40 protein-coding genes and 3 pseudogenes are annotated in these 40,424 nt (G+C 61.2%); 26 read left to right on the top strand and 17 right to left on the bottom strand.

The features are described 5' to 3' along the window. Positions 1–350: 350 nt before the first annotated feature. Complete coding sequence (locus EXZ48_RS30760; protein WP_024270388.1) at positions 351–1,382, bottom strand: IS110 family transposase; 1,032 nt, start codon at positions 1,380–1,382, stop codon at positions 351–353. A gap of 248 nt (positions 1,383–1,630) precedes the next feature. Between EXZ48_RS30760 and EXZ48_RS30755 the strand changes: the two genes are divergently transcribed. The 3 genes from EXZ48_RS30755 to EXZ48_RS30745 all read left to right on the top strand — a co-directional run bounded on the left by EXZ48_RS30755 (position 1,631) and on the right by EXZ48_RS30745 (position 6,787). After that, a complete protein-coding gene (locus tag EXZ48_RS30755) occupies positions 1,631–2,347 on the top strand; it encodes a L,D-transpeptidase (protein ID WP_245290367.1) in 717 nt (238 codons plus the stop codon). A gap of 171 nt (positions 2,348–2,518) precedes the next feature. Further along, complete coding sequence (locus EXZ48_RS30750; protein ID WP_024270386.1) at positions 2,519–3,637, top strand: efflux RND transporter periplasmic adaptor subunit; 1,119 nt, start codon at positions 2,519–2,521, stop codon at positions 3,635–3,637. A gap of 3 nt (positions 3,638–3,640) precedes the next feature. Continuing rightward, positions 3,641–6,787, top strand: coding sequence for an efflux RND transporter permease subunit (locus EXZ48_RS30745; RefSeq protein WP_024270385.1), 3,147 nt, complete (start codon positions 3,641–3,643; stop codon positions 6,785–6,787). Between the two features lie 142 nt (positions 6,788–6,929). Here EXZ48_RS30745 and EXZ48_RS30740 read toward each other — a convergent pair whose 3' ends face one another. Both EXZ48_RS30740 and EXZ48_RS35625 read right to left on the bottom strand, forming a co-directional pair. Next, a complete protein-coding gene (locus EXZ48_RS30740) occupies positions 6,930–7,187 on the bottom strand; it encodes an APC family permease (protein WP_023513200.1) in 258 nt (85 codons plus the stop codon). Between the two features lie 386 nt (positions 7,188–7,573). Continuing rightward, entirely contained in the window at positions 7,574–7,735 is a 162-nt protein-coding gene (locus EXZ48_RS35625) for a hypothetical protein (RefSeq protein ID WP_245290366.1), read from the bottom strand. Between EXZ48_RS35625 and EXZ48_RS35620 the strand changes: the two genes are divergently transcribed. Beyond that, positions 7,724–7,894: a hypothetical protein gene (locus EXZ48_RS35620; protein ID WP_023513201.1), complete on the top strand. Its 171-nt coding sequence runs from the start codon at positions 7,724–7,726 to the stop codon at positions 7,892–7,894. The two genes, EXZ48_RS35625 and EXZ48_RS35620, sit on opposite strands and share 12 nt — an antisense overlap. A gap of 15 nt (positions 7,895–7,909) precedes the next feature. Here the strand turns inward: EXZ48_RS35620 and EXZ48_RS30730 are convergent, their stop codons facing one another. The 4 genes from EXZ48_RS30730 to EXZ48_RS35615 form a co-directional block, all read right to left on the bottom strand. Further along, on the bottom strand, positions 7,910–9,268 hold the full coding sequence (locus tag EXZ48_RS30730) for an MBL fold metallo-hydrolase RNA specificity domain-containing protein (protein ID WP_024270384.1): 1,359 nt from the start codon (positions 9,266–9,268) through the stop codon (positions 7,910–7,912). Between the two features lie 40 nt (positions 9,269–9,308). Continuing rightward, the gene (locus EXZ48_RS30725) at positions 9,309–11,675 is read right to left on the bottom strand and encodes a phosphoketolase (protein WP_023515966.1); all 2,367 of its coding nucleotides are present in this window, start codon (positions 11,673–11,675) and stop codon (positions 9,309–9,311) included. A gap of 72 nt (positions 11,676–11,747) precedes the next feature. Beyond that, complete coding sequence (locus EXZ48_RS30720) at positions 11,748–12,074, bottom strand: hypothetical protein (RefSeq protein WP_024270383.1); 327 nt, start codon at positions 12,072–12,074, stop codon at positions 11,748–11,750. Between the two features lie 124 nt (positions 12,075–12,198). Continuing rightward, positions 12,199–12,351, bottom strand: coding sequence for a hypothetical protein (locus EXZ48_RS35615; RefSeq protein ID WP_245290365.1), 153 nt, complete (start codon positions 12,349–12,351; stop codon positions 12,199–12,201). Here EXZ48_RS35615 and EXZ48_RS30715 point away from each other — a divergent pair. The 3 genes and pseudogenes from EXZ48_RS30715 to EXZ48_RS35605 all read left to right on the top strand — a co-directional run. Continuing rightward, positions 12,346–12,846 (top strand): annotated as a pseudogene (locus tag EXZ48_RS30715) (phosphate acyltransferase); the annotation flags it as partial. The gene EXZ48_RS35615 and the pseudogene EXZ48_RS30715 overlap by 6 nt on opposite strands. Positions 12,847–12,870: 24 nt before the next feature. Beyond that, positions 12,871–13,263, top strand: a pseudogene (locus EXZ48_RS35610) (hypothetical protein); the annotation flags it as partial. A 73-nt stretch (positions 13,264–13,336) separates the two neighbouring features. Next, positions 13,337–14,095 (top strand): cation transporting ATPase C-terminal domain-containing protein, encoded by a 759-nt coding sequence (locus EXZ48_RS35605; protein WP_024270381.1) that lies wholly within the window; start codon positions 13,337–13,339, stop codon positions 14,093–14,095. Here EXZ48_RS35605 and EXZ48_RS30700 read toward each other — a convergent pair. Continuing rightward, on the bottom strand, positions 14,041–15,882 hold the full coding sequence (locus EXZ48_RS30700; protein ID WP_023511839.1) for a heavy metal translocating P-type ATPase: 1,842 nt from the start codon (positions 15,880–15,882) through the stop codon (positions 14,041–14,043). The two genes, EXZ48_RS35605 and EXZ48_RS30700, sit on opposite strands and share 55 nt — an antisense overlap. A gap of 59 nt (positions 15,883–15,941) precedes the next feature. Here EXZ48_RS30700 and EXZ48_RS30695 point away from each other — a divergent pair, with 59 nt between their 5' ends. Next, positions 15,942–17,291 (top strand): DUF4010 domain-containing protein, encoded by a 1,350-nt coding sequence (locus EXZ48_RS30695; protein ID WP_245462406.1) that lies wholly within the window; start codon positions 15,942–15,944, stop codon positions 17,289–17,291. Between the two features lie 44 nt (positions 17,292–17,335). Here the strand turns inward: EXZ48_RS30695 and EXZ48_RS30690 are convergent, their stop codons facing one another. The 3 genes from EXZ48_RS30690 to EXZ48_RS30680 form a co-directional block, all read right to left on the bottom strand. After that, complete coding sequence (locus EXZ48_RS30690) at positions 17,336–17,836, bottom strand: cytochrome b (RefSeq protein WP_024270379.1); 501 nt, start codon at positions 17,834–17,836, stop codon at positions 17,336–17,338. 47 nt (positions 17,837–17,883) lie between these two features. Next, a complete protein-coding gene (locus EXZ48_RS30685; RefSeq protein WP_023517604.1) occupies positions 17,884–18,309 on the bottom strand; it encodes a sulfocyanin-like copper-binding protein in 426 nt (141 codons plus the stop codon). A 134-nt stretch (positions 18,310–18,443) separates the two neighbouring features. After that, the gene (locus EXZ48_RS30680) at positions 18,444–19,274 is read right to left on the bottom strand and encodes a universal stress protein (protein WP_024270378.1); all 831 of its coding nucleotides are present in this window, start codon (positions 19,272–19,274) and stop codon (positions 18,444–18,446) included. Between the two features lie 182 nt (positions 19,275–19,456). On the opposite strand from EXZ48_RS30680, the gene EXZ48_RS30675 reads away from it, so the two are divergent. Then, positions 19,457–20,281 (top strand): universal stress protein, encoded by an 825-nt coding sequence (locus tag EXZ48_RS30675; RefSeq protein ID WP_024270377.1) that lies wholly within the window; start codon positions 19,457–19,459, stop codon positions 20,279–20,281. 137 nt (positions 20,282–20,418) lie between these two features. Here the strand turns inward: EXZ48_RS30675 and EXZ48_RS30670 are convergent, their stop codons facing one another. Continuing rightward, complete coding sequence (locus EXZ48_RS30670) at positions 20,419–20,802, bottom strand: helix-turn-helix transcriptional regulator (protein WP_245290364.1); 384 nt, start codon at positions 20,800–20,802, stop codon at positions 20,419–20,421. A 29-nt stretch (positions 20,803–20,831) separates the two neighbouring features. Beyond that, positions 20,832–21,470: a peroxiredoxin gene (locus tag EXZ48_RS30665; protein ID WP_023516262.1), complete on the bottom strand. Its 639-nt coding sequence runs from the start codon at positions 21,468–21,470 to the stop codon at positions 20,832–20,834. A gap of 129 nt (positions 21,471–21,599) precedes the next feature. Here EXZ48_RS30665 and EXZ48_RS30660 point away from each other — a divergent pair, with 129 nt between their 5' ends. The 5 genes and pseudogenes from EXZ48_RS30660 to EXZ48_RS30640 form a co-directional block, all read left to right on the top strand. Then, positions 21,600–22,538 (top strand): MBL fold metallo-hydrolase, encoded by a 939-nt coding sequence (locus EXZ48_RS30660; RefSeq protein WP_023515538.1) that lies wholly within the window; start codon positions 21,600–21,602, stop codon positions 22,536–22,538. A 4-nt stretch (positions 22,539–22,542) separates the two neighbouring features. After that, positions 22,543–22,974 carry a YeeE/YedE family protein gene (locus EXZ48_RS30655; protein WP_023515537.1) on the top strand — a complete coding sequence of 144 codons (432 nt, stop codon included), beginning with the start codon at positions 22,543–22,545 and terminating at the stop codon, positions 22,972–22,974. Further along, positions 22,974–23,408, top strand: coding sequence for a DUF6691 family protein (locus tag EXZ48_RS30650; RefSeq protein ID WP_023515536.1), 435 nt, complete (start codon positions 22,974–22,976; stop codon positions 23,406–23,408). The genes EXZ48_RS30655 and EXZ48_RS30650 overlap by 1 nt, the downstream gene beginning before the upstream one ends. 81 nt (positions 23,409–23,489) lie before the next feature. Beyond that, complete coding sequence (locus tag EXZ48_RS30645; protein ID WP_023515535.1) at positions 23,490–24,278, top strand: sulfite exporter TauE/SafE family protein; 789 nt, start codon at positions 23,490–23,492, stop codon at positions 24,276–24,278. 146 nt (positions 24,279–24,424) lie between these two features. Further along, positions 24,425–24,815: pseudogene (locus EXZ48_RS30640) on the top strand (chloride channel protein); the annotation flags it as partial. A gap of 57 nt (positions 24,816–24,872) precedes the next feature. Here EXZ48_RS30640 and EXZ48_RS30635 read toward each other — a convergent pair. From EXZ48_RS30635 to EXZ48_RS30625, 3 genes are all read right to left on the bottom strand, one after another. Next, positions 24,873–25,568, bottom strand: a complete 696-nt coding sequence (locus tag EXZ48_RS30635) for a VIT family protein (protein ID WP_023515911.1) — start codon at positions 25,566–25,568, stop codon at positions 24,873–24,875. A 96-nt stretch (positions 25,569–25,664) separates the two neighbouring features. Further along, a complete protein-coding gene (locus EXZ48_RS30630) occupies positions 25,665–26,219 on the bottom strand; it encodes a cytochrome b/b6 domain-containing protein (protein WP_037406509.1) in 555 nt (184 codons plus the stop codon). Next, positions 26,216–26,494: a PepSY domain-containing protein gene (locus tag EXZ48_RS30625; protein ID WP_023515909.1), complete on the bottom strand. Its 279-nt coding sequence runs from the start codon at positions 26,492–26,494 to the stop codon at positions 26,216–26,218. The genes EXZ48_RS30630 and EXZ48_RS30625 overlap by 4 nt, the downstream gene beginning before the upstream one ends. 129 nt (positions 26,495–26,623) lie before the next feature. On the opposite strand from EXZ48_RS30625, the gene EXZ48_RS30620 reads away from it, so the two are divergent. The 5 genes from EXZ48_RS30620 to EXZ48_RS30600 all read left to right on the top strand — a co-directional run bounded on the left by EXZ48_RS30620 (position 26,624) and on the right by EXZ48_RS30600 (position 30,799). Further along, complete coding sequence (locus tag EXZ48_RS30620; protein ID WP_023515908.1) at positions 26,624–26,956, top strand: PepSY domain-containing protein; 333 nt, start codon at positions 26,624–26,626, stop codon at positions 26,954–26,956. After that, complete coding sequence (locus tag EXZ48_RS30615; RefSeq protein WP_037406526.1) at positions 26,956–27,615, top strand: response regulator transcription factor; 660 nt, start codon at positions 26,956–26,958, stop codon at positions 27,613–27,615. Before EXZ48_RS30620 ends, EXZ48_RS30615 begins: the two co-directional genes overlap by 1 nt. Beyond that, positions 27,612–28,976: a HAMP domain-containing sensor histidine kinase gene (locus tag EXZ48_RS30610; protein ID WP_023515906.1), complete on the top strand. Its 1,365-nt coding sequence runs from the start codon at positions 27,612–27,614 to the stop codon at positions 28,974–28,976. The genes EXZ48_RS30615 and EXZ48_RS30610 overlap by 4 nt, the downstream gene beginning before the upstream one ends. A 425-nt stretch (positions 28,977–29,401) precedes the next feature. Next, positions 29,402–29,533: a CGNR zinc finger domain-containing protein gene (locus EXZ48_RS35845; RefSeq protein ID WP_130520755.1), complete on the top strand. Its 132-nt coding sequence runs from the start codon at positions 29,402–29,404 to the stop codon at positions 29,531–29,533. A gap of 3 nt (positions 29,534–29,536) precedes the next feature. Continuing rightward, positions 29,537–30,799 carry a glycosyltransferase gene (locus EXZ48_RS30600; protein ID WP_130520753.1) on the top strand — a complete coding sequence of 421 codons (1,263 nt, stop codon included), beginning with the start codon at positions 29,537–29,539 and terminating at the stop codon, positions 30,797–30,799. Between the two features lie 128 nt (positions 30,800–30,927). Here EXZ48_RS30600 and EXZ48_RS30595 read toward each other — a convergent pair whose 3' ends face one another. Then, on the bottom strand, positions 30,928–32,688 hold the full coding sequence (locus EXZ48_RS30595) for a penicillin-binding protein 2 (protein ID WP_037408253.1): 1,761 nt from the start codon (positions 32,686–32,688) through the stop codon (positions 30,928–30,930). A gap of 1,049 nt (positions 32,689–33,737) precedes the next feature. On the opposite strand from EXZ48_RS30595, the gene EXZ48_RS30590 reads away from it, so the two are divergent. The 7 genes from EXZ48_RS30590 (at position 33,738) to EXZ48_RS30560 (ending at position 40,300) form a co-directional block, all read left to right on the top strand. Further along, entirely contained in the window at positions 33,738–34,532 is a 795-nt protein-coding gene (locus EXZ48_RS30590; RefSeq protein ID WP_130520751.1) for a DeoR/GlpR family DNA-binding transcription regulator, read from the top strand. A 35-nt stretch (positions 34,533–34,567) separates the two neighbouring features. After that, the gene (locus EXZ48_RS30585) at positions 34,568–35,632 is read left to right on the top strand and encodes an ABC transporter ATP-binding protein (protein ID WP_023513591.1); all 1,065 of its coding nucleotides are present in this window, start codon (positions 34,568–34,570) and stop codon (positions 35,630–35,632) included. A gap of 14 nt (positions 35,633–35,646) precedes the next feature. Beyond that, complete coding sequence (locus tag EXZ48_RS30580; RefSeq protein WP_023513592.1) at positions 35,647–36,945, top strand: ABC transporter substrate-binding protein; 1,299 nt, start codon at positions 35,647–35,649, stop codon at positions 36,943–36,945. Positions 36,946–37,019: 74 nt separating this feature from the next. Then, positions 37,020–37,895: a carbohydrate ABC transporter permease gene (locus EXZ48_RS30575; protein WP_130520749.1), complete on the top strand. Its 876-nt coding sequence runs from the start codon at positions 37,020–37,022 to the stop codon at positions 37,893–37,895. Then, positions 37,892–38,713, top strand: a complete 822-nt coding sequence (locus EXZ48_RS30570; protein ID WP_023513594.1) for a carbohydrate ABC transporter permease — start codon at positions 37,892–37,894, stop codon at positions 38,711–38,713. Before EXZ48_RS30575 ends, EXZ48_RS30570 begins: the two co-directional genes overlap by 4 nt. Before the next feature lie 24 nt (positions 38,714–38,737). Further along, positions 38,738–39,520, top strand: coding sequence for a metallophosphoesterase (locus EXZ48_RS30565; RefSeq protein ID WP_130520747.1), 783 nt, complete (start codon positions 38,738–38,740; stop codon positions 39,518–39,520). A gap of 12 nt (positions 39,521–39,532) precedes the next feature. Continuing rightward, positions 39,533–40,300, top strand: coding sequence for an inositol monophosphatase family protein (locus EXZ48_RS30560; RefSeq protein ID WP_023513596.1), 768 nt, complete (start codon positions 39,533–39,535; stop codon positions 40,298–40,300). The last annotated feature ends 124 nt before the right edge of the window (positions 40,301–40,424 follow it).

Here is a 40,424-nt window from a genome sequence, read left to right as displayed (position 1 = left end):
TTCGAGCGGAACCGCTATAGCGTGCCTGCATCGTTTGCGAACCGGCCTGTCAGCTTGCGGATTTATCCCGAGAGACTTCTGTGGTTGCCGCCCGTAATGCAAGAAGTTTCTGACCCATTAGGTGTGATCGAGTGCGGTCTTCTGTCAGGCCTTTAAATGCGGTACTTCGGAAGCCGCTGGCCGATATGGTGATCAGCGGATCAGGTCCAAATCTATTCAGCGAGCTGAAGGGCTCTATGCCCCGAACTGGTTTTCCTGATCCAGATCTGTTCGATCATTTTGCCCATATGGGGCGTCGACTTTCTCACACCTCCGTCACCGACGTTAAACTGCCTTACGCCACACCTCTGTCATGCAGCGGCAGTCTGTGCCGGATTTTGATAATCCTTGCCTGTTGTCAGCATGGCCCAGATCGCTCTGGCCATTTTGTTTGCAAGGGCGATGGCCACAAGCATTCTGGGTTTCCGGGCCAACATTCCAGATAGCCAGGACCTCTCCGGTATCGTCTTCCGCCCGAGCCAGTTCAGACGCGACATTGCTCCCATGATCAAGAGCCGGCGTATATCGGCTTGTCCGGCCTTTGATATTCGTCCGAGCCGCTCCTTTCCTCCCGACGAATGCTGGCGCGGCACCAGACCCAGCCAGGCCGCAAAGTCTCGCCCACGCCGAAAGCTTTCCATGGGTGGAGCAAACGCTTCAACGGCCAGCGCGCTCATTGGTCCAACGCCCGGCATTGTTTGTAAACGGCGTGCTGTATCCGTAATCTTTGCCAGAGCGCTGATTTGTTGTGCCTTCGCTTCGATCCGTTGCGTCTTCTCGGCGATCTGCAGCAGAATATCGCGGCATTCGTCACGAACCAGTTCCGGCAGATCGCTGTTCTCAGCCTCGACCATCGCCTCGATCCGCGTAAGCTGCACAATGCCGGGAGGAATCGGATACCCAAACTCGTAGAGGACTGATCGCAGTGCGTTCACCAGCTCGGTACGCTGACGTACAAGTCGTTCTCTCCCGCGAAAAAGCAGCGCCTGTGCCTGCTGCTCCTCCAATTTCGGCGTAACGAAGCGCATCTCAGGTCGCTGTGCGGCAGTAACAATCGCTTCGGCATCCGCGGCATCGTTCTTCTGACGCTTCACGAATGGACGAACGTACTGTGGCGCTATCAGCCGTACTTCATGGCCGAGTTTTGTCATCTCGCGTGACCAGTAATGAGCGCTCCCGCATGCCTCCATCACGACGATCGCAGCGTCTTGCCCGGCCATAAATCTACGAAAATGCTGCCGGGATAGCTTCCGCCGGAACTTCACCTCTCCGGAAAGCAAAGCTCCATGAACCTGGAAAACGTTCTTCGCCAGATCGACCCCAATCATCGTGTCGTATGTCATGCTGCCATCCTTCCACCCGCTGGATTTAACCCGACCATCCTCTGACAGAACGTGCCGGGTGGGTAGGGCGGCAACCACGCCATCTATTCAGGCCTCTCCCCCAAACGGAAGCGTTGCGGCAATGCAACATGAACCGAGCGAAACAGAAATATTCCAAGGTTTTTTCACTCTATAAGGATGATTTCTCTGCCTATTTTTTATGAATAGCCTTGGGAGGTTGTGTAGACGATCAACTCGGAGTCGGAAGATTGAATATCAGAACTATCGCATTGACCTGCCAATTCGCGGGATTAATTTCACTTTTTGGTTGTGACGCCACACGATCAGCGTCTGATATTTCATACAAACCGATATTGATCTCCAAAATTCAATCCGTGGATTTGGAAGCGACAACGAGTGCTACCAAGAATACCAGCGCGGACACTGAGCTGGCTTCAATGTATAGCGAGAGGATCGACCGTGGCTTCCGGATCCCTGCTGTGGACACGAAACGCCTAAATCCAGAACATGTGCGGCAGGCGGTGTCCTACTCGACAGACGAGCCGCCGGGAACGGTAATCGTCGATCAGGGCGCGCGCTTTCTTTACTACGTTCTACCCGGAGGCAGGGCCATGCGGTATGCGGTTGGCGTGGGACCTGCAAGCCGTAGCTTCCATGGCACCGCAACGATCGCGCACAAGCGTGCCTGGCCGCGGTGGACGCCAACCGCCAACATGATCAAACGCAATCCGGAACACTACGGCCGTTTCAGGAATGGCGTGGAAGGCGGACCGAACAACCCTATGGGAGCCCGAGCGCTTTACATTCACAAGGACGGCCAGGATACCTACTATCGTATCCACGGCACGAATGCGCCGTCATCGATTGGCAAAGCCGTTTCAGCTGGTTGCATCCGCCTCCTGGCACATGACATCATAGATTTGCATGATCGCGTAAGGCCTGGCGCCCGCGTCGTCGTCCGGTAGATGTTCGATTGGTACTGAAAAGTCAAAACCGAGACGAAAGTCGGGTGAACCGATTCGTGTGACCATCGCCATTGCGGAAGATTTCGATTTAGCCTTGCCTTATGAAGGGTATTGCACAAGTATCTCAAGGAGAGAAACGACACTGTGTAGAGCGTAGGTTGGGAGGGGAACATGACCAAACTTTCGCACAAGATGAAGGCCTTGCAGGCAACACTCCTGACAACAACCTTTTTGTTTCTCTCTACGAGTTTGGGCCTTCCGCAGGATACGAAAACAGAGCCAACGGTTCTTGTCGAAAAGGTCGAGAAACGAGATGTTGCAAATACGAGCGAGTTTATCGGGCGCATCCAGGCGATTGAGCGGGTAGAGATACAAGCTCGCATCACCGGAACGTTGCTCCCTCCGAAGTTCAAGGAGGGCGAAGATGTGGCACCGGAGCAATTGCTCTATGAAATTGATCCGGCCCCTTTCCAGGCAGAGGTCGATGCAAAGCGTGCGCAATTGGCAAGCGCGGAATCCACAGCTCAGTTTGCTGCTGTGAGCGACAAGCGGGCGCAAGATCTCTTGAGATCCAGTACAGGAACCCAGGCGGCGGCGGACGCCCGCAAGGCCGAACTGGCGCAGGCACAATCGGCAGTGCAGATCGCCGCCGCAGCGTTGCGGATCGCGGAAATCACACTCGGCTACACGAAAATCACGGCGCCCATAAGCGGAAGGGCCGGTCGGACGGCGATTACGGAAGGCAATATCGTTTCACCGGCCTCCGGCGCTCTGACGACCATCGTCAAGGACGACAAGGTGTGGGCAGTGTTTGCACCCAGCCAGCGGGAAATCCTGGAATACAGGAAGGCGGAGTTCAACAAGCAGCCGGCAATACGCCTGAAACTGGCCGATGGCAGCGTTTATGACCAACTGGGCTCGGTCGACTACATCGATAACACCGTCGATTCAAACACGGACAGTCAGGTCATTCGCGCGGTGTTCGCCAATCCGGATCGGCTGCTTGTCGATGGGCAGACGATCCGTGTCCTGATGGAACAACCAACCGACGCCCCGGTCCTCACGGTCTCGCAGGTTGCTCTTGCCGCCGACCAGACCGGAACTTTCGTGCTTGTCGTCGACGAAAACCAGACCGTGGCCACCCGCTATATCGAGATCGGCCAGCAGCGCGACGGCGTGGCGGTCGTCAAGGAGGGGCTAAAGGAGGGCGACCTCGTTATCGTGCAAGGCATGCAACGTGTGCGCAATGGTATGAAGGTCAATCCTCAGCAATCCGAACCACGGAGCTGAGCCATGATTTCCTCCATCTTCATCCGCCGCCCGCGAATGGCTATTGTCATCTCGCTGATTATCACACTCGCGGGCGCCATGGCCTACAAGGCGCTGCCAGTCGCGCAATTCCCCGATATCGTTCCCCCCCAAGTCCAAGTCACGGCGTTCTATCCCGGCGCCGACTCCAGTTCGCTGGAGCAATCCGTCGCCCAGGTCGTCGAGCCAGCCATCAACGGCGTGGACAAGATGATCTACATGCAATCCACGTCCGGCTCAGACGGAACCTATAGCCTCGCCGTTAGTTTTGAAGTCGGCTCCGACCCGGACATGAACACGGTCAATGTCTCAAACCGTGTAAACCAGGTCGTTGCGGCTCTTCCTGCCGAAGTCCAGGCCCTGGGTGTAACCGTAAACAAGCGGTCGACGAGCCTGCTGCAGGTCATTACGGTCTACTCTCCTGACGATTCAAGAAATGCGCTCTTTCTTTCGAACTACGTCAAACTCAACCTTATTGATGCGCTCGCGCGTGTTCCGGGTGTCGGTGAAGCATATGCTTTCGGGCCACGCGACTATTCGATGCGTGTATGGCTGGACGTCACACGGCTCTCGAGCTTGAACCTAACGGCCCTCGATGTTGTTCAGGCGCTCAGGTCGCAAAACGTTCAGGCGGCCGTTGGCCGTATTGGTGCCAATCCGGCAATCCCCGGCACAAACTTCCAGATCAATCTCACGGCCGACGGTCGCCTTAATACGATCGAGCAGATCGAGAACGTCGTGGTGCGGACTGCCGCGGAGGGTGCACGTATCCTGCTGAAGGACGTCGCGAGGGTGGAACTCGGCGCCAAGGCGGAAGATGCAGAGCCGACCTTCAACGGCAAGCCCTCGGCTGGCGTTGGGATTTATCAGGCCCCGGGCGCAAATGCTGTGGCCACAGCAGAAGCGGTCAAGGACGTTTTGGCAGACCTCAAGGAGCGTCTGCCAGCAGGTGTCGATGTCACGATCGCCTATGATTCGACCTACTTTGTGGAACAGATGATGGAGAGCGTAATCCACACGCTCTTTGAAGCGTTTGCGCTGGTTGCCATCGTCGTGCTGGTGTTCTTGGGCAGTTTCCGCGCGACCCTGATCCCCATCCTTGCTGTTCCCGTAGCGCTGATCGGTACGTTTGCAGTCATGCTTGCACTCGGCTTTTCACTCAACACGATCTCGCTCCTGGCTCTCGTCTTGGCAATCGGCATCGTTGTTGATGACGCCATCGTCGTGGTCGAAGCCGTCGAACACAAACTCGATGCGCATCCCGAAATGTCACCCGCCAAGGCGACAGAAGAGGCGATGAAGGAGATTACGGCGCCAATCATCGCCATCACCCTGGTACTCCTGTCGGTGTTCGTGCCAACTGCATTTATCCCTGGCATCACCGGCCAACTCTACCAGCAGTTTGCCGTCGCCGTTTCGGTATCCATGGTCATTTCCGCCATCAATGCCCTCAGCCTATCCCCCGCTCTCTGCTCGATCATCCTCAAGCACAGGGGTGAGCCTAAAGGCTTGTTCAAACTGTTCAACCGGTCGGTGGAAGGCATGCGTGGCGGATATGTTGCCTTGGTCGGGCCGCTGACCCGCCGTGCTGTCCTCGCAGTCGCCCTCCTGGCGGTCTTTGCCTATGGAACGGGTTGGCTAGCCAAGGACATTCCTACTGGCTTCCTGCCTCTCGAGGATCAGGGTGCCTTCATGGGCGAATTGCAGCTTCCAGCCGACGCCTCAGTAGAGCGCACTGCAAAAGCGAGCGAGGATGTCCTGAAGCGGCTACAGGAGAATGAAGCCGTCCAGGATGTGTTCATCGTTGCCGGCTTCTCGTTGATCGACGGTGTCGTGCTTCCCAACAGAAGCTTCTTCGTTGCAACGCTAAAGCCATTCGAAGAGCGAACCGACGCGTCCCAATCGGTCTTTGCCGTCGTTGCTGACGTTAACGCGAAACTAGCGACCCAGGGGGATGGCGTCGCCTTTGCCTTCAACTTGCCACCCATCCAAGGCCTTGGCACGGGCTCTGGCTTCCAGGGCCTGATTGCCAGCCAGACGGGTGCAGATCCAGCAATGATTGCCGCCGTGGCGCGTGGAGCGGTAGCAAACGCCAACGAGGATCGCCGTCTGGCGGGTGTCTATACGACCTTCAGCGCTGATACGCCGCAATTGAAGATGATCGTTGATCGGGAGCGGGCGCAAACTCTTGGTGTCGATCTTTCAAGCCTTTTCTCGACAACGGGCGCGCTCTTGGGCGGCACCTATGTCAACGATGTCAATCTGTTTGGGCGGACATGGCAGCTCAAGGTCCAGGGCGATGCCCAGGCCCGAATGGATATCGGCGATATCGGTGAGATACGGGTTCGCAGCACCAGCGGCACACTCGTGCCGCTGGCTGCTGTTGTCGATACGAAATTGATTACCGCTCCCGCTTTCATAACGCGCTACAACAACGAGCGGGCGGTCGTAATCAACGGCGGGCCCGCCGACGGCTACTCCTCCGGAGAGGCCATCGCAGCGATGCAGCAAGTGGCAAATGACACGCTTCCCGAAGGTTATAAGTTGGAATGGACGGGAACGGCACTGCAGGAAATCCAGGCCAGCGGTCAAACCGGCCCAATCCTGATCCTCGCAGTGGTTTTTGCCTATCTGTTCCTGGTCGCGCTCTATGAAAGCTGGGCGATACCGCTTGGTGTCCTTCTTTCGGTCGTCACCGGTTTGTTCGGGGCTATGTTGGCGTTGAAACTGACCGGTCTGGACAACAACGTGTATGCGCAGGTCGGCATCGTTATCCTCATTGCGCTCGCAGCCAAGAACGCGATCTTGATCGTCGAGTTCGCAATGGAGCAGCGTGCAAGTGGTAAGGGCATCGTCGAGGCAGCCATCGAGGGCGCAAATCTGCGATTTCGAGCGGTCATGATGACGTCGTTCGCCTTCATCCTCGGCCTTCTACCTCTTGTTCTGGCCGGTGGCGCGGGCGCCGCGACCCAGCGCGCTGTCGGCACGTCCGTGTTCGGTGGCATGTTGATGTCCGCGGCCGTCGGTATCTTTATCATTCCAGGCCTTTATGTCGTGTTCCAGGTTCTTAGAGAAAAGATCAAGGGCGGGCGCAGGAGCGACGGGCAGGAAGACGCTCCACAGCCGGAATGATGACGGTACATCCGGGTCATGGCCCGCAGCCCTGACATAGGTGGTGCATTCGGCTCGCTTGAAGAGCTCGATGAAGGAACTGACGGCATTCCGCAGGGCTCTTATGGTCCGATGTACTGATGATGCTCTTCTTGCCTCAAAATTATGAAAGACGGCGTCTACAAGTCTCGGTGCTATTTGTGATGAAAAGGAATGCCAGCATGCCAACGGCGGTTATCGCCCAGCCGATCAATGTGGCGAGCGGCCGGGCTCCTGCTGCCATATTCTGCGGCAGGCCGAAAACGCCCAATCCCACCATTGAACCGATGACGAGCGCCGTCAGCGCGCCCAGATGCAGCTTGGTTTGCTTTGTCGCCGAGGCGGCGGTGCTGGAGGCGGAGTGAACATCTGCGGCAGTCATGGCGGGTCTCCCGGCGTTCGAAAACACAGCCAAAGACTGCGCCTCCAACCCACAGGTTGCTTTGGCCGGCGTCAAAGCCTGTCACGGGGGAGAGGCTCATTCTCACCTGCATCCGCAACGCATGCGAACCCGCCAAGGAGAATGAGATGATGGCGCTTGTCTACGAAAGGTCCGGGACGGAAGACCTTCTCCCACGCGGCCGATACGAAAGCGCTCAAGGTGGTCATCGAGACGGACGCCGTGCGGGCGATCCCGGTCAGGGCGATGGACGAGCCTCTGCTGTCGGACGTCCTCCGGCATGTGACGCCGGAAGACCTGCGCTTCCGGTTCCTTGGCAGTGTGCGGGAGGTGAGCCATGAACGCTTGCTTGCCATGGCGCAGGTCGATCATGTCGCGACCGAGCACTTCCTCGCCTTCGCCGGCAGCAGCGGCGCGATTGTCGTGGCGGCGATGGTGGCCTGCAACCCGTCGATGACGAAGGCCGAGATGGCGATTTCCGTGCGCGCCGACGACAGGCACAGGGTGTCGGCTGGGAGATGCTGCGCCACGCAGCCCGCTATGCACAAAGTCGTGGCATCAGCACTCTGGAATCGCTGGAAAGACGGGAAAACCAAGAGGTTATCGAACGGGAACAGGGTTTCGTCACCGTCCCCTACCCCGACGATCCGACGCTTTTCCTCATCCGCAAGGATCTTCGCTCCACCTGAGCCCGGGTGCAGGGCTCACAGCGAGAATTCCTGGTCGAGGCGCGGCACGACGCTCGCCCAACCGAGCTCGCGCTCTATGCGCACACGCAAGGCTTCCGAGGCTTCGGCCTCCCCGTGCACGATGAAGACCTTGCGCGGCGGGTGCGGAGAACCGGAAAGCCAGCGCATCAGCTCATCGGCATCGGCATGGGCCGAGAGCATGTCGAGATGGGCGACCTCCGCATTGACCGGAAGCCAGACGCCATGGATCTTCAGTTCCTTCGCACCGTCCTGAAGCGAGCGTCCCCGCGTGCCGGCGGCCTGGAAGCCGGCAAGCAGGATCGTATTGCGCGGATCGGGCGCGAAGGCTTTCAGATGATGCAGCACACGGCCGCCCGTCGCCATGCCGGAGGCGGAAATGACGATCTTCGGAACGCGGCTTGAGCTGATCGCCTTCGAGGCCTCGACGTCGTCCGTGTAGCGCGCGATGCCGAACACGCTCTTGCAGCTTTCGAGATCGAGCCGGTGATCCCTGGGATGCCGGCCCATGAGCCCGGTCGCATCGATGGCCATGGGGCTGTCGAGGAACACGGGGACGTCTCCAAGAGCCCCTGCCTGTTTCAGCCTCCAGAAATAATAGAGCAATTCCTGCGCGCGCCCGACAGCGAAGGCCGGGACGACGAGCGTTCCGCCACGTCTGATCGTGCGCTCCACGACCGCCCGCAGGGCATTTTCCGGGTCGGTCTTGTCGTGAATGCGGTTGCCGTAGGTGGATTCGACCATGATGTAGTCCGCCTCGACCGGCCGAGCGGGGTCCGGCATCAGCGGATCGCCGTAGCGGCCGATATCGCCGGAAAAGACGATCCTCTGGCCACCCCAGACCATTTCCACCCATGCAGCGCCGAGAATATGACCCGCGCGGTGGAAACGGAACCATGCTCCGTTGGAAAGCCGCACGGTCTGGTCGAATTCAACGGTCGAGAAGTGCTCCACGGCGTTCTGCGCATCATGGACCGTGTAGAGGGGGAGAGCCGGTTGGTGACGCGACAGCTTGTGCCGGTTGAGGAATTCCGCGTCCTTTTCCTGCAGATGGCCGCTGTCCATGAGGATCAGCTCGGCGACATCGCGGGTGGCGGACGTCGCGTAGATTTTGCCACGATAGCCCTCGCGCACCAGACGCGGCAGATATCCACAATGATCGAGATGCGCATGTGTCAGGATCACCGCATCGATATCACGCGGCGAGACTGGCAGGGGCGTCCAGTTGAGGTCACGCAGGTTCTTCAGACCCTGGAAAAGACCGCAGTCGATCAGGATGCGGTGTCCCCCGAGGGTGAGCAGATGCTTCGAGCCGGTGACGGTTCCCGCACCGCCGAGCGATTTCAGTGACAGCATAGTTCCCTCCCCTCACGGGTCGCTTCGCCCACGGATCGGCCTATTGCCGCGCATAGGGCCATTTCCAGTCGCGGATTTCTGGCATGTCCTCGCCGTGCTCGCGTACATAGGCATGATGCGCGTCGAGCTTCGCCTTCAGCCCGGCGACGAGATCCGGTTTCCGCTCGGCAAGGGCCGGCAAGCGTTGGATCGCCTCGATGGCGAGGTGGTAGCGGTCGAGCTTGTTCATCACCGCCATGTCGAAGGGCGTGGTCGTGGTGCCTTCCTCGACGAAGCCTCTGACGTGGAAATTCGTATGGTTGGCGCGTTTGTAGACCAGCCGGTGAATGAGATAGGGATAGCCGTGATGGGCGAAGACGACCGGCCGGTCACGGGTAAATATCCGGTCGAAATCCTCATCCAAAACGCCGTGCGGATGATGCTGCGGCGATTGCAACGCCATCAGGTCCACGACGTTGACGACGCGGATGCGCAAGTGTGGCAGCGCCAGGCGCAAAAGATCGACGGCGGCGAGCGTCTCCAGAGTGGGAACGTCGCCCGCGCAGGCCATCACGATGTCGGGCCCAAGTCCCTCCTCCGTGCCCGCCCAATCCCAGATGCCAAGCCCGGCCTCGCAATGGGAGGCCGCCTCGTCCATCGTTAGCCATTGCGGCGCCGGCTGCTTACCGGCCACGATGACGTTGATGCGGTTCCAGGTCTTAAGGCAATGGTCGCCGACCCACAGAAGCGTATTGGCATCCGGCGGCAGGTAGACGCGCACAATGTCCGATCCCTTGTTGGCGACGAGATCAATGAAACCGGGATCCTGGTGGGAAAAGCCGTTGTGGTCCTGCCGCCAGACATGGGAGGTGAGCAGATAGTTGAGCGAGGAAACCGGCTTGCGCCAGGGCAGTTCGCGCGCGACCTTCAGCCATTTGGCATGCTGATTGAACATCGAGTCGACGATGTGGATGAAAGCCTCGTAGCAGGAGAAGAAGCCGTGTCGGCCGGTGAGCAGGTAGCCCTCCAGCCAGCCCTGGCACAGATGCTCGCTGAGCACTTCCATGACACGGCCTTCCGGCGCGAGGTGATCGTCCGTCGGTAGCGTCTCGGCCATCCACACACGGTCCGTCGCCTCGAAGACGCTGGCGAGCCGGTTCGAGGCCGTCTCGTCCGGTCCGAAGATGCGGAAGTTGCGCTCCGCCGCGTTCAGCCGGATTACGTCACGCAGGTAGTCGCCGAGTACCTTCGTCGCCTGCTCCTCGGCCGCGCCGGGCCGCTCCACCGCGACCGCATAGGCAGCGATGTCGGGCGTGCGCAATTCCTTGCGAAGGATGCCGCCATTGGCGTGCGGACTGGCGCCCATGCGCCGCGCACCCGTCGGCGCCAGCGCCCGCAGCTCCGGCTTCAGGCGGCCATCCGCATCAAAGAGATCTTCGGGATCGTAGCTGCGCATCCAGGCTTCGAGGATGCCGCGGTGGGCGGCGTTCGTGCGGCACTCGGAGACGGGCACCTGATGCGAGCGCCAGTGGTTTTCGACCACTTTGCCATCCACCTCTTTCGGTCCCGTCCAGCCCTTCGGGCTGCGCAGCACGATCATCGGCCAGTGCGGGCGGCGGGCGGGTTCGCCCTTCGCCGCGGCCCGGATGGCCGCGATGCGGTCGAAGGCGGCGTCGAGCGCGGCTGCCATGTCCCGGTGCATGGCCTGCGGCTCGTGGCCCTCCACGAAGATCGGCTCGTAGCCGTAGCCGGTGAAGAGATGGGCCAGCTCCTCGTCCGGCAGGCGCGCCAGCACGGTCGGGTTGGCGATCTTGTAGCCGTTGAGATGGAGGATCGGCAGCACCGTGCCGTCGCTGACGGGGCTGAGGAACTTGTTGGAATGCCAGGCCGCAGCGAGCGGGCCTGTTTCGGCCTCACCGTCCCCCACCACGCAGGCGGCGACGAGATCCGGATTGTCGAAGGCCGCGCCATAGGCATGCACCAGCGCATAGCCAAGCTCGCCGCCCTCATGGATGGAGCCGGGGGTTTCCGGCGCCGCGTGGCTCGGAATGCCGCCGGGGAAGGAAAACTGCCGGAAGAGCTTCTTCAGTCCCGCTTCGTCCTCGCCGATTTCGGGATAGATTTCCGAATAGGTGCCTTCCAGATAGGTACTGGCCACCATGCCCGGCCCTCCGTGGCCGGGGCCGCAGATATAGAGGACATTGGCGTCGCGCGTCCGGATGATACGGTTGAGATGGGCATAGATGAAATTCAGGCCCGGCGTCGTGCCCCAGTGCCCAAGAAGGCGCGGCTTCACATGCTCCGCCTTCAGCGGCTCGCGCAGCAGCGGATTGTCCATCAGGTAGATCTGGCCTACCGAAAGATAGTTGGCCGCCCGCCAGTAGCGGTCGATCAGCGCGAAGTCTCCGGTGTCATGATCGTTCGCCATATCCGCTCTCCCTGTCCGCCCGCTCCGAGAGTTCAACGCCCGTGAAAGCCTGTTTGCTCCGAAGGCACAACGCTACTGCGGCAGCGCCCCACCGCCGGCGATACGCCCACAGGCCATATCGGTTATCGTGATGACACCCCGGCGTAATTCCTCAAGATTCGCAGCGAAGGATTTCTCGGCAAACTCGGTCTGGCAAACCAGCATCTTCAACGCATCGTCGCACTCGGCGAGGTTCTGGAAATGAGCACACTGATCCTGAAGCAGACGTGACGTCGTCCCCAGCCAATGCCAGTACATCGCCATTCCGATCCCGAAGCGTGTCAAAAGAAGTGGATCGGCGATGCTTGGGACGAAGGCCGCCGCAATTCGCTCTGCATTCATCGCGTTGCCCGCGGACATGACGAACTCCCGTCTCCCGTTCCAACATGATCTCATTCTAGACGGCTCCGCACAATGAAACTTGATCTGCGTCAACGGAGGGTGAGACTGTCCTGTATAGGGTGATGGATCGACAGATGACTTTCTACGCAACAAGACTTTCGACCAGATTCAGCCCGGCGATACCGCCTCTATCGTCCCGCTCGTCGGCCAAGACGATATAGACCTTTTCGCCGCCGCCGAGACCGCACAGGTCTCGCTCGACGGTATCGAGATCGTTCCCGTTGCGCACAGCCATGTCTATGCCATGGACATCCCGGCCTACGACAAGCTGCTCATCGTCACCGACGCAGCGATCAACATCCAGCCGACGCTGAAGCACAAGCGGGACATCTGCCAGAACGCGGTCGATCTCCTGCGCCGGCTCGGCATGGAGAAGCCGAAAGTCACGGTGCTCACCGCCGTGGAGACCGTGAACCCCAAGATGCCGGCGACGGCTCGATACCGCGGCGCTGACCGTGATGGCCGCGCGCGGACAGATCACCGGCGCGAGCGTCGACGGACCGCTCGCCTTCGACAATGCCCTCAACTTGGACGCCGCCCGCACCAAGGGCATCGCCTCCCCGTCGCGGGCGAGGCCGACATCCTGCTCGTGCCGGATCCCGAAGCCGACAACATGCCGGCCAAGCAACTGATCTACTTCGCCGGCGCGACGGCGGCTGGGCTCTTGCCCGTGGCGCGTGTCCCCATAGTGCTGACGGGCCAGGGCGATCCGGTGTCGGCCCGCAGCGCCCCATCCGGTGGAGGGGTTGCCCGGATGAAGACCTTGCTGACCTTCAATGCTGGCTCCTCCACCATGAAGATCGGCCTGTTTGCGCTTCGCTCGGAAGCGCCCCTCCGGATCTCCCGGGGCATAATCGATTTCCGCCACGATCCGCTGACCTTGCAGGTAAGCGAGGGGGAGCAGCGGATCGAGGCCGCGCTGGATGCCCGGCCGAACCCGGATTTGAGCGGCATCCTGTCGGAGACCCTCGCCATCCCACGCACATTCCATGACCGGGGCATCAAGCGGCATGGCTTCCACGGCCTCTCCTACAAATATGTCGCCGGCGAACTCGCCCACCTCGCGCCGGAAAAGGCAGACGGCAGGGTTGTGGTCGCCCATCTTGGCAGCGGTGCGAGCCTGTGCGGCCTCGACAAGGGGACCAGCCGCGACACCAGCATGGGCTTTTCGACTCTCGGCGGTATTCCCATGGCGACGCGCTGCGGCGCTTGGCCCGGGCGTGCTGCTGCATCTCCTCGAGCAGGAGGGACTGGCGCTGCGCGAGATGGAAGACCTCCTCTACCACAAAATCGGGCTTCTCGGGGTTTCCGGCATCATGGGCACCCCTGCCGTGCTCGCCGCCATCGCAGTCTTCGTGGCCGCGCAGCTCGTCTTCACCTTCGCGCCGTTCCTGCACGAGCTTTTCGGCACGACTCCCATAGCCTTGCTCGACGGACTGCTCATCCTCGCCATCAGCGTGATCACGATGGCGGTGCTGGAATGCGAGAAGGCAGTGGTCCGAAAGGTATGGTCTGGAAGCGGGAATGGTGATGGGAGGAGCGGGTTGGCTGAAGCTTTAGAGCATTTCCGCCCGATTAGGCGATGCGTCAACTCCTTTGCCTTGCGTCAAGGTGCCGGGAACCAAAGGGGAAGAAAGTGGAATCAATCCGCGCACGAAGCGAAGGAGGAACTCCCGATGATGATCCGCGAAATGCCCCATAAAGAATGCGCAGCGACGATTGCGGCTCAGCGGCTGGCGCGACTGGTTTGCGCCGAAAACGACAGTCCTTACGTCGCCCCGATCTGCTATGCCTATTCGGTAACCCGGCTTTTTGCATTCTCGATGCCCGGCAAGAAACGTGACATCCTGCACGCCAATCCTCGCGATGAGCGAAACAAGCGAACTGTCGCACTGAGAACTCCAGCGGGGGTTTTAACCTCACATCATCGAAGAGCCCTGAGAGCATTGAGGATCACGGCCACGTCGATCGCCTCCTGAAGGATCGCACCTTCGACGGGCTGGAGATATCCGCATGCCGCCGCAACCATCGCCCCGACCGAAAGCGTCAGTCCCACAGATACACTCTGCAACGCGATCCGACGGCTTCGGCGCGCGATCGCAATTGCTTTGGCGAGCGGCGCAAGCTCATCGACAAGGAGCACCACACCGGCGGCCTCCGACGATGAGGCCGTGCCACGCGCACCCATGGCGACACCGATGTCGGCCGCCGCGAGTGCGGGCGCATCGTTGACGCCATCGCCCACCATCATTACCGGGCCATTGCCGGTCTCCTTCCTGACGGCCGCGACCTTGGCTTCCGGCGTCAGATCGCCAAGGACACTATCCATGCCAAGAGCCCGCCCCACGGACTCGGCGATCTCCCTGCGATCGCCGGACGCCAGCACGAGCTTTCGGACACCGGCGGCGCGGAGATCATCGAGAACCGGCAGCGCATCCATGCGGACCTGATCCTTCAGAACGATCATCCCCGCGAGCACTCCATCGATGGCGACGGCAACGGTCATCGAGGCGCGCATTTCGGGTGCGATCAATTCATGTGGATCGTCGCAGCCGGACGTGCGCTGCACGAAACCGCTCCCGCCGACAACAACCCGCCTTCCGTCGACATAGCCTTCGATGCCAGTGCCGGGCACTTCCCGCGCAGCCTCTGGCCTCGAAAGAGACAGACCTCTTTCGGCTGCCGCACGGACCAGCGCAGCGGCGACGACGTGGCCGGAAGCCTGATCGAGGCTTGCAGCCGCCTGCAGCACGGCTTCTACGGTAAAGGCTGATGTCGTCCTGATATCGACCACCGCTGCCTGCCCATGGGTGAGCGTACCGGTTTTGTCGAGAACCGCCGTCCGCACACGCGCCAGTAGTTCGAGCATGCCACCATTCTTCACAAGGACCCCGATACCCGCCGCCTTCGACATGCCGGAAATGATGGCGACGGGGACTGCAAGGATCAGGGGACAGGGCGTCGCGACAACAAGGACGGCGAGCGCGCGGATCGGATCCTGTGATAAGTACCAAGCAGCGCCCGCTATGATGAGGGTCAGGACCAGGAAGCCCATCGCGAAACGGTCAGCCATGCGGACCATGGGCGCCTTGCTCGCCTGCGCGGCCTCGACCAGCCGGACGATCCCGGCATAGGTGCTTTCGGCGGCCGTTCGGTAGGTGACAAGATCGAAGGCCGCACCCACACAGGTCGAGCCGCTGAGCGCCTCGGTTCCAGGTGGAGCGGGCTGCGGCAAAGGCTCTCCCGTCAAGGCCGCCATGTCCAGTGCGGAGCCTTCGCCGGAAACGATCCCGTCCACCGGCAGCACCTCGCCCTGTCGGATCAGCAGCCGGTCGCCTGGCTGTATCTGGGAGATCGCGACCTCCTCGAGCCCGGAAGGGCCGTAACGCATCGCAAAATGCGAGACGCGCCCCATCAGGGCCGTCATCTCCCGACGCGCGCGCCCTTCCGCAAAAGATTCCAGCAACTGGCCGCCCGCGTACATTAAGCCGACGACGTTTCCGGCAAGCGGCTCGCCAAACGCGATCGCTGCAGACATGGAAAGCGCCGCAACGATATCGAGCCCGACATCACCTCGGCGCAATGCACTGAAAACCTGTAGAAAAAGGCTGGTAAGGACGGCCAGCGTCGCCGCGCTCCAGACAAGATGAGCGTAGCGAGCGGCCTGCCACGACAAGACCAAGCCGATCACCAACCCACCAGCGGCGATTGCGACCAGGATCACGCTCGAATGTCGTTGCCAGAGGCTTTTGTCCGCTTGTGGCACGTTCCCTGCTCCTATCGCAGAATGCGAAGAGAGTAAGCCCAAAGACGGGCGCTCTCGCCTTGCGCAAGATCAATTCCTGGAGCGGCGATTTCTCTATACTGAAACAAGCAGCCACCGCGACTTGGCCGGCTGGTTCATACTTGGTGGTTCTGCAAATGGATACGCTCATAGCCAGATTGGGTCTCGCGCTATCGATCGGTCTTTTGGTCGGGCTCGAACGTGGCTGGCAGGAGCGGGAGGCACCCGAAGGCAGCAGAACCGCTGGCATGCGCACGTTCGGGATATCGGGACTTCTGGGCGGCGTTCTGGCAGTCCTCGCTCAAACCCTCAACTCTCCGGTGGTGTTTGCAATCGGTTTCCTGAGCTTCGCCGTCACGCTGGGCGTGTTCAAGCTGCGCGAGGCGCGTTCGGATTCCGATTATAGTGTCACCACCGTCATGGCGGGTCTCGGCGTTCTGGCGCTCGGCGGCCTGGCGGCCACCGGCGATGCGCAAGCAGCGGCAGCGGGAGGCGCAGCCCTTGCAGCCACGCTTGCAAGTCGGAACGTCCTGCATGGTTTCCTGAAGCGCTTAACCTGGATGGAACTGCGCTCTGCGTTGATGCTTGCCGTCATGACGGCGGTGGTCCTGCCGGTCCTGCCCGACGAGGCCATCGACCCATGGGGAGGGCTTAATCCTTGGAAGGTGTGGTTCTTCACCGTTCTGACCGCAAGCCTCTCGTTCCTCGGCTACATTGCCGTCAGGATTTTCGGAGCGAGCAAGGGCTTCGTGCTGAGCGCGATTGCCGGCTCCCTCGTCTCGTCCACGGCCGTCACCATGGTTCTGGCGCGAACCGCGAAACGCTCTTCCGATCCGCTGCCGCTTGCCGGCGCTGCGGCCCTCGGCGCAGCAGTGTCCATCCTGCGCGTAATGGGCCTGATCCTGCTGATCGATCCGGCAGCGATTGTTGCCATCGGCCCGGCCGCAACCATGGCAGCGGTCGTCTTCGCCGGGTCTGGGCTCGCAATTTTCTATTGGCGACAGGACAAGCCGTTCGCCGACGTACCGGCCAGCAATCCCTTCGAGATCGGTCCGCTCCTGATCTTCGCGACGATTTTCGCAGCAGCCGCCATTGCAAGCGCTGTTCTCGTCTCGCGCTTCGGTAGCTCCGGTCTTTTGGCCACGAGCGCATTGACAGGCACGGTCGATGTCGATGTCGCCGTGCTGGCCGCTCTGCAAGTGGGCCGGAGCGCCATGCCGATCGACGTCATCGGAGAGGCAATCCTTATCGCCATGACAACGAATGCCCTATGCCGTGCAGGCATCGCAACCGTCCTCGGACCATCGACCTTCAGCGGACCGTTCGCTGCCCTCACGATCATCGCCGGCGCGGCAGCGTTTGCCGTTCACACCATCATCACCGGCATGTAGCAAGCGCGCTCGATGGCGTGGCCGCCGGGCGCAGGAAGGGATGATCAGCCAATCGTCATTCGCCGAAGCACATTCGTCTTCCAATAAAACTGATGCGCCAACGCGCCGAGGACATGAAGGCCGACAACAGCCCACAGCACGGCCTTGAGAACATCGGCATGGAGGTCGCCTGCGCCCTCGAATCCGAGGTAGTACGCAGCGGCGCCAGTAACCGGCATTGCGATAAGAAGAAGGTAAAGGGTCCATTCGGAAACCTTCGCGACCAACTTGAATATCTGTGGCTCCTCAGATGGCGCCGCCGGCACGCCGTGGACCTGCCGGAGCAAAAGACGAGCCGCCACAAGAAGGAGGATCGCAATTCCGACATAGGCATGGATGTTGGCGCTTGCCACCTGTTCGGCGTTCGCCGCACCGGTTTGTTTGATGCTCCGGTTCCACGCATTCATGCCGTCCGGGAATAAAAGGTTGAAGAAGACGAACCCCGCTGTTAGCCAGTGCAAGACGCGCTGCGGAAGGGAAAACGAGAGCGATGCGGTCGTAGCCATGGACGTGGTTCGCCTTCTTGCGTGTGATGGCATCCAGGAGGATGCGGTTACTTCGTCACCGTCAGCATGGCGTGCATTCCCGCCTCGTAGTGGCCCTTGATGTTGCAGAGTAGCAGATAGGAACCCGGGGCAAGTTTCGCCTTCAGTTGCCCGTCCGTGCCGGGTTTGAGGTCCGATACCTCGCCGAGACTTTTCAACTGCTTCTCATCCACCCGGTGTTTGGAGGCAATCACATCGATCTTCTGATCGGCCGAGTTCAGCTTGACCAGGACCATTTCATGCTCCTCGGTCACCGCGTCGTTGTGCACCACGAATGTCGTTTCTCCGGCCTTTATCGTGGAACGGTCGAGCGTGAGCGTCATCGGACCGCCGCCTTCGCCACCCTCTATGACCTTGACGGTGTTCACTGCCCATGCGGGCGAGGTGATTGTGACGATGGCGAGCGCGGTGAGGATATTGCGACGGATGTTCATGTCAGCTTCCTTTTGGCTGGAACTCCATCGGGGAATAGGTCGTCATGCTGACAGGCGCCTGAACGACAACGAGAAACGCCAGTGGATCGGGATGAGCGTCCCATTGCAAAATGAGCATTGGGACGCTCCGGCTCTTACCGCACCATGAACACCGGCAAGTCACACTTATCGAGGATCGAAGCGGTGACACCCCCAAAGACACGTTCGCGCAGACGTGAATGGCCATAGGCCCCCATGACGATCATGTCGCAGCCGAGTTCGAGCGCATGCTGGCGAATGACGTCTTCCGTCGGCCGCTGGCCGCTCGCGATCTGCTCAACCACGACCTTTGCGCCATGGCGCGACAGGAACGCCGCCATGTCGGCGCCCGGCTCACCGCCATTCTCGAAGTAAGACGAATCCGGATCGACGACGACGAGACGGACTGTATCGGCGCCTTTCAGCATCTCGATAGCCGCCTTTGCGGCGCTGGCCGCTTGCGGACGCGAATTCCACGCCAGAAGGACGTTTTTCGGCTTCAGGGTGGCACGGCCTGTTTTCGGCACCAAGAGCAGAGGTGTACCGGCATTGAACGCCGTCGCCGCGATTGCAGCCTTGCGAAGCTCGATGTCTGAGCGGACACCTTCACCGGCAACGACCACGTCTGCATACATTGCCCGCGTGCCGATGTTGCTCTCGATAATGAAGCGATCGTCGTAAATGTGGTCGACATCGAACGATACGCCATCCTTCCTGCAGCGCTCATCAGCAATGCGTCGAGCATCGACTACCTCGTCGATTTCCCTTTGGCGCTCACTCAGCCATGCGGCCGCAGCCGGATAGTCGGCCCCGAACGGCGATATCGCGGTTCTCAGCGCCATGACGGAAAGATGCGCGTCTATTTCTGCCGTCAGCTCTACGGCCTTGTCGATATCTGCATCGGTATTTGTCGTGCCGATGAGCGAGAGTATGGTCCTGAACGACATTTCTGAGCTCCTTCACCGAAATGGTCATGCGATGAAGGAAAGATTGCTCTCGGCACCTGCAGTCCGCGATGATCTACGTCAAAATAGCATCCTGAACCTGTCCCGCTTGACCGGTGTCAACGCGCATGGCGCGCCCAGCGCTAGTTTAGCAGTATTTCCAACTGTCGGCGGAGGCGGGAGCCGTGAGCTATCGTAGCATTCTCGTGAACCTGGACATCGATCGACCAGTCAAGCCGATCACAAATGCCGCAACCGACCTGGCAGTGCAGGTGGGTGCACGGCTGATTGGTCTGTGCGCTGCGCAGGTATTCCCCTCTCCGTTTGCTTTGCAAACAACGAGCTACGCGGCAACCAGCGCGACACAGCGCATGTACAAGGACATCGAAAATCGCATAGAAGAGATCCATGCTGAGTTTCGTGCCCTGACGGCCGACAGGGTCGAGAGCGAGTGGCGCACAGAAATGAGCGGACCCACCGAGGCAATCGTTGAAGCTGCCCGCGCCGCTGATTTGATTGTCATGGCTGCAGGGGAAGGTGCGCAGTCTGGCGATTCCTACAGAACCGCTGACCCGGCGAGTGTCGTGCTGCACTCAGGCCGCCCCGTGCTTGTTGCGGGAAACGGAAGACATGCGATGCCGGTGAAAAAGATCGTGGTCTGCTGGAAGGACACACGCGAGGCGCGGCGTGCCGTGGCCGATGCCATTCCTTTGCTGTCCTTGGCCAAGGACGTGACCGTCGTTTCGGTCAGCTCCGAACCTGACACTTCGCTGCGAAAGAGCAATGCGGACGTTGTCTCGTACCTCGCCCACCACAACGTGAGAGCCAGATCCCATATCTCCAAAAGCGCGGATGAGACGATTGGCCTGTTGCAGTTTGTCGATCAGAGCGGTGCGGATCTCATAGTGTCGGGCGCATATGGACATAGTCGGCTGAGAGAGCTGGTATTTGGCGGGATCACCCGCTTTCTTCTCGATGAAAGCGGCCGGAATCGATTCATGTCGAGTTAAAAGGCATGGACCGAACCAGCTTGTTGCCGTACCGATCTCGGCCGCATGAAGAAGACTGCCTCGCTCCACGCCTCAACCTGCCGCCATGCGACCCGGTCGGGGACAGATAGTCTGGTCGCCTTCGACAATCCGACAAGCTATTCGGAAATAACAATGCGGGCGAAATGAGCCGCATCTCCGCGTATATCCGGGGCCGGCGCACCGTCTCGCCTTTCCGTGAGCCCGGCGGCTGAGGGCGCCTCACTGCCGCAGAAAAGCTCAAACAGCAATCCCATAACCGCCTCGGCGCGGCCATCGGCAATGGAATAGTAGATCTGACGCGATTCCCGGCGTGTTTTGACAAGGCCGGCCTGCCGAAGCTCCGCCAATTGCTGGGACAGCGCCGGCTGCTTGATGCCGAGCGCCTCTTGAATGTCACTGACCGAGCTTTCCTCGCGTGCGATCTGACATAGCAGCATGAGACGATTGGCGTTGCTGAACTGGCGCATGAAATCTGCCGCTTCCGGCGCCTTGGCGATCATCGTTTCCAGCGAAACGCTCGCTCCCCCACTCATGCCCGCCTCTCCCGATAATACCAGGCCTCTCCCTCACGCAGAGCGCAATCGTCCTCGTTGGCAAGGGGTACCTGCTCAAGAAGAGCCGCGCCCGGTCGCCACCCTTCGGGCGTCGAGGCGTCCTCGCGCTCTGCGGCTTGAAGGGCCGCAACGAGGCGCAGAAGCTCATCGACCGAGCGCCCTACATTCATCGGATACCAGACGACCGCACGCACGATGCCATCCGGGTCGATGACATAGGTCGCCCTGACGGTCGCGCTGCTTTGCGCGGTCCCGTCGATCATGCCGTAGGCCTGCGCGATCACCATAGCGCTGTCCTCCACGAGCGGGAACATGACCTTTACGCCGAAGCGCGCCTCGATGTCTCGTAGCCAGGCGATGTGGGAATAGAGACTATCCACGGAAAGCCCAAGCAGGGCGCAGTCAAGCTTCTCGAATTCCGGCGCCGCGCGCGCGAGCGCGATGAACTCGCTGGTGCAAACCGGCGTGAAGTCCGCGGGGTGCGAGAAGAACACCAGCCAGCGCCCGCGGAAGGCCGACAGCGTAACAGGACCTGCGGTGGACCGCGCGGCGAATCCGGGCGCAGTCTCGTCGATACGCGGCGGGCGGGCTGAGTGAGTGTTCGTTTCCGTCATGATCGCATTCCTGGGTGCAGGCCGAGCATCCGTGATAACGGCTGCCGATTTCGATTTCCACAAAATACATACTTGCATAATTACTGTAAATATGTATCTATTAGCCATTCTTTACGGAGAACACGAGCCATGCCAAGCACCGTTTCAGATCTCCCCCTCGATCGCGCCCGCGCCATCGTCGCAGCGGGCCTTGCGGATCCAGCAAAACGCCCTGTCGTAAAATCATTCTTCGATGAGCAGACCTACACGATCAGCCATGTCGTGCGCGACCCGCAGTCCAATGCCTGCGCCATCATCGACAGCGTGCTCGACTACGATCCGGCCTCGGGCCGCACCACGAGCGCTTCCGCCCAGGCGCTCATCGATTACATAAAATCCGAAAGTCTCGAAGTGCACTGGTTGCTCGAGACCCACGCCCATGCAGATCATCTTTCCGCGGCGCCGCTGCTGCAGGCCGAACTCGGCGGCCAACTTGCCATCGGACGCGAAATCGTCCGCGTGCAGCAGGTCTTCGGAAAGATCTTCAACGCCGGCACCGAATTCCAGCGGGACGGCAGCCAATTCGACCAGCTCTTCAACGACGGCGACCGCTTTTCGATCGGCAGTCTGGAGGCAACCGTGCTGCACGTCCCTGGCCACACCCCTGCCTGTCTAGCCTATGTCATCGGCGATGCGGTCTTCCCCGGCGATACGCTGTTCATGCCGGACTACGGTACAGCGCGCTGCGACTTCCCCGGCGGGGACGCACGCCAGCTCTACCGTTCGATCCAGCGCCTCATGAAGCTACCGGATAAAGCACGCATGTTCCTGTGCCACGACTACAAGGCGCCCGGCCGCGATCACTACGCCTGGGAGACCACAGTCGGCGCAGAACGGACCGGCAATGTCCATGTCCGCGAGGGTGTGAGCGAGGACGACTTCTACACGATGCGTACCGCGCGCGACGCGACGCTCGCCATGCCGAAGCTGATCCTGCCGTCCGTGCAGGTCAATATGCGCGGCGGCCAGCTTCCGCCCACCGAAGACAACGGCGTGCAGTATCTCAAGATCCCTCTAAACGTCCTGTGACCCCATGACCGACCTCAACATCCTCTGGCCACTTTCCGGCGGCCTGCTGATCGGCCTTTCGGCCGGCCTCTATCTGCTGACGACCGGACGCATCGCCGGGATTTCGGGCCTTGCGGCATCGGCCGCCGGCCTCACGGGAACCGGCATCAGCACACTGGGCCTTGGTTTCCTCGGCGGCATTCTGGCTGGCGCGGTACTTGCCTCGACCTTCCTCCGGCAAGCCGAGATCACCCTCACCGCGTCGGCGCCGCTGCTCGTTGCCGCCGGCCTTCTCGTCGGCTTCGGCACGCGCCTCGGCTCCGGCTGCACGAGCGGTCACGGCGTCTGCGGCCTTGCACGCCTGTCGAAGCGCTCGCTGGTCGCCACATCGGTTTTCATGGCCGTCGCCGCCCTCACGGTTTTCGCCGTCCGCCACGTCTTTGGAGGCATTGTCTGATGTTCGCCAGAACCCTTGCTGCGATCCTGAGCGGCCTCCTCTTCGGCGCGGGGCTCGTCGTGTCGGACATGATCAATCCGGCCCGCGTCCTCGCCTTCCTTGATATTACCGGCGAGTGGGACCCCTCGCTCGCATTTGTCATGGGCGGTGCGCTCATCCCTTCCTCCTTCGCCTACCTGATCCGGAAGCGGCGACTTACGCCGGCCTTCGACGATCGGTTCTACGTTCCAGAACATGGCCGCGTGGATCGGGCGCTGATCGGCGGCGCGGTGCTGTTCGGACTTGGCTGGGGACTGGTCGGCCTTTGCCCCGGCCCCGCCATTGCGGTCCTGACGACGGGCCGCTGGGAAGCTGCCCTGTTCGTCGTCGCCATGTTTGCCGGCATGATCCTCTATCGCTTGACGGTCGGCCGACCCGCAGCGGTGATCCGATAATCCGCAAACAGTGTCATCGCCTTGCACGCTTTTCGACCACACCGAAACAAGACCGCCTGAACGCGCGGCGAAAGGTGCGCCATGCTTCTGGAACCCATTCAATACGGCCTCGGCGCGCTGTCTGGCGGAGTTGTCGGCTTTACTCTCGGCCTGTTCGGCGGGGGCGGCTCCATTCTCGCTGTGCCCCTTATGGTCTATATGGTCGGCGTTCCCAACCCGCATCTCGCCATTGGCACCAGCGCCTTTGCTGTCGCCGTGAACGCGTTTGCCAACCTTCTCGGCCATGCCCGCTTCGGCAATGTCAAATGGCGCTGCGCGGGTCTCTACAGCCTCGCTGGAATCATGGGCGCGTTTGTCGGCTCCTCCATCGGCAAGATGATTGATGGGCAGCACTTGCTGATCCTGTTCGCCTTACTGATGCTCGTCGTCGGTGCGTTGATGTTCATAAGGCGCGGCGAAGAGGGTGACCCGAATGCGCAATGTTCCCGCGAGAATGCCCCGAAGGTGATCGCTTTCGGCGGACTGACCGGAGCCTTTTCCGGCTTCTTCGGCATCGGCGGCGGCTTTCTCATCGTACCTGGCCTTATCGCCGCGACCGGCATGCCCATCCTCTTCGCCGTCGGCTCCTCTCTCCTCGCTGTCACCGTCTTCGGCCTGACGACATCCCTTAACTATGCCTATTCCGGCCTGGTTGACTGGGGACTCGCTATCGTCTTTATCGGTGGCGGCGTTGTCGGCGGCTTGTTGGGCGCCCTTGCCGCGCGCAAACTCGCAACCAGAAAGGGCGCGCTCAACACTGTCTTTGCGCTGCTCCTCTTCGTCGTGGCAGGATACATGCTCTTGAAAGCCTACGAGCAGTTGACCATCTGACCCGCGTTGCTTTCCGCACGTGCTACCAAGAGAGCTTTGAAAGGCAATGGCCGAGGTCTAAATCCGTCGATGACATGCATTTGAATTGAGGCCCGCGGGCTATGCTCGACCGTCGGCAAAACACATGACACAAGGCATTCCCTGACGGCCACGGTGCCCTGCACCTGAACCTGGAAACCGATGTACCTGACCTTGCGCTCCTCAAATTGCTCATGCTGAAGGCGGCTACATCCGCGATCTCGATCAGCTCCGGTTTCCGCGGCGACCTATTCTTCGCTACAGTTTTGACGGGTGCTCTGATCGGAAGGCTATTATCGTTAGCTGCGCCATATCTTGGACACGCCACCCTGAGCTCGCAGGCTACGCGGTAGTTGGCATGAGCTCACGCGCGGTCGCCGTCATCGGCGGGCCACGACGATGACATTCCTTGCCCTCGAGATCACGTGACTTCTCGACGACCGCCCTTGTGCTGGTCTCGGCTAACACCTCGCCCTTCATCGAGCGAATGTGTTCGGCTATTCGTTCGCCGCCTGGCGTTCCATCTGCGTGAGGGCGACGTGGGCGCCAGCTTGTCGAACGACAGGCGCCTCATGATCAGACCGCCCGGCCGACAAGCGCGCCAATGGCCGCCGTCGACGCCATGGCGACCGCGCCCCAGAAAACGACCCGGACAGTCGGCCGCCAGATGCCAGCACCGCCGGCACGCGCACCCATCGCGCCGAGGACGGCAAGCCCGATGAGACAGGCAACGGGCACAGCCCAGACGACCGTTCCCGACGGCGCCAGCAGGGCGACCGCCAGCGGCAGGACCGCACCCATCGCAAATGTCGCTGCCGATGTCAGTGCCGCCTGGACAGGCCGCGCCACTACGTGGCTCGACAGGCCGAGTTCGTCCCGTGCATGGGCTTCGTAGGCGTCCTTCGCCATCATTTGTTCGGCGACCTGGCGGGCAAGATCCGGCGCGACGCCGCGCTGCTCGTAGATTGCAGCGAGTTCTGCCAACTCCGCCTCCGGCTGGGTGGCCAGCTCGTGACGCTCACGCGCCATGTCGGCCTGTTCCGTATCGGCCTGGGAGCTGACGGAGACATATTCCCCCGCCGCCATCGACATCGCACCTGCCACCAGCCCGGCGACACCGGCGACGAGGATTTCCTGCGATGCCGCGGTCGCCGCCGCGACACCGACGATGAGGCTCGACGTCGAGATCAACCCGTCATTAGCACCCAGCACCGCTGCCCGGAGCCAGCCGATACGATCGATGAGATGATTTTCCTTGTGAACGGAACGCATGGCATCTCCGAATTTCAGCATATCGGCCGTGGCTGCAGGACTTCAGACGATATATTTAGAATTATTCTAAATAATTGCCATAGAGTCGGCAACACATCAACCTTCGCGACGCTTTCTTCCCGTCACCATGGCGCGCACGAGGTTTTCCCGGTGCTCGACGCTGGCAAGGACAACGCCGGCGATATGCAGGGCGACCAACCCCATGGTCGAATAGACGAGGACCTTGTGCGTATCCTCCACCCACGCGACGCCCCAATATGCATCCGTGGTCATCATATAGCCGGTGGTCACGATGCCCGACACCGCAACGAGCAGCAGGACGACCATGGCGCCCCCGGCCGGATTGTGGCCGAGATACCGCTTGGCGCGCAGGGCGAAGCTGTCGCGGAGGAACGCAAGTAACGTCGTGGGGGCGTAGAGGAAATTGGCGAAGCGGGCGTGATGCGACCCGACCAGCCCCCAGACCAGGCGCAGGGCGATCAGCCCGGCGATGGCATAGCCGGAGAGGATATGGGCCTTCTTCCATTCGTCGCCGGTGACAAAGGAAAAAACGAAGAGGCAGACCAGCGACCAGTGAAAGACCCGCACGAGCGGGTCCCACACCTTGACGCTTTCCCCCGCCCCATCGGTTCGGGAGAGCGGCGCCATCATTCAGCTCCTTCCGAGCCGACCGGTTCACCGGTTTCCGGGTTGAAGATCGTCTCGACCTTGGCGCCCTTGGCGTCGATCGCATAGACCTCGTAGCAGCCGTTCTCGACCTTCACCCGCCGGACATCAAGGCCCATCGCCTTGGCCTTGTCCTTCATGGCGTCCTCAGTCATCCATTTGTCCTTCGGCACGTTGCAGCCCTTGCCTTCATCTTCGGCGCGGGCCGCACCGGCGGCGAACAGGCCCAGAAGGGCGGTTGCGAGAAGGAATGTCTTCATGGAAATTCTCCTTGTGGCCGGCCGGAGCACCCTGCCCCGACGCTGAACGCACCATAGGCGACCGTGGCTGAGCGATGGCTGACGAGAAATGTCAGCAAAATTTCAGCCTCGGCGTGCTACGCTTCGATCATGCGTATCCTCCTTATGCCCATCGCTGCCCTTTCCCTTGCCGGGCTTCTGTCGGCAGGCGCGGTCGCCCATGCGGATGATGATGGCCACGACACGGATGGGCGCACCCTCGACGCCATCCAGGAGGCGGTAGAAAAGGGCGCGATCAAACCGTTTTCCGAGCTGCGCGAGATCGCCAGCCGGCGCGTCAAGGGCGATATCGTGCGCGTGGAGCCGCGCCGGAAACACGGGCGCTTCCTCTATAAATTCAAGGTTCTGTCGCCCGAGGGGCAGCTCGTCGAAATCGAGATGGATGCGGCGAGCGGCACGATCCTCGAAATCGAGAACGAATGATGCGCATCCTGCTCGTCGAAGACGACCGGCTGATCGCCCGCGACCTCACCGTCCATCTGCAGCGGGCGGGCTATGTCGTAGACCATGCCCGCGACGGTGAGGACGGCTGGTATCGCGGTGACAGCGAGGATTTCGCAGCCGCCATCCTCGATCTCGGTCTGCCCTCCATGGACGGCATGACGATCCTGAAACGCTGGCGCAAGGACGGGCGCCGCTTCCCCGTCCTCATCCTGACGGCGCGCGGCAACTGGGAAGAACGCGTGGAAGGCATCGATGCCGGGGCGGACGACTATCTCGCAAAGCCCTTCCAGATCGCGGAGGTCCTCGCCCGCCTGCGTGCCATCCTGCGCCGCTACGCCGGCGAGCCGAGCCCCGTGCTCAGCGCCGGCGCGCTGCATCTGGACCCGCGCAGCAAATCGGTGACGCTTCGGGACCAGCCGGTCGATCTGACGCCACTCGAATATCGCTGCCTGCATCATCTGCTTCAGAACCGCGAGCGCCATGTCAGCCAGCAGGAACTGACCGAACAGCTCTATGCCCAGGACTTCGACCGCGACAGCAATTCGGTGGAGGTGTTGATCGGCCGGCTGCGGCGCAAGCTGGGCAAGGCCTTCATCGAGACACGTCGCGGCTACGGCTACCGGATCGCCGCCGCATGAGATGGCCTATCTCCATTCGCAGCCGCCTCCTGCTGATTTCCGCGCTGACCGTGAGCCTCGCACTGACGCTGACCGTCACCCTGCTGGTCTCGCTTTTCTCCAGCAACATCCGCAATCGCATCGACGCGGAGTTGACCAGCCATATCAACACGCTGGCCGGCGCGCTGTCTTTTACCGCCGACGGCACGCTCCAGCGCCCGGAAAGCCCGCTCGACCAGCGCTTCGCTACGCCCTATGGCGGGCTATACTGGCAGATCGTCGACGATGTGCGGGGGCAGACCATCCGCTCGCTCTCGCTGTTCGACACGGCCCTCGGCCTGCCCGCCGACCAGCACGCTGAGGGCGCGGTCCATCGCTACCTGCTGCCCGGCCCAGCCGGAAGTTCGCTGATCGTCCTTGAGCGGCTGGTGCAGGTCGCCGCGCCGGAGGGGAAACGCGCGCTGCGCATCGCGGTCGCCATCGATGCGCGCACGCTGGAGGAGGCCAAGACGGCCTTCATCCGCGACATCATGCCGGCCGTCGCCGGGCTCGGCGCCTTTCTCGTCGTCGCGTCGATCCTGCAACTCACCCTCGGGCTGCGGCCGCTGGCAGCGTTGAACGAGGGGATCATGCGCATCCGCGAGCGGCGCGCCAGCCAGTTGACCGGCTCCTATCCCAGCGAATTCCAGAGCACCGTGGCGGCGGTCAACGCGCTTCTGGAAACGCAAGAGGCGATGATGGGCAAGGCAAGGAAGCGCGCGGCCGACCTCGCCCACGGCCTGCGCACGCCGCTGACGGTGCTCTCGAACGATGTCCTCACTCTGCGCGACAAGGGTGAGGCGGCGATGGCGGACGAACTGGAGCACCTGGCGTCCGTCATGCGCAGCCATGTGGAACGCGAACTGGCCCTTGCCCGCATCGCTGCCAGCGCGGACCTGCGCCGCTCAGATACCGACGTGGCCAAGATCGTCGGCGAACTCGTGCGCATCCTCAAACGCTCGCGCTCCGGTGAGCGCTTGAGGTTTGAGATCGACGGCCGGAGCACCGAAATCGCACCCATGGATCCTGCCGACTTTCGCGAACTCATCGGCAACCTCCTCGAAAATGCCGTCAAATGGGCGAAATCGGAGATCCACATCCGCTGGTGGCGCAATGAAGCCGGCCTGCATCTGGCGATCTCGGATGACGGTCCCGGCGTGCCGGAGCAGGAACTCGGCAATCTCACCCGCCGCGGTTGGCGTCTCGACACGGCATCACCCGGCTCCGGCCTCGGTCTCTCGATCGTCCGGGAGATCGTCGATGTCTATCGCATCGGCTTTGCGCTGCGGAACCGGAAAGCCGATAGCGGGCTGGAGGCAGAGCTTGTGTTTACGTGCACATAAGGACGCCAAGGTCCGAAGGGGTATTGGTACGTCAACGTGCCAGCGACGCCGCAACACTATTGAGCTATTATATCCACGCAGCGCACCATAAAGTACTCCTCCGACTACCTCCCCAACGGCAAATCCACCGAGAAAAACACCTGACATACCGGTTGAAACGCTCACCACTGCACCAACCTGCAAGACGCCGATTGTAGAGCTGCGAAGCGTGATGATTGCCAGCAGGGTTGCCAATGGCGCGTTTACCAAAATACCAAACACCCTGCGAGGGCGACGCCTGCTCGCCTCCCCTCCAGATACACTAGCGGCGATCATCGCGCTACCGACCAGCTTGGCAACAGCGCAGGCGCCTACGATCATCGTGGGCGGCATTCCTTATACCAGTAAACCGACGGCCATAGGCCCCAGTATGAAGTCGCTTTGGACTGTGCCACGCTCGGGGGTGCGACCGCGCCTATATCGACGTAGCGAGAAACAGATCAAAGATATACTGTTTCGAGACGTGGACAGCACGCATGAAAATGGCTGAATATCACGCACGCCTGTGCAAGGGGTGAGCAATGCGGATATCAATCCATACGCTGGGTACACGAGGCGATGTTCAGCCCTACCTCGCACTTGCCAAGGGACTTGTCCAAAGTGGCCACGACGTTCAGCTTACCGCACCCGAGCAGTTCGCCTCGATGGCCTATGAACGTCGTGTGGCATTCGCTCCGCTGCCACGCGAATTTCTCGCCGTCCTCGAAAGTCCAGAAGCCAAGGCAATACTTGGACGATCCAGTGCCGGCTTCGGTGCAGGACTCAAGCTCCTGAAATTCTATCGCGAAATCGGCCGGCGACTGCTGGACGCAGAGTGGAATGCAGCGCGGGAATTCTCGCCTCAAGCGATCATATTTCATCCTAAGACCCTGGGCGCGCCGCACATTGCAGCAAAGCTCGAAATACCTCTCCTTTTAGCATCCCCCCTTCCAGGCTTTACGCCGACCACGGAGTTCCCCACTCCAGTTCTACCCGTCGCTTCTCTTGGTCCTTTCAACCGCTTGAGCCACGCGTTGATGATCCATGGGGGCAGTATCCTGTTCTCCAAGACGATCCGCGCATGGCGTGCCGAGGCGCTCGCGCTGCCCGATCGCAGGAAGGCCTCGCCACTGGCCGGAACGCTCTACGCGTACAGCTCGCATGTCCTGCCGAAGCCTTCTGATTGGGGTTCAGACATCATCGTTACGGGCTACTGGTTTCTCGAGACGAAGGACTGGAGTCCACCAGATACACTTGCTCAATTCCTCGCTGCCGGAGAGCCGCCAGTTTACGTCGGATTTGGCAGCATGCCGGGCTCCAGCCCGGAAAGATTGACGGGGCTCGTGCTGGAAGGGCTACGGCGTGCCGGCAAGCGCGGCCTCCTCGCCACGGCCGGTGGAGCACTGGCAACGAGCGCATCAAACGAATATGCCCATATGATCGCTGAAGCGCCTCATGACAGACTGCTCCCGTTCGTCAGCGCCACCCTGCATCATGGCGGCGCGGGAACCACTGGTGCTGCGCTGCGTGCCGGAAGGCCGACAGCAATCTGCCCATTCATCGGCGACCAGCCGTTCTGGGCACGACGCGCCAACGCCCTGGGGGTCGGCCCAAAACCGCTGGACAAGCGAACAATGACCGTCGACGATCTCGCCAGCGCCTTCATGGCGATGGATAACCCCGCCATGCGTTCGCGAGCAGCAGAGCTTGGGGCAGCGATTCGAGCAGAGAAAGGTGTCGAGCAGGCCGTTGACTTCATCAACGATCGCCTGTCCGAGCCGAGAACCACCGGCATTGGAAGATAGCAGCCGCCGCTGATCGATATCCTATCCGACGCCGCACCTCTGGACAAAGGCGCCCTCCTGACATGCTGAACGCACTGGCGTCAGGAGAAGCGGAAAACGCAAACGAACCCAGCATCATCCCTCATGGATCAGTAGCCTATGAGCAAATAGCTCTCATCTGTGCCGAACAGGGGCTGGACACCCAACAGTGGGGCTGTACGCCTCACGATCTCCTTGACCATTGGGGCCGCCGTGAACGATGCCAGCCGCCGCCCTTGTTCGCCTGTGAGCGGTGCATCGATGATCGTCAGGACCACATAGCGCGGGTCGTGCATAGGGAACCCACCGAGGAATGCATTGAAATTCAGGTCCGTGGCATATCTTCCGTTGATCACCTTGTCTGCGGTTCCAGTCTTTCCCCCAACGTGATAGCCCGGCACCTGGGCGCTGCGGCCAGAGCCCGTGAGGCCGTTCCAGTTGAAAAGATATCGCATCTCTGCGCTTGTCTCAGGTCGAAGAACCTGCTTCGTGGCAGGGGCACCTTCTTTCCGGTCGCGGGCGAGGAATGTCGGTGCAATCAATTTGCCTCCATTCAGGAGCGCCGCTGCGGCTACGGCCGTCTGCAATGGAGTGGTTGCCATGCCGTGTCCGTAGGAGATCGTTGCAGAATTGATCTTCTTCCAGATGCGAGGCTGTACAGGTGTCGCGATCTCTGGAAGCTCCGTCTCCATCTTCGTTAGAAGACCCAGCCTGGTGAGGAAGGCCTGATGTTCATCCATGCCGACCATGTCTGCTATCTTCACAGTGGCGATATTCGAGGAATATCGAAAGACCTCGGGTACCGTAAGTGGGCGGTTGCGGCCGTGGAAATCCTTGATCGTAAAGCCCCCCATTCTGAGCGGCCGCGAAGCATCGACGATTGAGTCGAGGTTGATCACACCGGCATCCAACCCCATAGCCAGCGTGAAGCTCTTGAATGTAGAGCCCATCTCGAACGTCGCATTGCTCATTCGGTTGAACCAGCCCTTCTCGTACTCCTTGTCGATCTTGCCGTTGGGCATCATCCTCGAAGGCTCATTCGGATTGTAGTCGGGCACAGAAGCCATTGCGAGGATCTCCCCCGTCGATATATCCAGGATAACGGCTCCTGCTGCTTCGGCCTGATAGGCGCTCATCGCTTCCTTGATCGTCTCGCGAACGATGCTTTGAACTCTGAGATCGATGGACAGACGAACCGGTTCGAGCCGCACATCATTCGTCATTCCCGCCGCTCTGAGATCGGCAAGGCCCTGGCGGTCAATATAGCGCTCCATACCCGCCAGGCCCCGGTTGTCGATATCGACGTGCCCCAATATATGGGATGCCGTTGCGCCACCCGGGTAGAGCCGGCCGACTTCCGGACGAAAGCCTATTCCGGGGATTCCGAGCGCCAGGATCGCGGCTTGCTGTCGGGGTGTCAGCTGTCGCTTCAGCCACTGGAACGCCGCCCCCGAACGAAGCTTGCGATGGGTGGCCTTCCAGTCGAGATTGGGAATAACCGCGGACAGCTTCTCTACAACCTCATCGGCATCAACGATTCTGCGAGGCTCGGCATAGAGGGATACGAGCCTGAGATCGGTTGCGAGAAGCTTTCCGTTGCGATCGACGATGTTCGGGCGAGACGCTACCGGTGAAACGATGCCTATCGGACCCGAGGAGACTGGTACCGCGAGCCCATAGTGAACCAAACGTGCGCCAATACCCAGATACGCCATCAGGAAGAGCGCGATCAGAACGCCAAGCCGCCGCTTCTTCATCGCCGCACAACTCCTGTGAGTGCGAGACCCGTGAGCGGTCACGATCGAGCGATCCCCGCGCAGAAGGAAATGAACTCGGCTTCGTCGCTTGAGGACGCTGGAAATGACGTTCATCCGGATGACTCCACCGCAAATCCTCCCATATACATCGTACCGATCCCAGCACGTCAGGAGGTGGAACCCCGCAAGGCAGGGTATGGACAGACACCCTTGTAGCCTCGCCGAGGGTTACCAGAAGGTTAAGATTGAGGTCCCGCTGCGTGTTGGCTAGCTTCAAATGCCGGCCACAAAAAAGTGATTGGAATGTTGAGCTGGAAGTAAGCGGCACGCCGAAATCGTTGGGGTGGGTGTTGGTCCACGAAGTCTATCAGTGTCCAAAAATTGGCTCTGGCGCAAACCTGATAATATCACATCACTCCGATATTGAGTGCCTCACGCAGATCAAATTTCCTGCGACCGTTCATCCGCTGTTGGTTTCCACGCGGAACTGAGGCGGCCAATGCTCAATTCCCGCGCGGCAATGCCAGCGACTGTCGGCACCGCTGTTGAATTGCTCTTAAAGGGATGTGAGCCCGCCTCGACCCCGCACTTTGAATAGAGCTAACGTTCTGCAGCTCCTCAGCGGGGATCTCCTCCTCGGATACCAATGCGCGGTCGTTGCGCGCGGCAGTGTATGCCGAAATCTATCGAAAGGCTGTGCGCGGCAAGCGTTCCTCATAATTGACGGCGGAACGAAGTAAAGTGGAAGAGTCGAGGATCGCACGGACCCACCTTCGCGCCACTGTCCATGCACCCTCCGAACCGGTTTCGTTTCCAAACCTGGCAGCTACATGCCGAACATGCGCATCGCCCACCACGCCAGACGCAGCGGCCAGTCGCCACGTCATCTTCGGGAATGGGGCCGTGACCACGCGCGCAGGTCCACCTACGCGCATCAGCGATCAAAATGGTGGGGGCACGACATTGGCCCGTTCACATGGATCGCGGGCCGGTGATTGATCGATAACGATCAAATTCCGAACTACTTGGCCACCCGCACATACCTGGCATCCAAGGACATTGACGACCGCTTGCGTGCGGTCAGATCATTAGGCTCCGCTTGACAAGATCGAAAAAGATCATAAAAAGATTGTATTCGATCATGAAAGCTGGGAGGGCTTCCGATGAGCGAAACTCTTTCTGAGAATGAACTCAAATCCGCCGCCGTTCGTCAGGCGCGCCTGCTTGAGCATTTGCGCGTCGAGGTTTTTGCCGACGCCCAGAAACTCAAAGACGTCTTGGACGTATCCATCGCCACGATCCGCCGCGATCTCAACGAGCTTGAAGCGCGCGGCCTGTTGAGGCGCATGCATGGTGGCGCTGCCATCATCAATCAGACAACGCGCGACTACAGCACGCCGGTGCGCGAGGGCACGAATATCGAGGAGAAGGCGCGCATCGGCGCCGCGGCTGCCGAACTCGTCGTCGAGGGCGACGCTGTGATGATCGACAGCGGTACAACGACGCTTCGGGCCGCCAAGCACCTGGCGGCACGGCAGTCTCTCACCTTCGTGACCAACGGCACCGATATCCTGACCGAATTGGCCGCCAGCGGCGCACGGGATATTCACTTCATCGGCGGACAATATATTGAGCTCAACCGATCGCTAGGCGGTCCGATGGCAGTGGAAGCCGTACGGCGCTTCAGCGTCGACAAGGCGATCCTGAGCGTGACGGCCGTCGATCTGGACCGTGGGCTGATCGCGACGGCAACTCCGCAGATCAGCTCCGTTCAGCAGGCAATGATCGAGATCGCGCGCACAGTCATCGTCGTTGCCGACCATTCCAAATTCCAGCGCAGCGCGCTCTCGGTGATCGCGCCGCTGCAGAAGATCGATCACATCGTCACCAACGAGGCGACGCGACCGCTGACGCGATCCCTGCCGGGCGATCTGCGGTCCAAATTCATCTTCGTTTGAGGTGCCGGCAGGCTTGCCGGGCGGGGAGGGAAATTTTGACAGGAATATCGGTCAACAACCTTGTGAAGGACTGGGGCGCGTTCCGGGCGGTGGACGACGTGAGCTTCTCGACCAGCGAAGCCGAATTCGTCGCCCTGCTCGGCCCGTCGGGCTGCGGCAAATCCACGACGCTTCGGCTGATTGCCGGGCTCGACATGGTGACATCGGGAACGATTTCGATAACCGGACGCGATGTCACGGCGCTGGCGCCCGCCAAGCGCAATCTTTCCATGGTTTTCCAGTCCTACGCGCTGTTCCCGCATCTGAACGTTGCCGATAATATCCTGTTCGGCCTTTCCGTGCGCGGCGTCGCCAAGGCCGAACAGCAAAAGCGCTTGCAGCACACGGTAGAGCTTCTCGGGCTCGGCCATCTGCTCGACCGACGGCCGAGCCAGATGTCAGGCGGCCAGCAGCAGCGCGTGGCGCTTGGCCGCGCGCTGATCTCGCAGACGCCGCTCTGCCTGCTCGACGAACCGCTTTCCAACCTCGATGCGAAACTGCGCGCGGGGATGCGCAGCGAAATCCGCGCGCTACAAAAACGCCTCGGCATCACCATGGTCTATGTCACGCACGACCAGACCGAGGCAATGAGCATGGCTGACCGCGTGATCCTGCTCAACAAGGGCGGTGTGGAGCAAGCCGGTGCGCCGGGCGATCTCTACGAGAAGCCGGCTTCGATCTTCGTCGCCCAGTTCATCGGCACACCCCCGATGAACATCCTCGATCTCGCCGGCGGCCCCGACGGTTCGGTCATCGCCGGCGGCACGCGTCCGGTCGCCGACGCCGCGCACGAGGGCCTGCACCTCGGCATCCGGCCCGAGCATTTGCGCCTTGTCGAGAGCGGCGAGCCGGCAACCGTCCAGTCGAGCGAGTATTTCGGCGCCGACACAATCCTGGCCTGCCGCGTCGGCAACCAGCTTCTTCAGATGCGCGTGCCCGGCCGCCCCGGCCTTGCCGATGGCGCGGCGGTACACCTCGCCTGGGATCCCATGGCGACGCATTTCTTCGACCGATCGAGCGGAGCAAGGCGCGACGACGTCACCCGACTGAACAGCTTCTAGAGGAGGATGGAACCATGCCTTTGAGCAAACGAAATGCCCTGAAACTGGCTGCGGCCGGCTTCTCCTACATCGCGCTTACCGCGGGAATGGCGTTGGCCGACACCAAGATCGATTTCTACTATCCGGTACAGGTCGGCGGACCCGTCACCAAAGTGGTCGATGGCTACGTGCAGAAGTTCATGGAAGCCAATCCCGGCATCACCGTCGCCCCGATCTACGCCGGCAACTACAATGACACGACGACCAAGGCGCTGACCGCCGCCAAGGCCGGTACGCCGCCCGCTGTCGCCGTGCTGCTGGCCACCGACGTCTACACACTGATCGACGAGGACGTGATCGACCCGATCGACGATTTCATCAAGACCGACGAGGACAAGGCCTGGCTGGCCGGTTTCATGCCGGCCTATCTCAAGAGCGGACAGACCGAAGACCATCTTTGGTCCGTGCCGTTCCAGCGCTCGACCGCGGTGATGTACTACAACAAGCAGGCCTTCAAGGGCGCCGGCCTCGATCCGGAAAAATACCCGACGACCTGGGACGAGATGGTCGCCGCCGGCAAGGCGGTCACGGCCAAGGATGCGGCTGGCCAGGTGACGCGCTGGGGCGTCGGCATCGCCGGCAATGTCGGCTCGGCCCAGTGGCTGTTCGGCGCGCTGGTCGCCCAGAACGGCGGCACGCTGGTCAACGAGGCGGGCACCGAGACCTACCTGACCGATCCGAAGGTCGTCGAGGCCCTGCAATATTGGGTGGATCTCTCGACGAAGGATGCGATCCACCCGCCGGGCATCTTCGAATGGGGCACGGCGCCGGCCGATTTCCTCGCCGGCCGCGTCGCCATGATCTGGCACACGACGGGCAACCTTGCCAATATCCGCAAGAACGCCACCTTCGACTTCGGCATCGCCCCTTTCCCGGGGCATCCGACGCCCGCCTCCGTGCTTGGCGGCGGCAATCTCTATATCTTCAAGGATGCCTCGGATGAGGAAAAGGCCGCCGCCTACAAGTTCATCCAGTTCCTGACTTCCGACGAAATTCTCGCCGACTGGGCCGTGCAGACGGGCTATGTCGCACCGCGCGACGGCTCCTGGGAAACCGAGACGATGAAGAAATACGTCGCGGAAGCACCGCAGGCGCTGGTGGCGCTCAAGCAGATCCCCGCCTCCGTGCCGGAATTTTCGACCCATGAGAACGCCCGCGCGACCAAAATCCTCAACGACGCCCTGGCGGCGGCGCTGACGGGCAACAAGACGGCGGAAGCAGCGCTCGCCGAGGCGCAGGACCAGATCGACCGCATCCTGAAGCCTTACCGCTAGGGCACATCCTGCCGGGCGCGGCCGATCAGGCCGCGTCCCTCCGCTTGAGGCCGACAACCGTCGACAGGTCTAAGATGAACAAGTCCCGAAATCTCATCTACGGAAGCTTGCTGCTCTTGCCGGCGGCGGTTCTCCTGTGGGTCTTCACCTATCAGCCCATCCTGGCAACGCTCTACCACAGCTTCTTCTCGACGCCGAAGGGCCGCCGCGCCGCCGTCTTCGTGGGCGTCGACCACTATACCCGCATGATCGAGGACCCGGTCTTCTGGCAGGCGCTGACGAACAACATCGTCTATGCCGCCGCCACGATCCCGGCCTCAATGGCGCTGGCGCTTGCCATGGCGCTCTTCGTCAACAACCGGATCCACGGCCAGGGCCTGGTGCGCATGGCCTACTTCACGCCAACCGTGTTGCCGATGGTCGCCGTCGCGAATATCTGGCTGTTCTTCTATGCGCCGAGCTATGGGCCGGTCGACCAGCTGCTCGGCCTTGTCGGCCTCGGCCACAACAACCTGCTCGGCACGCCCTCCACGGCGCTGTGGGCGCTGATCGTCATCACGATCTGGAAGGAGGCCGGCTTCTTCATGATCTTCTACCTCGCCGCGCTCCAGCAGATCTCGCCGACGCTGATCGAGGCGGCACGCCTCGAGGGGGCGACCCCGCTGCAGACTTTCCGCCGCGTCACCGCGCCGCTCATCATGCCCACCACGCTTTTTGTGCTGGTCAATGCGCTGATCGGCGCCTTCCGCCTTGTCGACCATGTCATTGCGCTCACCAAGGGCGGGCCGGACAATGCGACGACGCTGCTGCTCTTCTACATCTACGAGACGGGCTTCCAATACTGGGATACCGGCTGCGCCGCAGCGCTCACCGTCTTCCTGCTGACGGTCCTCGCCCTCATCGCCCTCTTCCAGTTCGGCTATCTCGACAAGAAGGTTCACTATCGATGAGCACGTCGACCCAAGCTCCCTCCAGCACTGTCACGACACTTGGCGCCTGGTTCCTCGCCTTCCTCTGGGTATCCCCCATGCTGTTCGCCCTTTGGGCGGCCTTCCATCCCGCGACGGGATCGAGCACCTTCGATCTTTTCGCGCCGCTGACGCTGGAGAATTTCCGTGAAGTGCTGTCGGCCGCGCCCTTCCCACGCTACTTCCTCAATACCTTCCTGCTGGTGACGCTCATTCTCGCCTCGCAGATCGTCGTGTGCACGCTCGCCGCCTATGCCTTCGTCTGCTTCCCGTTCCGCGGCTCGGAGGTGCTGTTCCTGCTGGTGCTGGTGCAGCTGATGATCATGCCGGAGATCCTGCTGGTCGAGAACTACCGCACGCTCGCAGCCCTTGGGCTTCGCGATACCATCCTCGGCATGGGCCTGCCCTATCTCGCCTCGGCCTTCGGCATCTTCCTCTTCCGGCAGACGTTCAAGAGCGTGCCGAAGGAGCTGGAGGAGGCCGCGCGGCTGGAAGGCGCGAATGCGCTTCAGGTTCTGCTGCGTGTCTTCGTGCCGCTGGCCAAGCCGACCTATGTCGCCTTCGGCCTCGTCACCGTCAGCTACCACTGGAACAACTTCCTCTGGCCGCTCGTCGTGACGAATTCCGTCGAAACCCGTCCCATCACGGTGGGCCTGCAGGTTTTCGCGACGGTCGAGCAGGGTGTCGACTGGGCGCGTGTGACGGCAGCGACGCTGCTTTCCGTCGCGCCGCTCCTTCTCGCCTTCATCATTTTCCAGCGTCAGTTCGTCCAGAGCTTTATGCGCGCCGGCATCCGCTGAGCGGGCAGGAAAGGAATTCACCCGGTGCTGATCGCCCATATTTCCGATTTCCATGTCTTTTCCGACAAGCCGGAAACCCCTCTGGTGCGGCTCGATGCCGAGCGCGTCGCGCGTCGCGTCGTGGCAGATCTTGCCGCCTTCGCGCCCAGACTCGATGCCATCGCCCTCACCGGCGACCTCACCGATGGCGGTTCGGCACAGGACTATGCACTGCTGCAGGATATCCTTGCGCCTCTTTCCATGCCGGTCTTCGTGGTGCCCGGCAATCATGACAGGAGGTATGCCCTGCGCGCGGCCTTCGCCGACCGCTTGCCCTTCTCCGATAGTTCGTATCTCAACTACGAGACCCGCATCGGCGGCCTCAAGGTTCTTGCGCTCGACACACTGATCGAGGGGCGCGGCGATGGCGCACTTGTCCCGGAAAGCCTTGTCTGGTTGGCGGAAAGGCTGCCGGCCGGCGGCACGGAGCCGGCGCTCGTGCTGCTGCATCATCCGCCCTTCCCTTCCGGCATCCAGTCACTCGACAAGGCTGCATTGACCGCAGGACGCAGTGAGATCGCACGGTTGGTACGAGAGTATCGTGGACCGCTCACTATTCTGGCCGGCCACATCCACCGCCCTTTTCAAGCCACCTGGAACGGTGCCCATTGCGCCGTTGCCGGCAGCCCCGCCTTCCAGATGGCGCTCTACCTTACGCCGACGCCGCATGAACCCAGCCTCGTCAGCGAGCCCTACGCCTACTACGTCTACCGTTTCGAGGACGGCAACGTCGCCGTTCACACCCGTTATGTCTACCTGGACGATTGAAGGAATTCCGTTTTGAACAATGATTATGCGCGCGTGCAATCCATCGCCAAGGAAGCCGGTGAGATCGCGCTGAACCATTTCCGCAGCCTTTCCACGCTGAGTGTCGAGGCCAAGGGGCCGCTCGACCTCGTCACGGCGGCGGATCGAGATGTCGAACAATTCATCTGCGACGCGCTGGCGAAAGCCTTCCCTGAGGATGGGGTTTTCGGCGAGGAGGGTGCGGCTGTCGCCAGCCACTCGGGCCGCACCTGGGTCATCGATCCCATCGACGGCACGTTCAATTTCGTGCGCGGCAGCGACGGTTGGGGCATTTCCATCGGTCTGTTCGATAAGGGGTGGCCGGTCTTCGGCGTCGTCAACACGCCGGTGCGCGGCGAGATTTTCTCCGGTGGCGGCGGATTGCCTGCCGCGGTGAACGGCAAGCCGCTCTCCCCTCTGCGCCCCTTTGAGCGCGCCAGCGCGGCCCTCGGCGTGGGCATTCATCCAAGCGTCCCCAATGACGAGGCGCTCCGCGTGCTCGACCAGGTGATGAACGACCTCAATGTGGCGTTCCGCATCACCGGCTCGTCCGTCATTTCGCTGATCGACGTCGCCAAGGGCGCAGTTGACGGCTATCTCGGCCGCTCCATCCCGTGCTGGGACATTGTCGGCATGCTCCCTGCTCTTGAGACGATGGGCGTCACAACCACGATCGACTGGGCAACAGCTGGCCTTTCCGGCAAGCTGGACTTCGTGTGCGGCACACCGGAAACGGTCACCCTCGCAAGGAGCGTGGGTTAGAAAGCATCCGTTCTTTGTCTTGAGATCCCATCAGGGGTGAGTAGCGGCCTGCACCGTGGCAGAGTGAGGTCGCTAGAAAACTCTCTGGAGGCCAACCATGCCGATAACAGCAGATCAATCTCAA

Source organism: Shinella sp. JR1-6 (genome assembly GCF_004284735.1).
In the GTDB taxonomy this organism is placed as follows: Bacteria; Pseudomonadota; Alphaproteobacteria; order Rhizobiales; family Rhizobiaceae; genus Shinella.
Note: the sequence above shows the minus strand (reverse complement) of the source record. Positions and strands in the feature narration are given on the sequence as shown.

Bases quoted from the DNA above. Each gene is read 5' to 3' on its own strand.
- EXZ48_RS30760 (WP_024270388.1), bottom strand. From the start codon at position 1,382: ATGACATACGACACGATGATTGGGGTCGATCTGGCGAAGAACGTTTTC.
- EXZ48_RS30750 (WP_024270386.1), top strand. From the start codon at position 2,519: ATGACCAAACTTTCGCACAAGATGAAGGCCTTGCAGGCAACACTCCTG.
- EXZ48_RS30745 (WP_024270385.1), top strand. From the start codon at position 3,641: ATGATTTCCTCCATCTTCATCCGCCGCCCGCGAATGGCTATTGTCATC.
- EXZ48_RS30740 (WP_023513200.1), bottom strand. From the start codon at position 7,187: ATGACTGCCGCAGATGTTCACTCCGCCTCCAGCACCGCCGCCTCGGCG.
- EXZ48_RS35620 (WP_023513201.1), top strand. From the start codon at position 7,724: ATGCTGCGCCACGCAGCCCGCTATGCACAAAGTCGTGGCATCAGCACT.
- EXZ48_RS30730 (WP_024270384.1), bottom strand. From the start codon at position 9,268: ATGCTGTCACTGAAATCGCTCGGCGGTGCGGGAACCGTCACCGGCTCG.
- EXZ48_RS30725 (WP_023515966.1), bottom strand. From the start codon at position 11,675: ATGGCGAACGATCATGACACCGGAGACTTCGCGCTGATCGACCGCTAC.
- EXZ48_RS30720 (WP_024270383.1), bottom strand. From the start codon at position 12,074: ATGTCCGCGGGCAACGCGATGAATGCAGAGCGAATTGCGGCGGCCTTC.
- EXZ48_RS35615 (WP_245290365.1), bottom strand. From the start codon at position 12,351: ATGGCTGTGCGCAACGGGAACGATCTCGATACCGTCGAGCGAGACCTG.
- EXZ48_RS30690 (WP_024270379.1), bottom strand. From the start codon at position 17,836: ATGGCTACGACCGCATCGCTCTCGTTTTCCCTTCCGCAGCGCGTCTTG.
- EXZ48_RS30685 (WP_023517604.1), bottom strand. From the start codon at position 18,309: ATGAACATCCGTCGCAATATCCTCACCGCGCTCGCCATCGTCACAATC.
- EXZ48_RS30680 (WP_024270378.1), bottom strand. From the start codon at position 19,274: ATGTCGTTCAGGACCATACTCTCGCTCATCGGCACGACAAATACCGAT.
- EXZ48_RS30670 (WP_245290364.1), bottom strand. From the start codon at position 20,802: ATGATCGCCAAGGCGCCGGAAGCGGCAGATTTCATGCGCCAGTTCAGC.
- EXZ48_RS30665 (WP_023516262.1), bottom strand. From the start codon at position 21,470: ATGACGGAAACGAACACTCACTCAGCCCGCCCGCCGCGTATCGACGAG.
- EXZ48_RS30660 (WP_023515538.1), top strand. From the start codon at position 21,600: ATGCCAAGCACCGTTTCAGATCTCCCCCTCGATCGCGCCCGCGCCATC.
- EXZ48_RS30655 (WP_023515537.1), top strand. From the start codon at position 22,543: ATGACCGACCTCAACATCCTCTGGCCACTTTCCGGCGGCCTGCTGATC.
- EXZ48_RS30650 (WP_023515536.1), top strand. From the start codon at position 22,974: ATGTTCGCCAGAACCCTTGCTGCGATCCTGAGCGGCCTCCTCTTCGGC.
- EXZ48_RS30645 (WP_023515535.1), top strand. From the start codon at position 23,490: ATGCTTCTGGAACCCATTCAATACGGCCTCGGCGCGCTGTCTGGCGGA.
- EXZ48_RS30635 (WP_023515911.1), bottom strand. From the start codon at position 25,568: ATGCGTTCCGTTCACAAGGAAAATCATCTCATCGATCGTATCGGCTGG.
- EXZ48_RS30630 (WP_037406509.1), bottom strand. From the start codon at position 26,219: ATGATGGCGCCGCTCTCCCGAACCGATGGGGCGGGGGAAAGCGTCAAG.
- EXZ48_RS30625 (WP_023515909.1), bottom strand. From the start codon at position 26,494: ATGAAGACATTCCTTCTCGCAACCGCCCTTCTGGGCCTGTTCGCCGCC.
- EXZ48_RS30620 (WP_023515908.1), top strand. From the start codon at position 26,624: ATGCGTATCCTCCTTATGCCCATCGCTGCCCTTTCCCTTGCCGGGCTT.
- EXZ48_RS30615 (WP_037406526.1), top strand. From the start codon at position 26,956: ATGCGCATCCTGCTCGTCGAAGACGACCGGCTGATCGCCCGCGACCTC.
- EXZ48_RS30610 (WP_023515906.1), top strand. From the start codon at position 27,612: ATGAGATGGCCTATCTCCATTCGCAGCCGCCTCCTGCTGATTTCCGCG.
- EXZ48_RS30600 (WP_130520753.1), top strand. From the start codon at position 29,537: ATGCGGATATCAATCCATACGCTGGGTACACGAGGCGATGTTCAGCCC.
- EXZ48_RS30595 (WP_037408253.1), bottom strand. From the start codon at position 32,688: ATGAACGTCATTTCCAGCGTCCTCAAGCGACGAAGCCGAGTTCATTTC.
- EXZ48_RS30590 (WP_130520751.1), top strand. From the start codon at position 33,738: ATGAGCGAAACTCTTTCTGAGAATGAACTCAAATCCGCCGCCGTTCGT.
- EXZ48_RS30580 (WP_023513592.1), top strand. From the start codon at position 35,647: ATGCCTTTGAGCAAACGAAATGCCCTGAAACTGGCTGCGGCCGGCTTC.
- EXZ48_RS30575 (WP_130520749.1), top strand. From the start codon at position 37,020: ATGAACAAGTCCCGAAATCTCATCTACGGAAGCTTGCTGCTCTTGCCG.
- EXZ48_RS30570 (WP_023513594.1), top strand. From the start codon at position 37,892: ATGAGCACGTCGACCCAAGCTCCCTCCAGCACTGTCACGACACTTGGC.